Source organism: Enterovibrio makurazakiensis (assembly GCF_050336585.1).
GTDB lineage: Bacteria > Pseudomonadota > Gammaproteobacteria > Enterobacterales > Vibrionaceae > Enterovibrio > Enterovibrio gelatinilyticus.
Map to the genome: position 1 here is coordinate 1 of NZ_JAKJSE010000007.1, position 57,671 is coordinate 57,671.

General features: G+C 45.6%; 36 protein-coding genes (1 of these 36 running past the window's edge). 23 read left to right on the forward strand and 13 right to left on the reverse strand.

Annotated elements, in window-relative coordinates; genetic code table 11:
- Positions 1-159: 159 nt before the first annotated feature.
- Positions 160-9,102 (forward strand): glycoside hydrolase family 17 protein, encoded by an 8,943-nt coding sequence (locus tag L4D06_RS04965; RefSeq protein WP_429738020.1) that lies wholly within the window; start codon positions 160-162, stop codon positions 9,100-9,102.
- Between the two features lie 707 nt (positions 9,103-9,809).
- Positions 9,810-10,646 (forward strand): hypothetical protein, encoded by an 837-nt coding sequence (locus L4D06_RS04970; protein WP_429738021.1) that lies wholly within the window; start codon positions 9,810-9,812, stop codon positions 10,644-10,646.
- A gap of 603 nt (positions 10,647-11,249) precedes the next feature.
- Here the strand turns inward: L4D06_RS04970 and L4D06_RS04975 are convergent.
- The gene (locus L4D06_RS04975; RefSeq protein WP_429738022.1) at positions 11,250-12,107 is read right to left on the reverse strand and encodes an adhesion domain-containing protein; all 858 of its coding nucleotides are present in this window, start codon (positions 12,105-12,107) and stop codon (positions 11,250-11,252) included.
- A gap of 356 nt (positions 12,108-12,463) precedes the next feature.
- Here L4D06_RS04975 and L4D06_RS04980 point away from each other — a divergent pair, with 356 nt between their 5' ends.
- Entirely contained in the window at positions 12,464-14,482 is a 2,019-nt protein-coding gene (locus L4D06_RS04980) for an alkyl/aryl-sulfatase (protein ID WP_429738023.1), read from the forward strand.
- Positions 14,483-14,709: 227 nt separating this feature from the next.
- Here L4D06_RS04980 and L4D06_RS04985 read toward each other — a convergent pair whose 3' ends face one another.
- The 3 genes from L4D06_RS04985 to L4D06_RS04995 form a co-directional block, all read right to left on the reverse strand.
- Positions 14,710-16,101 (reverse strand): MATE family efflux transporter, encoded by a 1,392-nt coding sequence (locus L4D06_RS04985; protein WP_429738024.1) that lies wholly within the window; start codon positions 16,099-16,101, stop codon positions 14,710-14,712.
- 100 nt (positions 16,102-16,201) lie between these two features.
- Complete coding sequence (locus tag L4D06_RS04990) at positions 16,202-16,909, reverse strand: acyltransferase (RefSeq protein WP_429738025.1); 708 nt, start codon at positions 16,907-16,909, stop codon at positions 16,202-16,204.
- Between the two features lie 14 nt (positions 16,910-16,923).
- The gene (locus L4D06_RS04995; RefSeq protein ID WP_429738026.1) at positions 16,924-17,865 is read right to left on the reverse strand and encodes a glycosyltransferase; all 942 of its coding nucleotides are present in this window, start codon (positions 17,863-17,865) and stop codon (positions 16,924-16,926) included.
- Between the two features lie 863 nt (positions 17,866-18,728).
- Between L4D06_RS04995 and L4D06_RS05000 the strand changes: the two genes are divergently transcribed.
- From L4D06_RS05000 to L4D06_RS05025, 6 genes are all read left to right on the forward strand, one after another.
- Positions 18,729-20,363: an ABC transporter substrate-binding protein gene (locus L4D06_RS05000; protein ID WP_429738027.1), complete on the forward strand. Its 1,635-nt coding sequence runs from the start codon at positions 18,729-18,731 to the stop codon at positions 20,361-20,363.
- A gap of 48 nt (positions 20,364-20,411) precedes the next feature.
- Entirely contained in the window at positions 20,412-21,392 is a 981-nt protein-coding gene (locus L4D06_RS05005; RefSeq protein WP_429738028.1) for an ABC transporter permease, read from the forward strand.
- 3 nt (positions 21,393-21,395) lie between these two features.
- Positions 21,396-22,367 (forward strand): ABC transporter permease, encoded by a 972-nt coding sequence (locus L4D06_RS05010; protein WP_429738029.1) that lies wholly within the window; start codon positions 21,396-21,398, stop codon positions 22,365-22,367.
- Positions 22,367-23,320, forward strand: a complete 954-nt coding sequence (locus tag L4D06_RS05015) for an ABC transporter ATP-binding protein (protein WP_274164176.1) — start codon at positions 22,367-22,369, stop codon at positions 23,318-23,320. Before L4D06_RS05010 ends, L4D06_RS05015 begins: the two co-directional genes overlap by 1 nt.
- A gap of 18 nt (positions 23,321-23,338) precedes the next feature.
- On the forward strand, positions 23,339-24,307 hold the full coding sequence (locus L4D06_RS05020) for an ABC transporter ATP-binding protein (protein WP_429738267.1): 969 nt from the start codon (positions 23,339-23,341) through the stop codon (positions 24,305-24,307).
- Between the two features lie 102 nt (positions 24,308-24,409).
- Positions 24,410-27,865 carry a hypothetical protein gene (locus L4D06_RS05025; protein WP_429738030.1) on the forward strand — a complete coding sequence of 1,152 codons (3,456 nt, stop codon included), beginning with the start codon at positions 24,410-24,412 and terminating at the stop codon, positions 27,863-27,865.
- A 126-nt stretch (positions 27,866-27,991) separates the two neighbouring features.
- Here L4D06_RS05025 and L4D06_RS05030 read toward each other — a convergent pair whose 3' ends face one another.
- On the reverse strand, positions 27,992-29,038 hold the full coding sequence (locus L4D06_RS05030; RefSeq protein WP_429738031.1) for a LacI family DNA-binding transcriptional regulator: 1,047 nt from the start codon (positions 29,036-29,038) through the stop codon (positions 27,992-27,994).
- Positions 29,039-29,438: 400 nt separating this feature from the next.
- Between L4D06_RS05030 and L4D06_RS05035 the strand changes: the two genes are divergently transcribed.
- On the forward strand, positions 29,439-30,332 hold the full coding sequence (locus L4D06_RS05035; RefSeq protein ID WP_274164173.1) for an alpha/beta fold hydrolase: 894 nt from the start codon (positions 29,439-29,441) through the stop codon (positions 30,330-30,332).
- A 35-nt stretch (positions 30,333-30,367) separates the two neighbouring features.
- On the opposite strand, the gene speB is transcribed toward L4D06_RS05035, so the two are convergent.
- Positions 30,368-31,285 (reverse strand): agmatinase, encoded by a 918-nt coding sequence (speB, locus tag L4D06_RS05040; protein WP_274164172.1) that lies wholly within the window; start codon positions 31,283-31,285, stop codon positions 30,368-30,370.
- A gap of 293 nt (positions 31,286-31,578) precedes the next feature.
- Here speB and L4D06_RS05045 point away from each other — a divergent pair, with 293 nt between their 5' ends.
- Positions 31,579-32,754, forward strand: a complete 1,176-nt coding sequence (locus L4D06_RS05045; RefSeq protein WP_429738032.1) for a patatin-like phospholipase family protein — start codon at positions 31,579-31,581, stop codon at positions 32,752-32,754.
- A gap of 142 nt (positions 32,755-32,896) precedes the next feature.
- Here the strand turns inward: L4D06_RS05045 and L4D06_RS05050 are convergent, their stop codons facing one another.
- A complete protein-coding gene (locus L4D06_RS05050; protein ID WP_274164170.1) occupies positions 32,897-34,531 on the reverse strand; it encodes a methyl-accepting chemotaxis protein in 1,635 nt (544 codons plus the stop codon).
- A 462-nt stretch (positions 34,532-34,993) separates the two neighbouring features.
- On the opposite strand from L4D06_RS05050, the gene L4D06_RS05055 reads away from it, so the two are divergent.
- From L4D06_RS05055 to L4D06_RS05075, 5 genes are all read left to right on the forward strand, one after another.
- Positions 34,994-35,329 carry a zinc ribbon domain-containing protein YjdM gene (locus tag L4D06_RS05055; protein ID WP_017014763.1) on the forward strand — a complete coding sequence of 112 codons (336 nt, stop codon included), beginning with the start codon at positions 34,994-34,996 and terminating at the stop codon, positions 35,327-35,329.
- Between the two features lie 220 nt (positions 35,330-35,549).
- Positions 35,550-36,905 carry an ABC1 kinase family protein gene (locus tag L4D06_RS05060; RefSeq protein ID WP_429738033.1) on the forward strand — a complete coding sequence of 452 codons (1,356 nt, stop codon included), beginning with the start codon at positions 35,550-35,552 and terminating at the stop codon, positions 36,903-36,905.
- 132 nt (positions 36,906-37,037) lie between these two features.
- Positions 37,038-37,673, forward strand: a complete 636-nt coding sequence (locus L4D06_RS05065) for a YdcF family protein (RefSeq protein ID WP_274164168.1) — start codon at positions 37,038-37,040, stop codon at positions 37,671-37,673.
- A gap of 43 nt (positions 37,674-37,716) precedes the next feature.
- The gene (locus L4D06_RS05070) at positions 37,717-38,058 is read left to right on the forward strand and encodes a hypothetical protein (RefSeq protein ID WP_429738034.1); all 342 of its coding nucleotides are present in this window, start codon (positions 37,717-37,719) and stop codon (positions 38,056-38,058) included.
- A gap of 965 nt (positions 38,059-39,023) precedes the next feature.
- Positions 39,024-39,653: a hypothetical protein gene (locus L4D06_RS05075; protein ID WP_429738035.1), complete on the forward strand. Its 630-nt coding sequence runs from the start codon at positions 39,024-39,026 to the stop codon at positions 39,651-39,653.
- Positions 39,654-39,969: 316 nt separating this feature from the next.
- On the opposite strand, the gene L4D06_RS05080 is transcribed toward L4D06_RS05075, so the two are convergent.
- Positions 39,970-41,544, reverse strand: coding sequence for a calcium-binding protein (locus tag L4D06_RS05080; RefSeq protein ID WP_429738036.1), 1,575 nt, complete (start codon positions 41,542-41,544; stop codon positions 39,970-39,972).
- 573 nt (positions 41,545-42,117) lie between these two features.
- Between L4D06_RS05080 and L4D06_RS05085 the strand changes: the two genes are divergently transcribed.
- Both L4D06_RS05085 and L4D06_RS05090 read left to right on the forward strand, forming a co-directional pair.
- Positions 42,118-42,270 carry a hypothetical protein gene (locus L4D06_RS05085; RefSeq protein WP_429738037.1) on the forward strand — a complete coding sequence of 51 codons (153 nt, stop codon included), beginning with the start codon at positions 42,118-42,120 and terminating at the stop codon, positions 42,268-42,270.
- A gap of 48 nt (positions 42,271-42,318) precedes the next feature.
- A complete protein-coding gene (locus L4D06_RS05090) occupies positions 42,319-42,945 on the forward strand; it encodes an HD domain-containing protein (protein WP_429738268.1) in 627 nt (208 codons plus the stop codon).
- Positions 42,946-43,079: 134 nt separating this feature from the next.
- Here L4D06_RS05090 and L4D06_RS05095 read toward each other — a convergent pair whose 3' ends face one another.
- Positions 43,080-45,332 (reverse strand): peptidase U32 family protein, encoded by a 2,253-nt coding sequence (locus L4D06_RS05095; protein WP_429738038.1) that lies wholly within the window; start codon positions 45,330-45,332, stop codon positions 43,080-43,082.
- 179 nt (positions 45,333-45,511) lie between these two features.
- Here L4D06_RS05095 and L4D06_RS05100 point away from each other — a divergent pair, with 179 nt between their 5' ends.
- Together L4D06_RS05100 and L4D06_RS05105 are read left to right on the forward strand one after the other, a co-directional pair.
- A complete protein-coding gene (locus L4D06_RS05100) occupies positions 45,512-46,171 on the forward strand; it encodes a glutathione S-transferase (RefSeq protein WP_429738039.1) in 660 nt (219 codons plus the stop codon).
- Between the two features lie 262 nt (positions 46,172-46,433).
- Positions 46,434-46,934, forward strand: coding sequence for an ABZJ_00895 family protein (locus tag L4D06_RS05105; RefSeq protein ID WP_429738040.1), 501 nt, complete (start codon positions 46,434-46,436; stop codon positions 46,932-46,934).
- A gap of 338 nt (positions 46,935-47,272) precedes the next feature.
- Here the strand turns inward: L4D06_RS05105 and L4D06_RS05110 are convergent, their stop codons facing one another.
- Positions 47,273-48,304: a DMT family transporter gene (locus tag L4D06_RS05110; protein WP_429738041.1), complete on the reverse strand. Its 1,032-nt coding sequence runs from the start codon at positions 48,302-48,304 to the stop codon at positions 47,273-47,275.
- 149 nt (positions 48,305-48,453) lie between these two features.
- On the opposite strand from L4D06_RS05110, the gene L4D06_RS05115 reads away from it, so the two are divergent.
- Positions 48,454-48,909, forward strand: a complete 456-nt coding sequence (locus L4D06_RS05115) for an Lrp/AsnC family transcriptional regulator (RefSeq protein ID WP_274164157.1) — start codon at positions 48,454-48,456, stop codon at positions 48,907-48,909.
- Between the two features lie 100 nt (positions 48,910-49,009).
- Here L4D06_RS05115 and L4D06_RS05120 read toward each other — a convergent pair whose 3' ends face one another.
- Entirely contained in the window at positions 49,010-51,832 is a 2,823-nt protein-coding gene (locus L4D06_RS05120; protein WP_429738042.1) for an SEL1-like repeat protein, read from the reverse strand.
- An 891-nt stretch (positions 51,833-52,723) separates the two neighbouring features.
- Between L4D06_RS05120 and L4D06_RS05125 the strand changes: the two genes are divergently transcribed.
- The gene (locus L4D06_RS05125) at positions 52,724-53,539 is read left to right on the forward strand and encodes an alpha/beta fold hydrolase (RefSeq protein ID WP_429738043.1); all 816 of its coding nucleotides are present in this window, start codon (positions 52,724-52,726) and stop codon (positions 53,537-53,539) included.
- A gap of 178 nt (positions 53,540-53,717) precedes the next feature.
- Here the strand turns inward: L4D06_RS05125 and L4D06_RS05130 are convergent, their stop codons facing one another.
- Positions 53,718-56,708 carry a methyl-accepting chemotaxis protein gene (locus tag L4D06_RS05130; RefSeq protein WP_429738044.1) on the reverse strand — a complete coding sequence of 997 codons (2,991 nt, stop codon included), beginning with the start codon at positions 56,706-56,708 and terminating at the stop codon, positions 53,718-53,720.
- Between the two features lie 359 nt (positions 56,709-57,067).
- Here L4D06_RS05130 and L4D06_RS05135 point away from each other — a divergent pair, with 359 nt between their 5' ends.
- A complete protein-coding gene (locus tag L4D06_RS05135) occupies positions 57,068-57,496 on the forward strand; it encodes a hypothetical protein (RefSeq protein WP_429738045.1) in 429 nt (142 codons plus the stop codon).
- Between the two features lie 133 nt (positions 57,497-57,629).
- Here L4D06_RS05135 and L4D06_RS05140 read toward each other — a convergent pair whose 3' ends face one another.
- Positions 57,630-57,671, reverse strand: the 3' end of a protein-coding gene (locus L4D06_RS05140; protein ID WP_429738046.1) for a VOC family protein. 444 nt of this gene lie beyond the right edge of the window; 42 of the gene's 486 nt are visible here — the last part of the coding sequence; its start codon lies beyond the right edge, outside the window; the stop codon is at positions 57,630-57,632.

Below are 57,671 nucleotides of genomic sequence, written 5' to 3' on the forward strand. Positions count from 1 at the left end.
ATCTATTACAAAGGTATTTTACCTGATTATCTCAGTGCAGACGGTTGGCAGGGTGAAGATGAAAGTGGCACCAAATTCAGCACTGCTGGTTTTGGTGCCAACACGAATACACAAACACTGATAGTTACCCCTCCTCCCGGTCCAAATAACGATCTCAAAATGGCGACTTGGGGTTGGGGCGGCGGTCTTTATACCGATAGCAGCGATAAAGCAAACTCGATTAACCTGTCGGGCTTCCAAAATGGCTTCATGACCTTTGATGCAAAAGGAACCATGACGACGCCAGTAACTATTGGCTTTAAATCGGGATCTGACCTTCGTGATAATGAAGATAAACTCATAGATTCCACTCGTCCTGCTAAGTCATTTGGTGTGTTGTTCAGCACGACTGACAAAGTTTCTCAATCAGGAAAATCTTCGCTAGCTGGTTCACGTACGATTACACCTGAATGGACAACATTCCAGGTGCCAATCAGCGAGATCTTAGGTGGTGAAACAGTGGATTACACTGATATCACTATTCCTTTGTTTGTCGAAGGTGAGTTTGAAGATGATGGTACGATCGAATTGCGTAACGTCCACTTCACCAAGGATGCGACAAGCACGATTGATGATGATGAAGTGTTTCAAAAGCTCATTCCTCCTGCAGGGCCTCAAAATACACAAGGCGCATTGACGGTATACTATCAAGGAAACCTTCAGTATGGCTTAGAGGTATTTGGTTGGGAATTGACGTCCTTTATTGCGGACAACCCGCAAACTAACACCCTTGAACTAACAACGCCTCCGACTGCGGGTACCGCAAAAGATTGGGGCTGGGGTGCTGGTGCAGTGACACCAACAGGTGATGATACCTACCCTACTGCCTTAAACCTCGTTGGTTTTGAAGACGGCTACATGTCTTTTGACATCAAGGGTACGACGACGACTGACATTCTTATCGGTTTTCAAACAGGTGTGTTTGCTGAAGCCGCTGGACGTGCTCAGTCTTCAAATGCTGTAACATTCGGTCCAAGTGGTCGCTCAATTACCTCTGAGTGGCAAACGTACCAAATTCCAGTATCAGAGCTTGTCGGCGACAAAAGCATTAACTTCTCTGACATCACATCTCCTCTCTATTTTAATGGTGCTATTGACGACGGTGGCGTGATTGAAGTTCGTAACGTTTTCTTTGGAAAAACCAAGGATAGCGCTATTGCATCAGATCTCGATGATGGTGATGGCAGTGGCGGTGGAACTGATGGCGGCACCGATGGTGGAACCGATGGCGGCACTGATGGCGGTACTGATTCTGACGCAGTCTTCACAGCGTATCAAAATGGAAACATTCAATACGATTTAGAAGCGAATGGTTGGGAACAAACTTCGTTCTTCACTGCTAACCCAGACAAGCAATCTCTTGAACTCACAACGCCTCCTACCGCGGGTACCGCGAAAGATTGGGGCTGGGGTGCAGGCTTAAACACCAAAGATCAAGCGTCGACCGACTTAAGTGGTTACCAAAATGGCTTCATGAATTTTGAAATCATGGGTACGACGACAACCGATATTACGGTTGGGTTCCAGACGGGTGTATTTGGTGATGATAGCCGTCCTCAAACGAACAACGGTGTGACATTCGGCCCAGGTGGTCGTTCAATCACTGGTGAATGGCAGTCATACTCAATTCCAATGTCTGAGTTGATGGCGGCGGCTGGCAACACGGCAAGTCTTGCTGATGTAACATCGCTGATATATTTCAATGGCGCAGCAGATGATGGCGGCGTGATTGAAGTACGCAACCTCTACTTCAGCGCTTCTGCTAATGGCTCAATTGGTTCAGATTTGTCTGACGGTGGTACTGATGGTGGAACTGATGGTGGAACTGACGGCGGCACCGATGGCGGAACTGACGGCGGCACCGATGGTGGAACTGACGGCGGCACCGATGGTGGAACTGACGGCGGCACCGATGGTGGAACTGACGGCGGCACCGATGGCGGAACTGATGGCGGCACCGATGGCGGAACTGACGGCGGCACCGATGGCGGTACAGGAAATGAGCAAGGTGCTCTGACTGTCTACTATGAAGCGGATCTTCAGTATGAATTGCAGGCGTTTGGTTGGGAAGAAACTTCCTTTCTTGCGGATAACCCTCAAACCGACACTCTGGAGCTAACGACTCCTCCGACTGCGGGTACCGCAAAAGACTGGGGTTGGGGTGCTGGTGTAGTGACACCAACAGGTGATGACAGCTACCCAACTGCTTTAAGCCTCGTCGGTTTTGAAGATGGTTACATGTCTTTTGACATCAAGGGTACGACGACCACCGACATCTTTATCGGTTTTCAAACTGGTGTATTTGCTCAAGAAGCTCAACGTCCTCAGTCTTCAAATGCTGTAACATTCGGTCCAAGTGGTCGCTCAATTACTTCTGAGTGGCAAACGTACCAAATTCCAGTATCAGAGCTTGTCGGCGACAAGAGCATTAACTTCTCTGACCTCACTTCTCCTATCTATTTTAATGGTTCAGCTGACGATGGTGGCGTGATTGAAGTTCGTAACGTCTTCTTCGGTAAAACCAAGGAAAGCGCGATTGCTTCCGATTTGGATTCTGACGGCGGTACTGATGGTGGCACCGATGGTGGAACTGACGGCGGCAACGATGCTGGCGCGGTATTTACTGCTTATCAAAGTGGCGCAATCCAATATGGGTTGGAAGCGAACGGTTGGGAAGAGACTTCATTCTTTACCGCTAATCCAGACAAGCAATCTCTTGAACTCACAACGCCTCCTACCGCGGGTACCGCGAAAGATTGGGGCTGGGGTGCAGGCTTAAACACCAAAGATCAAGCGTCGACCGACTTAAGTGGTTACCAAAATGGCTTCATGAATTTTGAAATCATGGGTACGACGACAACCGATATTACGGTTGGGTTCCAGACGGGTGTATTTGGCGATGATAGCCGTCCTCAAACGAACAACGGTGTGACATTCGGCCCAGGTGGTCGTTCAATCACTGGTGAATGGCAGTCATACTCAATTCCAATGTCTGAGTTGATGGCTGCGGCTGGCAACACGGCAAGTCTCGCTGATGTAACGTCGTTGATCTATTTCAACGGCGCAGCAGATGACGGCGGTGTGATTGAAGTTCGTAACCTTTACTTCAGTCAATCAGCAGACGGCGAGATTGGTTCTGACCTATCTGGTGGTAGCGATGGTGGAACTGACGGCGGCACTGATGGTGGAACTGACGGCGGTACCGATGGTGGAACTGACGGTGGAACTTATGGCGGCGTTGAACTTGTAGCTCAGCCAGCAGCAACAGGCAACTATCCTGTATCTAGCGTTGCGAATGGTGATGCTCCTGGGCAGCCTGTGCTAGGTACTGCTGAGTTACCTGCTATTTCTTACGGTGCATTCCGCACAACGACTCGTACTGAAGCAAATGTACCAAGTGTTGCTGATCTGAAAGAAGATCTTAAGATCATGCACGCTTCAGGTATTCGTATGCTGCGTACCTACAACACACAAGGCTTCTCTGATACAGAAAATCTGCTGATAGCTATCAGCCAACTGAAAGAAGAAGACTCAAGCTTCGAAATGAATGTGATGCTTGGTGTTTGGATTTCAGCGTTGAATGCGTTCTCTGACCAACCTATCGATCACTCTCAGGAAAGCCCTGAGAACGATGCAGAAATGGATAAGGCGGTTGAGTTTGCGCAAAACTACCCTGACATCATCAAAGTTATTGCTGTTGGTAATGAAGCGATGGTTGAGTGGGCAACTACCTACCGCGTTGAGCCAGGCATTATCCTAGGCCGTGTGAATGAGCTTCAAGCTCTGAAAGCGGATGGCACAATTAGCGAAAACATTTGGATCACCAGCTCTGAAAACTGGGCGGTGTGGGCAATCAACAACGATTACTATCGTGGACATGAAGCCGACATTAAAGCGCTGATCCAAGCGGTTGATTATGTGTCAGTACATGTATATCCGTTCCATGATACTCAGTTCGATACGTCGTTCTGGAATGTACCTGCGGATGAACAATCACTGTCTCGTCAAGCACAAGCAGATGCCGCAATGGGTCGTGCATTTGGCAAGGCGATGACACAGTTTGATGACGCGCAAACAAGCGTTTTAGCTGTGGATAGCACGAAGCAAGTTCATATCGGAGAAACTGGTTGGTCGACGCTGTCTAGTGAAGCGTATGGCGCTGGTGGTACTGGGGCAGCGGATGAGTACAAGCAAAAAGCTTACTTTGACGCAATGTCTGAGTGGGCAGCTGATTACGGTGCATCTGTATTCTTCTTCCAAGCATTTGATGAACCATGGAAAGGTGACTCAAGCAACCCAAGCCACTCTGAGCAACACTTCGGGCTGGTAGATATTAACGGTAATGCTAAATACGCAATTTGGGATCTTGTAGACGCAGGTGCGTTTGCTGGAATCACTCGTGGCGGTAACGAAATCGTTAAATCAAACAGCGGAAACGCACAAACGGTTATCGACGGCATTCTTGCTATCCCTTACGCATTTAATGCGGGCGGTGAAATTGAAGGTGACGTATATACCATCTATAGCGGTTCAGTTAATTCAAGCCTATCTGCACTAGCGTGGGAAAATACTGCGTGGCTAGCTGCCAATCCAGACAAACAAGTTCTTGAGCTAACAACGCCACCGACGGCGGGCACTGCGAAAGATTGGGGTTGGGGAGCAAGTACTGCTGTTGCTGGTAGTTCAGGCCAAAATCTGACTGGTTTTGAAACGGGCTACTTGATGTTTGACATCAAAGGTACCACGACAACTGCAATCAACATCGGCTTCCAAACGGGTGTGTTTAACGATGGCACGCGTCCACAAACGAGCAATAGTGTTCAATTTGGTCCTAGTGGATATTCAGTAACATCTGAATGGCAGTCGTATAAAATTGCCGTGACTGAACTGACAAGCAGTACGTCTCCTGACTTTACAGACGTCACTTCACCTCTGTTCTTCCAAGGCGTAACTGATGACGGCGGTGTGCTAGAACTGCGCAACGTTCGTTTCAGCAAAACTGGGGAAGACACTGATGGTGGCAACGGTGGCGGTACTGACACCTCAGGTACTGGATACGTCATGTATACCGGTAAAGACACTGTTCATAGCTTCGACGATATTCAAGTATGGTCGCAAGACGGTTCAGGCGCTTCTATCGGTGCGGGAAGTGACAGCACTTATTCACCTGTTCAGGAACTTACGGTAACGGGCGGTTGGGGTTCTGCTGCTTGGTTGTTTAACACAACACAAGTCGACCTTACGTCATATACACATGCCGAGTTCAAAGTAAAAACATCGGCTGCAAATATTGATGTCACCATTATCAATCAAGATGATGAGACAGCAGCGAATCCATACTCACTGTCGTCAGGTACTTCGCTTGATAATGGTTGGGTCCAAATGAGTGTGCCAGTGCCTTCTTACACTGATATGAAGACATTTGCGTTAACTCTTGGAGAGAATGGAACACTTCAAATTGCTGATATTGCCTTTGTTGATAATGATGGTGGAAGCGCCCCTTCTGGCACCGGATATGTTTACCACTCAGATGAAGAGAACAATATTGCGTTTGAGAACATCTTGGTGTGGTCACCTGAAGATCCTGCAGGCAACGCAACATTAAATGAGACTGCTGACGGTGAATACAACAAGGTATTAGAACTGACGACGACTGCTGGCTGGGGTTCAATTGCCTGGGTGAGTAAGTCAAACCCTATCGACATTAGCGCATTCACACATGCAATGTTCAAAGTGAACACCACAGCTGATGCGGTGAAAATCACGACGATCAACCTGGATGGGACGCAAACTGGGGAAGGCTACCCGACGTCACAAGGCATTGTGCTTAATGATGGCTGGGTGGAGATGAAGGTCCCTCTGGCAGAATTTACTCAATTGACAGATTTTGCTATCACGTTGGAGGGCAATGGAACGCTGAAAGTCACGGATGTTGTATTTGTGACAAATGAAGTACCTGCGACTCCTGAAACAGCCTACTTGTCGTATACAGGTCAAGATAACAATCTTCCATTTGACGCGCTTCAGTATTGGGAACAACTTGCTGTCAACGTTAAAAATGGCGGCGTGTATGATCCTGTGTTCGAAGTGACAGCCAACGATAATTGGCAGGCATTGGCTTGGGTATACAACGTAAACCCTGTTGATATCACGTCATATACGCATGCTCAGTTTAAGGTGTTGACCGACGAAGCAGATATTGGAGTGTTGACACTAAGTTTGACTCAACCGGAGGTATCTGAAACTCACTCAATCTCTAGCGGTACAGCACTGTCTGATGGTTGGGTGCAAATGGAAGTACCATTATCTGATTTTGCTGATATGAAGACGTTTGCGCTGGTATTTGCTAATGCGGGCTCCTTTGACATTGCAGATGTTTCATTTGTAAATAAGGACTCACAAGGTGGTACTGACGGCGGCACCGATGGTGGTACTGACGGCGGCACCGATGGTGGTACTGACGGCGGCACCGATGGTGGTACTGACGGCGGCACCGATGGTGGTACTGACGGCGGCACCGATGGTGGTACTGATGGCGGCACTGATGGTGGTACTGACGGCGGCACCGATGGTGGTACTGATGGCGGCACCGATGGTGGTACTGACGGCGGCACTGATGGTGGTAATAACGGCGTAACAATCACTGCGAGCGATATCATCGACTTCGAAGCGAACACGGTAACGTGGGAAGTGTTCGAAAACGATGACAACCCAGCGGTAGAACTTGTTGCTAACCCAGATACCTCTGGAGCAAATGTCTCGGCTACTGCAGCTAAGCTCATTGCACGCACCAATGGCGCACCATGGGCTGGTGCTATTACTCGCGATGTGGAACCGTTCACTCTTGATGCGACCACCAGCGTTGTTCGTATGATGGTGTACAAAGACAAAATCAGCACCGTACGCTTCAAATTGGAAACGGCGAGTGGTTATGCGCAAGAGCTTCTTGCCAACAACACGCTTGTTAACCAGTGGGAAGAGCTGACGTTTGACTTTTCGTCTGTTGCAGACCTGTATGACGGTCCTGTTACTGGCGTAGTTGTGTTCCCTGATTTCGTTGATGCAGATACTACACGTGATGCAGACGCAGTCATGCACTTCGACAACATCACCTTCAATGCTGCTGGCACTGACGGCGGTACTGACGGTGGCACAGATGGTGGTACTGACGGTGGCACAGATGGTGGTACTGACGGTGGCACAGATGGCGGTACTGACGGTGGCACAGATGGTGGTACTGACGGTGGCACTGACAGCGGTATCGACAGCATCGACTTCGAAACCAATGCAGTAACGTGGGAAGTGTTCGAGAACGATGACAATCCAGCGATTGAACTTGTTGCTAACCCAGACACCTCGGGTGTAAACAGTTCAAGCACCGCAGCTAAAATCATTGCGCGCGCCGCAGGTGCGCCATGGGCTGGTGCTATTACTCGCGACGTTGAGTCGTTCACCCTTGATGCGACCAACAGCGTTGTTCGTATGATGGTGTACAAAGACAAAGCTAGCACCGTACGTTTCAAGCTGGAGACGGCCACGGGTTACGCGCAAGAGCTTCTTGCTAACAACACGCTTGTTAACCAGTGGGAAGAGCTGACGTTTGACTTCTCGTCTGTCGCAGACCTTTATGATGGTCCTGTTACTGGCGTAGTTGTGTTCCCTGATTTCGTTGATGCAGATACTTCACGTAATGCAGACACAGTGATGCACTTCGACAACATCTCCTTCAATGCAGTTGGCTCGAATGGTGGCACTGACGGCGGCACCGATGGTGGCACTGACGGCGGCACTGATGGTGGCACTGACGGCGGCACCGATGGTGGCACTGACGGCGGCACTGACGGTGGAACTGACGGCGGCACCGATGGTGGAACTGACGGCGGCACCGATGGTGGAACTGACGGCGGCACCGATGGTGGTACTGACGGCGGCACCGACGGCGGCACTGATGGTGGTACTGACGGCGGCACCACAGGTAACACTCCAATCGTTATCTTTAACGATGCAGCGAACCCTCAGTGGGTAGCGTGGGATTGTTGTGGTGGAACCACGCCACCTGTAATCACTGATAGTGATGCTGAATACGGTGAAGTTACTTCCTTCCAAGTGGTCAGCGCGACAGTAAATGGCTTCAGTTCCCGTGAAGGTGTTGCAACGAACCCACAGCCAATCGATGTGAATGCATGGATGGTAGAAGGTACAATCTCGTTTGATATCAAGCTAGTTGCGGCAGGTGATGCACCAGCAGATGACTGGAAATTCAAAGTTGAATCAAATGGCGGTCCTGATAATGGTGGTGAGTTCGTAGAGTTGAGCTTAGGTACGCTTCCTGAGTTGAATACTTGGAAGCACTATACGTTTAACCTGAGTGACCTATCCAACAACGGGCTAGACCTCACAGCGATCGATCTTGTCATGGTATTCCCAGCATGGGCTACCGGAGTAGGCTCCGAGTATCTCGTCGACAACGTGACTGTTTCTCCTACTGGTGCTGATGGTGGTACTGATGGCGGTGGAACCGGAAGCGGTGAAGCCGGTGATGCAAACACTTTCGTCACATTTAATGGTGAGCAAGATACAATTGGTCTTCAGTTCGTTGGTGATCAATGGGGTAGCGGTGTCGTACTTACTGCAAACAGCGGTGATACACCTTACTCAGATACCATTACCAGTTCGCCAGCGAGCAACTGGACGGGTGAAGGTCAATCGGCGACCGTTCAATGGGCGACAGCAGTGATGGAGACCACTAACACAGCGGGTGCCAACATTGCGTCATATACTCACTTCTCTTATAAAGTGCAGCAAAGCGACTTTTATGAGACGAAGATTGAGTTCCAAAGCGGTAGCAGTGGAACGATGACGTATTTGGTGAGCAGCCAGAATCCAGCTGGCGACATCAATGGTGATCAAGTTGTGACAGTAGATTTGGGTAACGGTTGGTTGAAAGTCACTGTACCAACGCCTAGCCATTCTGATATGAAAGTGATTGGCATTATCCTTAAGGGTGATGTTGCAGACACTGGTGATATTAAATTCGCGGAGTTTGAGTTCACCACTCAGTAACAATTGTTTTTCATTCTCGATTAAAAGGAGCCCACTTTGGGCTCCTTTTTTATTTCCCATCGAAAGAAATAGTTGGAGCGGAGGAATAACGTGAATAACGTAGACACACACCCTATAAATGGAAAGCGGCGTTACCTAGCTTACATCGAAAACGGCTTTCTGGTCTTCGTCTGCCAGACCGTTAATTCTTCTTCCTTTCGTAAACACGTCCACTTATCAGGTAACGGCCTGAGACTTCTGTATGACGAAAAACGCCATATTCAATCATCTGTCGACTGCAATACCAATAATCGTTAAATAGTGCTCACTTCTGAGATTTCAACCACCGAATTATCCAGTACTTGGGCTCGTATTTTTAACTGTTCTTAGGGTGTGTGTCCCTATATTTTCCTTAAGTCATGGTTTTATTGGTTTTTAGGTCAATGTGAAAGCTGAGGTGAAGGTGTTTATCGACGGTTTAGTATGTGTAAGTTGAAAAGTCGAATTCGTCGACGGTATTTATTTTGGTCACAAACATTACGCTTAGATATATACATGCAGTAATCTTTAGTTATCTCAGGATAAATATTATCCATATTGTGACTGTTTTACGTATGCATTATGGTGATATAAACTATTTTATTTTTGTTATTAAAATAGAGACAGGCGTGTAAACCATTTTCATTGTAATTTCGAGGAGAAGTTGGCTGTAATAATAAGGAAAAGGAATGAAGTTTATAAAGCAAGGAAGTGCGATAGCGCTTGGTTTCGTTATCTCGGCTTGTGGCGGCGGCGGGGGAAGTAGCGATAGCGGAGGCACGGGCGCGGAAGGCGCGTCACTTTCAAACGCCTCATCGTGTTATAACCCTCAACGTGGTCAAGTGGGCACCACAGTGACTTATGATTATGCTATTCGATCAGTCAGCACGCTACCCTCTGAAGAAGAAAAGAGCTTAGATGACGCGGAATGGGGTTATTATGGTTATCATATAATAAATGAGAGTATCGTTTCTTATTCTGGTAATGACGGTGTTATTCAGTCGTTATCACTTTATCGTTATTTTGACGGCGATGGTAATTTTACGTCTCAAGAAGAAGATGGTTTTTACGAATACACGCAATATGATGATGACGAGAAATCACAAACACACTTTGGATATAAAGAAGAAATTGGAAGTAGTACCTATGAGGAGCAATACTTGCCATCAGGATGGAAAATGAGTTATGACGTCGATGAAGGCAACGAAATTAGCTTGGATAGCATCACGGCAAGATATTTCATCGATGGTGTAGGACAAAGGGACACCATTGTGGATGTTGCGACGAAATTTATAGGTAAGGAATCAATCACTCTTAATGGTACCGTTTATCAAACCTGTAAGTTCGAAGAAAAAACGGTCACTACGGCACCTGACTTTACGTCAGAGGCTACCTATGTTTCTTATGTAGGTGAGGGAAATGGAATAACCTTGATGTCTACTCGATTTAGAGAGTGGGAAGATGGTGAAACTTATCGATCTGTTCGACAAATAACCAGCGCTTCCATAAATGGTGAGCCGATTTAACAGCTGCTCACTGTGACGAAAGCGCCTTAAAGGCGCTTTTTTAGTTAGTGGTTTTATGCAATTGCTGGGACCAATTCTGGGACCAATTGCTGGGACAGACACCCTAAGGAAATCATAGTGTAAGTATTAAGGGGAACAGGCACCCTAAGAAAATCATAGTGTTTAGTTTCAGCGTCTTGTGTTCCTTGGCTCATAAACGTGCTTTGAAGATGAAGGGTGAGTGGTTGAGCACCTGCACATGTATAGAGCGAGGCAGCATGATTGGCACAGAATCGTCACTGAAAGCGGCGTTACCTGACTTGCATCGTAAACGGCTTTCTGGCCTTCGGCTGCCTGACCGTTAATTTTTCTTCCTTTCGTAAACACATCCACTTATCAGGTAACGGCCTGAGACTTGTGTATGACAAAAAACGCCATATTCAATCAGCTGTCGACTGCAATACCAATAATCGTTAAATAATGCTCACTTCTGAGATTCCAACCACCGAATTAGCCAGTGATTGGGCTCGTCTTTTTAACTATTATTAGGGTGTGTGTCCCCCTGTATTCCTGAATTTGTCATTGTTTCAAACTTAAATATTTGGCGTACATTTTTGGGATAATTCAACTTTCAGATACACAACTCCCGTAATCGTATCCAATGGTATTCAAAGTGGACGAGGTGCCAGTATTCAAAGATATATCGCTATATTCTTGCCCTGATTGAGTCAAGCTTTGGTAGTAGTAATATGTAGGCCACCCATGGTTAGCAAACATATTTCCCCTGTCTGTATACAATCCGGTTAGCTGAGAAAGACTGGGCATGGTCCAGTTACTTCGATTTGCAAATTCAAGGCTGCTCAAATGCGAGCACCATTCCGCGATACTGAACCAGTTAAATCGAATGAACATACCGCCGTTTGGTCCATAAGAACCATTTTCTAAGTAGCTTGCATCGAGATATTTATATCCCAGTGCTTTTACGGCCGTATAACTCGGTGTTGCGGTAAACCAGTTGCCGTTGTTGTCTTGTGCGATTTTCACACAAGCGCCTATCGCATTCGAATTGTCAGTGTCGTTAACTGCTGTCGAATAGCTATTGCCATAACTATGACCACATACAACGGAGTCAATAACGTTGATACCGGATGATTGGCCTGTATTGTCACCTATCGACGCGGTAACGTCTGTTACCCCTGCCTCTAATGGAACAAGCTTTCCTGCACTGTCTATGGTTGCAATAGCACTATTAGAAGTTTCCCATTGAACGTCTGATGTGATGTCTACAACGGTTCCATTACTGTAACGACCGCTTGCTTGAAACTGCAATTCAGTGATGAACGTCGTTGTTGGCACCGATACTTCTATTTGGACGAGTGTGATTTCAGTGCTTGCAGGAACGTTAATAACGTTTTCTTTGTTGCAGCCCAAGATTGATGTGCTAAGTGCGATGATGATTGATACAACATGTCTTGAGTGCATTTACTGCCCGCCCTCATTAAAATTGCTCTTCTTACACGGATTTTGTCTTAAAAGTAGTAATCGATTTCCATTATTACAATAAAACGAGTGGCAGCTTTTACAGTGAAATGGCTTGAATGCTGTTTTTTTCCTAGCGATTTATCGTAATCGCAATATTTCCATTCCTCTTTCGTCAGTGTTGCTACAACACTCTACTATCGGTGGTGATAGGGCTCTTTGTTGTCATGTCGATCCGACTATGGGTCTATTAATACATAACAAATCGTGATGTATTAACTAAAACTATATGTATATATCGTGATGAGTTGAAGCGGTAAATTGTGTTCATAGCAAAAAACGACAGAGAGAGAAAATCTATGAATACACGTTTTGCACCTTCTACCCTAGCACTCGCATTAATGGTTTCCTTCAGCGCATCAGCGGATTATGCCAGTTTAGAAACGTACAAAGGAAAGCCAGCTACGGAACAAACAAAGCAAGCCAATGCAGAACTAGCAAAGCAACTGCCTTGGCAAGATACCTCAGCGTTTGAGCGCACTCAGCGTGGTTTGATTGCAGAATTCGGCAGCCACCAAGCCGGCGAGTTGAAGCAACGATTTGACTACATGGACACCATGAATGTGGATGAATTGCCTGACACTGTGAATCCGTCAATCTGGCGTCAAGGTATGCTCAATTACACCGCAGGTGGTCTGTATGAAGTGACCGATGGCGTTTATCAAATTCGCGGTGCCGACTTGTCCAACATGACTATTTACCGCACCGACAATGGTTATGTGATTCACGATCCATTGTTATCACGAGAAGCGGCGGCCGCTTCATGGGAATTTGCCAAGCTGCATTTGCCGAAAATCAAAGGTGAACACAAAATCACAGGTATGATCTATTCGCACATGCATGCGGATCACTTTGGGGGTTCACGCGGCATTCTCGAATCTGGTGACATGGTAAAAGACGCACAGATTTACGCGCCGAAAGATTTCATTAAAGAGCTTGCTGATGAAAACGTGATTGCAGGCACCGCCATGGGTCGTCGTGCAAACTATCAATATGGCACAACGTTAGATAACAACCCTCAGGGGATTGTCGATAATGCGCTTGGCTTGGGCACGTCGCGTGGAGAAGTCACCTTGGTAGCGCCGACGCAAGAAATTCAACCGCGTGAAAAAGAAATCACCATTGATGGGCTAACATTCCACGCGATTAACATGCCAGGGGCAGAAGCACCCGCTGAAATCGTGCTTTATGTACCGGAATATCGATCACTGAATACTGCTGAACTGACTTATGACGGTATGCACAATATCTATACGTTCCGTGGCGCGAAAGTGCGTGATGCACTGGTGTGGACCAAATATCTCACTGAACTCAAGCTGCGCTTTGTGGATAGCGGGCTGGTAGACAACATTCATGCTGCGCACTCGGCACCTGTGTGGAATGATGCTGACACGAAAGTGAATGAAATCTCAGAGTATATGGCTCTGCAGAGAGACAATTATGGCTTCATTCATAACCAATCTATGCGTTTAGCCAACCACGGCGTCACTGTTCACGATGTGGGTCGTGAGATTGAAAAAATTGTGCCGCAAACACAAAAAGACACCTGGCATACCAACGGGTATCACGGCTCTTACAGCCATAACGCAAGAGCAGTGGTCAACCTGTATCTTGGTTACCATGACATGAACCCAGTGAATACTAACCCACTGCAGACAACAGAAAAATCGTGTGTTTATGTAGAAGCCGCAGGTGCGGATACACTGTATAAAGCAGGCAAAGTCCACTTTACGAACGGTCAATACCAAGAAGCATCGCAACTGTTCAATGATTTGGTTCAATGCGACCCAAGCAATATTGATTATCGCTTTGCATTGGCAGACAGCTTTGAACAGCAAGGTTATCAATCAGAAACCATGGCTTGGCGAAACTCTTATCTACAAGGCGCGGTAGAACTGCGTACTGGTGAGATTCAGCCGTCAGTGAAAATTGCATCAGCAGACGTGATTGCAAACACACCAACGGGCATGTTCCTCGATTTTGTCGCGGTGAAACTTAACGCAGAAAAAGCAGAACTTGCCAACTTAGACTTCCGTTTTGCGGTCTCGCACCCTGAACTAGATGAGCATTACTACGGTGAAGTCTCTAACGCTAACATGGCGAATATCCAAGTAGAGCAGTTACCAAAAACTGATGTGGCACTATCTGTGAGCAAGAGTGACTTCACGCAAGTCGTTTTGGGTAAAACAACGTTAGACGCATTGGTGAAAGAGGGTAAAGCGACACTGAAAGGGGACGCTAGCCTAATAACGTCACTGGCAGTGACTTTGGATGAGTTTGATGGATTGTTTGAAATTCTACCTATGCCAAAGTCATAGTTAATAAGCAAGCAAGCAAGCAAGCAAGCAAGCAAGCAAGCAAGCAAGCAAGCAAGCAAGCAAGTAAATAGATAAGTTATCATAAAAAATCCCTCAGCCTTGACTGAGGGATTTATGTTAGTGCTGTCTATTTCGTGAATACCGAGTATCTGTGTTCACGGTTCAATGAACCACTTCAATGTATAAGCAAAGCGCCTCTGTCAATACAACCAAAAGAGAGGAGCTTCCTAGTTTAAACCTTCAGCTAAATTTCTCACCCAGCGGTTGCTATTCAAGCGCCAAACACAAATTAACACTTTAATACCTTCTTCGAGCAACACTAGCCCAAACAGATAGATAGGATCGACATTAAGAACATGCGTTAGCCAATAAGCACAAGGCAATAGGAAAACCCACTGCGCAAGAACATCCGTGATCAAGCAAAAACGCGCGTCACCTCCAGCTCGGAGTATGCCGACAATCAACATCATTGATAGACTTTTAACGATCAGTGAAACCGCCATAATGTTGTAAAGGCCAGCTGTCATTAGTTCGGCAGCAGTCGTAACGTCATTGTGGAAAAACATCGACAGCACGAGCGATTTCAATGCCATCAATAGCGCTGCACTGACCACACCAATACCCACGCTCATAACGAGATGTTGCCTTATGGTAGTCGGTAGTTGATCGTGCTGATTGGCGCCTACCAAATTACCGACCAATACGGAGCCGGCCGTGGCTAAGCCAATTAACAGTGACATGGCCAAGGCTTCGATAGGGGCAAGTACGGACAGTGCCACGAGTAAGTTAGGATCGCTGTATCCTAAAATGGCATGAAACGCGAAAAGACCCGCAGCCCATACAACACTGTTTACGGCGGCAGTTGCAGACAGTTTGGTGACAACGAGAAAATCTTGCCAGGTAAGGTGTTTGAATAACGAAACAGGGAAATAGCTCAGGAGGTGGTTTTTTGATTTCAAATAGAGATAAAGAACGACACACTCTATAAAGGCACTGAGTAAGGTTCCCAGTGCAGCCCCTTTTATGCCCATTGCAGGCATTCCAAAATGACCAAAAATAAATACCCAGTTCAAAGCTAAGTTCAAGATAACACCAATGAAACTGACTTTGGTTGCGATGCCAGGCTGGTGCATTGACCTCAGCCCGCAAGCGATACTGGAAGCGTAAGCAAAACAAAACAAGCTCAATGCGATGATTTGTAAATAGTCACTGCCTTTGCTGATGATTTCTGGAGACTGTGTTCCCAATGACATCAGTAATGATGGTGCAAAGAAGAGCACGATGAAGAAGATAAAAGAAACAGCCGCGCTCAATACTAGTGTGATGAAGATGGTGTTATGAAACTTTCGTTTACCATCTTCAGTTTTCACTCCAAAGCATTGGGCGGCAATTTGACCGCCGCCAATACTCAACCCAATGATAAAAAAACTGATGATCATTTGGGCCTTTGCCGCTAAGCCAATGGCTGCGATATCAAGTTCACTGAGCGTGCCAAGCATCAGCATATCGACGGTACTTTTACTGGAAAATATTGCGGTTTGAAGTGCGACTGGCACTGCGAGTGCAAGTAGAGTTTTATATTGGTGAAAGTGCGAGAGATAACGAGTGATCAATGCCATGGTGTCGTCCATGTTTTTAAAGCGGAGCGAAGCAGATCCTTCATAGATATTGAAGGTGTAGATCTTCTTTATGAATAAAGTGAAGGACCTGCAGAAAGGGTTAAGAAGCGATATCTAACTGTTGAATCGCTTCTTCGCGAGGAACGTATCCATCCAGTTTCTTGACGATTTTTGCGGGGTTGCCCATTGCAATGCAATTGTCCGGAACATTTTGGTAAACCACACTGTTTGCGCCAATCACTGCGTTTTCACCAATGGTCACACCTTTTAATATGGTAACGCCCATTCCGATCCATGCGTTGTCTTTGATGGTGACTTTTGCAGAGCGAGTACGCGCAGCATCATCGTTTTGCCAACGGTTGGTGACGGGGTGCCCACTGCTATCCATAATGGTCACTTTAGGGCCGAACAGAACCTGATCTCCAATCTCGACATGCTCGTAAGAGACAATAACGGTTCCCTGCATGACACAACCGTTACCAATTGTAATTTTACCTGCTGGCTGATTGTTTACTTTAATTGCTGTCAGCCTGACTGGGCGGTTTTCGAATGCGAGATTGTCTTCTGAATAAAGCACCGTTCCCTGACCGATAGTAATACTGTTGTTGAAATCTTCTTGCTGAATCAGCGAATACTGCGCATCACGGTGGTAGTCGTCAGAGTCACGCACCAAAGTAAACGCAAAGTGCGGTGCACCAATGATATGCGTGTCTTTTTGTACAAGAATTTGATTTCCATACTGACTTTTTATGTCGTCAAAGGTTTTTCCAGCAGCAACAGGAAAAATATTTTCGTAAACACAAGGCATTGAAAGACCCCTAATTATTCTGTTGGCGCGATATCTGTCGTCTTTTTAGGGCGATTCAAGTACAGAGAGCTATCAGCCATCGGGTGATTAGGGCTTTCTTTTAGAACCTTAATGAGCTTGTTCAGCGGAAGGTCATTAATTTCGTGGTCAAGGTTGTAGTAGCTGGTTTGCCATATATCATATTTGTCATGAATTAGTTGCGCGGCACTCTTCGAGCTTTCACCGGTGTCGTGAACTTCTTTTGGATGCGGCCAATGGAAAGAAGCCATGGATTTATCAACGATGAACATATTGTTGTTTAGAAACAAGCGAACGCCTAGATCGACATCCTCACCGCCCCAGCTGTTAAAACGTTCGTCAAACATTCCTGCTTTGATGAGCTGTTGGCGTTCGGCAGACACATGGCATGTCCAAAATAGGTCAAAGGGTGCAGGCCAGTCACAGATATTAGTGCCAAGCTCGTCGTATTGAGATTGACGAATATCATAAGCACCTTGATGGTCTAGCTCGGATAAAATGGCGTCGACATTGTTTGGGCTAATGACAGACTCCATCTTCTTGACGCCTTCTTCATCTAGGTCAAACCCATAGACGTATCCAACAATAGCAATAGGGTGCGTTGATACTTTGTGGCGGAACAAATGCTCTTCGAGTGTACCTGAAGCAAGGAGCACGCCAGTGTCTAGGTAAACAACATATTTGCCTTCAGCGATAGCTGTGCCAACATTTCGCGCTTTCCCAGCTCGAAAGCCTTTGTCTTCCTGCCAGAAATACTTAATGTTTAATCGATTTGAAAATGATTTTGCTATGATTTCGGAATCATCAGAACCGCCGTCATCTATTACAATCACTTCAAAAGATTCGGGTGAAAGTGTTTGTTCAACTAATGACGTTAATGTGTGTGAAAGTAATTTAGAACGATTATATGTTGGAATGACAATGCTTATTTCGATCATGCTTAGAACCCTACAGATTAAATGCTCAACTGGCAGTGAATGCTACGGTGGTCTCTAAGTTTGTTCAATGTCTCATTTTTTGAAATATGGTTTGCGTTAAGTGTAATTAATTATTTAAACCCTTTAAAAACAAATACTTGAACTTGTGTCTAGCTTTTTGGTCTTATTGTTGTTTTGCGACCAAAATCTCGTTATATGTGATATTCAATGTAATTGATAGTTAGAGTGCTAACCACTTGCTGTTGGTTAAACAATGAGCGAAATTACATTTATCGAGGTTGTAAATATTTAAACTGCAGCCGATATAAATATATTTTTCGTATGGAAATATATGATGTGAATGTAAATCATACATTCATGCCAAATGTGAATATATTTGTTGGTCAATATGTAAGAGGTTAGGGGGATGTGTATACCATTGATCCGATATGAGCACTTAGTAAAGTGGCACTGTATTGGAGATCTCACAATATCCGCTCCAGGATACTGCCTCAGGATCTCGCAAAATATAATGCTAACACCCTAGTGAAGCCTCCAATGCCGCTATTCATCTTCCATAATTTGCGATTTAATCCACACATCGTACTGCAATGATGAAACCAGTCTCATTGGTGATAATTCAAGTAATTCAGCACTAACGCATTTGTGACCAATGTTGCAAAAAGGTAAAACTCACCTTGTTGATGACCGGCAATTTCCTAATATCAGGCATCAAGAAAGCGCTTTCTTTATGTTTTGTAGTGACGCACAACTGTATTGGGTTTAGCTACACTCAAAAAGAGAAAGAAATGATTGGGCCTGTAAATGCGAAGTGAGACATGACGTTAGCAGGTTGAGCGTTAATAAAGACATAGGACGGTAAGATGCAAAACAAGACACGACTCGCTTCTCTGGTTTGTGGCGTACTGCTTAGTGCAGGCGTCCATGCATCCGATGTTAAGCAGGGTGGAACGCTCAATGTGCCTATTATTACGACTGGCTTTGTAGACAACTTTAACCCTTATACGTCCAAAGATGTTTTTCACGGCACTATGTTTGAGCCACTCATGGTGTTCAATAATATGACGGGAGAGACGAACTTTCGTTTAGCTGAATCCGCCACATATTCTGATGACTTAAAAGTTATCACACTAAAGCTACGCGATGGGTTGGCATGGTCTGATGGCCAATCGTTAGATGCTAGCGATGTGGTCTTTAGCTTTGTATTGACACAAAAATTCCCTGCATTTGATTTGAAAGGAATTTGGTCTGGCGGGAACCTTCAGTCGGTTGAAGCCACTGATCCTCGAACTGTGGTATTTACGTTGGCAAATCCAGACTCTACCTTTATGTGGAATCTGGAAAAATACCACATTGTGCCCGAGCATAAATGGGCAGACGTTGAAAACCTCACCACGTTCACTAATCCAAACCCTGTGGGTAGCGGCCCAATGACGACAGTGAAGTTCCTTAAGTCTCAGCAAATGGAACTTTGCCGTAACCCGCATTATTACCTTGAAGGCCGTCCTTACCTTGATTGTGTGAGTTTCCGCTCTTATAACGACAACTCCCAAATCCAACCTGCTCTTATGAAAGGTGAAGTGGACTGGGGGTCAAACTTTATCGCGGACATCGAATCTACATTCGTTGAGCGTGACAAAGAGAATAACCATTTCTGGTACCCAGCGAATGACGCTATTCACCTGTACTTAAATACTAAGAAAGCACCATTTGACGACGTGCGAGTTCGCCAGGCGTTATCAATGGCGCTTGATCGCGACCTCATTGTCGATATCGCTGCTTATGGTTATCCCACTGCCAACTTTAACGCTGGCGGTATCGGCGAGCTTTATGAAACCAACATCAATAAAGACATCACTAAGAAATTCCGTCATTTGACAGAATTTAATCCAGACCAAGCAAAAGCCTTGCTGGACGAAGCAGGCCTTAAAGATCTGGATGGTGATGGATACCGTGAAAAACCAGACGGCTCAAAGCTTTCATTCAATATTGAAGTGGTTAATGGTTGGACAGACTGGATCCAGGTGGTGCAGATGGTCACCGAGTTCTATGACGAAATTGGTATTGAGTCGGAAGTGAAAACTGTCGATTGGGCGGTATACGACAAGAATTTGAAAGAAAGCAATTATGACGTAGCGATTAACTGGTCAATGGTGGCAACCAATCCGATTATTGCTTATCAAGAGTATTTTTCTACATCTCGTGTAGGTAAGGGCTGGCACGCGGGTCACGGTGTTAATGACCCAAAAATTGATGCGTTGATTGATAGCTTTGGCAAGACTGGTTCACCGGAAGAACAAAAAGCGATTCTTGACCAGTTGCAAACGTTCACTGCCGAGCAGCTTCCGTTCATTCCGTTGTTCTCAAACCCGACTTGGTTCCAGTACAGCACCAAGAAGGTAGAGGGTTGGCCAACCAAAGAAAACCCTTATGTACAGCCTGTTTGGTATGACGGCGGGAAGCGAGTGATTATTTTGAATAATTTGCACCTTAAATAACCATACTGCCGATCCTCTTTCGATAGAAGACGAGCAAGGAGCACGACGATGCCATTCCTGTTGCGGCGGTTTATGTTTTATTTTTCCGCCTTTTTGATCGCGATTACGTTCAACTTTATGTTGCCACGTATGATGCCGGGTGATCCGGTTGAAGCCTTATTTGCGGCATCGCAAGGAAGGATGGATCCCGCTCAAATGGACGCCGTTCGTGAAATGTATGGCTTTCTCGATGGCAATATTTTCGAGCAATATCTGGCATACATTAAAAGTGTGTTCACGCTCGACCTTGGGCCATCTGTACTGATGTTTCCTGTCAATGTGTCTGATGTGATAGCCAATGCATTGCCGTGGACACTGTTTCTAGCGCTGGGCTCGTTGATTGTGTCTCTGATCATTGGCGTAAGTATCGGCACGTATGCGTCTTACCGTCGAACCGGATTGTTTGGTCAAGTTGTTCCACCTGTATTGGCGTTTATCAGTAACTTCCCATATGTCGTGACGGCTCTGTTCTTGTTCTACATTTTTGGCCTGAAGTTAGACATGTTGCCACTCGCGTATACCTACGACCCTTCATTGGATCCGGGTTTCACATTCGAGTTCATTGGTAGCGTACTTGAACATGCCATTTTACCGGTTGGCTCAATGGTGCTGGTGGGTATTGCATCTTGGGTGTTCAACATGCGTAACGCCATGATCAATGTCTTAGGCGAAGACTACGTGACCATGGCCGAAGCCAAAGGGTTGAGCAGTTATCGTGTCATGAGCCGCTATGCGGGTCGCAATGCAATCTTGCCTGTTGCTACGGCAATTGCTATGGCGATTGGTTTTTCCTTCGCCGGCTCAATCATGACGGAAGTGGTTTTCAACTATCAAGGGCTTGGTAATATTCTTTTAAAAGGCATTGTGGCGCGAGATTACCCGCTGATCCAGGCCATTCTGTTGATTTTGGTGACCGCTGTATTGTTGGCGAATTTCGTCGCTGACTTGTTGTATGTCTGGCTTGATCCACGCATTGCGAGTGAGGGTTAAGTGATGGATAAAACAGTCGACGTCGGTCAAAACCAAGCGAAAACTCCGAATAACGGCCTACAAAAGTTGAAGCGTATTTTCGGTTCTATCTATGCGTTTTTCTACGGCAATCCGCCAGCGATCATTGGAACGCTGTTGCTCTCTATGGTGTTGATTGGGGCGATATTTGCCAATGTGCTAGCCCCGTATTCACCAGAAAAACGTGTTGCGAGGCCGCACCAAGAACCCAGCGCCAAATACGTGATGGGAACAACACGCAGTGGACGTGATGTATATAGCCAAGTATTACATGGCGCACGAAAAACGCTCACCGTGTCTTTGTTTGCGGGCCTGATTGCGATGAGTATCGCTGTTGCTGTGGGCGTATCTGCGGGGTACTTCGGCGGCAAGATTGATGAGAGATTGAATTTTCTAACCAATGTGTTTTTGGTTTTTCCGCAGCTCCCCTTGCTCATTGTGCTCGCTGCCTTTTTGGGGCAGGTGGGGTCTGTGGTGATAACGATTTTACTAGGGTTGACCTCCTGGCCGTGGGGGGCGCGTGTTATCCGTGCGCAAACCATGGCGATACGCAACAAAGAATTCATCCTTGCCGCAGAGGTAATGGGTGAGTCTAAGTTCCGAATCATTATGGTCGAGATTTTGCCTAACCTTGTCTCCATTGTGTTTGGCGGCTTCTTGGGTGCTGTCATTTATGCGATGGGCTCCGAGGCAGGGTTGGGTATTTTAGGCTTGGGCGACGCAACCGAAGTGAGCTGGGGTTCCATGCTCTATTGGGCGCAGACGTCCTCGGCGCTTTACACCGGCGCGTGGTGGGAAATGATGGTGCCAGCGTTGGCACTCGCTATCACGGGTGGTGGACTAGCGTTAATCAATATGTCGATAGACCAAGTGAGCAATCCGAAGTTGAAAACGGGTCCTCATATGAAGTTGTGGCATAAATTGAAAAAAATCGCTGACAAGAAGAGGGGTTTGTAATGTCAAAATTACTTGAAATCAACAACCTCTGTGTTGACTACGTGTCGCCAAATGGCATCGCGAGAGCGGTTAACAATGTCAGCATATCGATTGCTGAAGGGGAAACTCTGGGTATTGCAGGTGAGTCAGGGTGCGGAAAAAGCACGCTCGCCTTTGCAATTTCGCGCCTACATAAAGCCCCCGCGTTGATCTCTGAAGGGGAAATCCTCTACAAAGGTCAAGACGTACTGAAAATGAACGATAAAGCACTGCGTGAGTTCCGCTGGAACGAAGTGTCTGTGGTGTTTCAAAGTGCTATGAATTCGCTCAATCCCGTTATTACCATTGGTGAGCAACTGACTGATGTGATGCTGGCCCATAAGAAAGTAACTCCAAAGCAAGCGTATGAAAAAGCGGCTGAATTGCTGCAAACCGTGGGTATTCACCCTGATCGCTTGTCAGCATTTCCGCATCAATTGAGTGGTGGGATGCGCCAACGCGTGGTTATTGCTGTTGCACTCGCGCTAGAACCGAAGCTCATCATTATGGATGAACCAACAACAGCCTTGGATGTGGTGGTTGAGCGAGAGATCTTGAATGAGCTTTACGATCTTAAAGCCAAATTTGGCTTTTCTATTCTGTTCATCAGCCATGATTTGAGTTTGATGGGCGAAATTGCTGACCGCATCGGCGTGATGTACGCAGGAAACATGATTGAACTGGGTGAAGCTAAAACCGTATTTAGTGAGCCACAGCATCCCTATACACAAGGGCTGATTTCATCGTTCCCAACCATTCATGGACCGAAAGAGCGCCTTTATGGCATTCCTGGAAATCCTGTGAATCTGCTTCAAATCCCACAAGGCTGCAATTTTCAAGCACGCTGTAGCCATTGCTTTGAACCATGTACTGAACATGAACCCGTGCTAAAAACGATTGCTCCTGAGCATCATGTTTCGTGTCATTTGGTATAGGGAGGCTTGAGAATAATGATGGATACTAACGAGCCAATTCTCTCTATCAAAAACCTAGTGATGGATTTTCGCATTGGGCATTCAAAGTCTAATTTGATGCGGGCTGTGAACGATGTGTCGTTTGACCTTAACAAAGGCGAAGCCCTCGCGATTGTGGGTGAGTCGGGGTCAGGCAAAAGTACGGGTGCGCGCATTCTCAGTCGTATTTACAAAGAAACGGGCGGCAGCATTACCTTTAAAGGTCAGTCTCTCACTGACTATGTGTCCGAGTATGGCGAATTGGAATACGCCCGACAGGTACAAATGATATTCCAAGACCCATTCAGTTCGCTGAATCCGGTACACAATATTTATCATCATATCGCACGCCCATTGCTTATCCATAAGCGTGCGAATAAGCAGAACCTTGCTGAGAAAGTGTATGCCTTGTTGGAGCTTGTGGGCTTGTCGCCAGCCGTTGAAACCGCGCAGAAATTCCCGCATGAACTCAGTGGAGGGCAGCGCCAACGTGTTGCCATTGCGCGAGCTATTGCTGTTGATCCTAAAGTGATCTTGGCAGATGAACCGATTTCCATGCTAGACGTATCAGTACGTCTTGGCATTTTAAATTTGATGGCAGATCTCAAAGAGAAACATGGGATCGCCTTCATGTATATCACACACGATATTGCAACAGCGCGCTATTTTGCCGAGAAGACCGCAGTTATGTATGTGGGTCATATGGTGGAATGGGGTGAAAGTGACAGCGTGACTCAAAACCCGCAACATCCTTACTCTAAGTTACTGTTATCTGCAGTGCCGGAAGTAGGAAAAGCAGGACGTCGCGATTTGTCGGTTAAAAAAGGTGATATTCCGCTATGGAAACCTAGCAGTGTCGGATGCCCGTTTGCTTCACGTTGCCCAATTGCAACTGAAGCGTGTACGCAATCTATTCCAGAGGCGACGGTTGTTCGTCCTGGGCATTATGTTAGGTGTCACCACCTCTAAATCGCTTTATACTAGAAATGTCCCGATGGGAGATTGGCGTCTGCATCGGGATATTATTTAACTAGAAAAGAAAGCGCTTTCTTTTTGTAGGAACCAAGAAATATGGACAAGTGTTTTAAGTTGACAACTGCGCCCGTGAAAGGGCAATTCGTGGATAGTAAGGGTGAGCGCTTCTATCGCATCGAGAATGTTGATCACATGCCTGCGTTTTTTATGAGCGTAGTGTCGGCCAATGATCATTGGTTGTTTGCATCCTCAACAGGCAGTCTGTCCGCCGGGCGTGGAAATCCAGAAAATGCGATTTTCCCGTATCGTTCGGTCGATTTAATTCATGAGAGTGCGGATAATACCGGCCCTAAAACGTTCATCCGCCTAGAAGATGACGGCGGTGACGTAGTGACATGGGAACCGTTCAATCCGCAACACGATGGAAAGTTTTCAGTTATCCGCAACCTCTATAAGAGCATCACGGGTGACAAAGTTATTTTCGAAGAAATTAACCAAAGCCTGCGCTTAACTTTTCAGTACAGCTGGGAAAGTGGTAACAGTGTTGGGTTTGTTCGTCGCAGTGAGTTAACCGACTTCTCCGGTGAAACGCGTATTGTCGAAATACTCGACGGTGTGCAAAACGTGTTGCCAAACAGCGCGCCAATGGCTGCGTTACAAACACGTAGTGCATTGGTTGATGCGTATAAATGGAATGAACGAGAGCAGGGTTCACCTTTGGCGCTCTACAGCATGTACGCCAAACTGAGTGACCGTGCAGACCCTGCAGAAGCCTTGCTGACTAATACTGTGTACAGCATTGATGACGATAAGACTGAAATTCTGCTTTCAAGCCAGCAGCTTCCTGCATTTAAACGTGGTGACCTGCTCGACGATGAAACGCTTACCCGCGGTGTGCGTGGTTCTTACTTTATTCATAAGGTAGTGACACTTCGAGGCGGCGAGTCCAACCAATGGCTATTGGTGCTGGACACCGGTAAAGATCACGCAGACATCGTGGCGCTGCGTGAGCAACTTAATGACAAAGCGGCATTGCTGGATCACGTTGAACAAGATATTGCAGCAAATAGCAAAGAACTCGTCGAGTTAATCAGTGCGGTTGATGGCTGGCAGTTCTCGGCTGATGAAGCAACCAGCAACCACCATTATGCCAACGTATTGTTCAATGCCATGCGTGGTGGTGTATTTGAGCAAGGTTATACACTGCGTAAAGAAGACGTGGTGAATACCGCCTTACAAACGAATCAATATGTTTACCAGCGTAATAAAGCGTTCTACAACTCGCTGCCTGAGCGTTTCACGCAGAGTGAACTGATCAAGCTAGCTGAACAAGCTGATGATATTCAATTGGTACGTTTGTGCTACGAATACTTGCCATTGACCTTTGGACGTCGTCACGGCGACCCAAGTCGTCCGTGGAACCATTACGACATTAAGGTGAAGGACAAAGAAGGTAACCCATTGTTGGCTTACCAAGGCAATTGGCGAGACATTTTCCAGAACTGGGAGGCGTTGGCCCTCAGCTACCCGGGTTACCTACGTTCTTTCATTGCTAAATTTGTGAGTGCCTCGACGGTTGATGGCTATAACCCTTATCGCATCACCAAAGATGGAATCGATTGGGAAGTCCTTGAGCCGGATGACCCATGGAGCAACATTGGTTATTGGGGTGATCATCAAATCATCTATTTGCAGAAGTTCCTAGAATGGTCGGAGCGCTTCGAGCCTTCACAGCTCTCTGCGAACTTAACGCGTGAAATCTATAGCTACGCCAATGTGCCGTACGTGATTGGCGATACGCGCACGTTGTTTGAAACACCCAAAGACACCGTGTCGTTTGATACTGAGCTTCAAGCGAAAACAGAAAAGCTCACCTCCATGATCGGTAGCGATGGCAAGCTGTTGTTAGACTCAGACCGTGAAGTGTATTTGGTTAACTTGTCAGAAAAGCTTTTGGTGCCGCTATTATCAAAACTGAGCAATTGGGTTGTTGATGGTGGGGTATGGCTGAATACACAGCGCCCAGAGTGGAACGATGCGAACAATGCCATTGTTGGTAATGGTTTGTCGATGGTGACGTTGTACTACATGCGTCGCTACGTTGAGTTTCTGCAGGGAGTGTTTGAGGATGCACCTGAGAAAATCCGCTTGTCTTCGGAAGTCGCAACTTGGCTAAAGGAAACCACGGATATTCTGAACACTGCGTTGCGTGATGTGAAGAAAAAAGCGGTAACACGTCAAACCAAGCACAAATTGCTTACTGAGCTGGTTGAGGCTGCAAGTCGCTATCGTCATCAGGTTTACCATCAAAATGGTTTCTCAGGTAAAGAGCATGTCGACCTATCTGAAATCTCAGCATTGCTATCAACGAGCCTAGATCTTCTGCATAGCAGTACGTTGGCCAATGTGCGTGAAGACGGTTTGTTCAACGCGTATAACGTTGTTCAATACAGCAATGAGTCCGTTGAATCATTGCCTCTGTATCCGATGCTAGAAGGCCAAGTGGCGRCATTGAGTTCTGGTGCATTAAGCAGTGCTCAGGCAGTTTCTCTGCTTGATCACTTGTTTAGCAGTGACATGTATCGCGCAGATCAGAAGTCATTCATGTTGTATCCAGATCGTGAATTGCCAGCCTTTATGAGCCGTAATTGCATTTCTTCAGGTGCCGTGAGAGAGCACGAGCTTTTGTCCGAAATGCATGCGAAAGGCGATAAGCGCATTATCAAATGTGATCAGAATGGCGGATTCCATTTCCGAGCAGATTTTGAAAATGCAGGTTCGTTGAAAGAAGCGCTTGGTGAGGTGCGTGGAGAATATGCGCACATCGTGGATGCAAAATTCGATGATGTGCTAGCGCTTTACGAAACGGTGTTCAATCACAAGGAGTTCACGGGTCGCTCTGGAACCATGTTCGGCTATGAAGGTCTTGGATGTATCTACTGGCATATGGTGTCTAAACTATTGCTTGCTGTGCAAGAGGTGTACTTCACGAGTTTCAACGACAAGCCTGACAGTGATGAAACCAAAGCATTGGCTGCGCATTATTATCGTGTACGTGAAGGCATTAGCTTCAACAAAACACCAAGCGAATATGGTGCGTTCCCTGCAGACCCATATTCGCACACGCCGAAACATGCCGGTGCTCAACAGCCAGGTATGACAGGGCAAGTGAAAGAAGAAATCATCACGCGCTTTGGTGAGTTGGGTGTGCTTGTTGAACAAGGGGCGATTCGCATTGCGCCATCACTGCTGAAGAAAAATGAGTTCAGTGTGAAGCCTGCAACATTCGATTTTGTTCGTCCCGATGGCACATTAGCAGAGGTGCTATTGAATGCGGGTGAACTTGCGTTTACCTATTGTCAGGTGCCTTTCTTGTACCGCTTGAGCGACAAGCAGCAAATGCAAATCGTTGTCAAAATGAAGTCAGGCGAAGTCATCGCATTGGATGGTACAACCCTTTCTGCGGCCATCTGCAAACACATATTTACGCGTACTGGCGACGTGGAAAGTGTGTCGGTTGATGTGCCTGAAAGCGTACTCTACGCGAGTTAAACTGCGTGATGTTTCTACAAATAAAAACAGCCGCAAATGCGGCTGTTTTTTTATATTTGTCTTGTGTGGAAATGCATTGAACAAGGGTCAACCGGAATCACTCGGTGTCCTGTTTACGACAGTGGCTTATGAGCTTGCCTGACGTAACGCATCGACGGATTCATTGTGCTCAGTGTTGATGTTATTGACTGAACCGCGCTCCATCAACGTAGGAAACAATCGCTTAGTCACATTTGTGAGCGGTTTGTTATTAAGGATGTTGAGTACGCCCTTTGCTGCTTCGCAAGCCATTTCTTCCAAAGGGAAGTTGATGGTTGAAAGACTCGGTGTCATGTATTGGCTGTAGGCGTGGTTATCAAACCCGACAATGGAGATGTCTTTGCCAACTTGGAGTCCGCGATCATGGCATACACCATAAGCGGCAAGGGCGATGCTGTCATTGAGACAGAAGATGGCAGTAATGTCATCACCTCTGTCCATCAAACGACGAATAGCCGTGTCATTGCCGTCATGATCAAAGCGACCTTCAATTACCAAGTTTTGATCATATGTGATGCCATATTTCGTCAATGCATTGCGATAACCTTGAAGGCGTTCTCGGCTATCAATTTTACTCAACTGGCCCGTAATACAACCAATGCGGCGGTGACCATTCTTGATTAAATACTCTGTGGCAATGTAGCCACCCCATTCGTTATCCATGCAGATGCATTGATCTGAAATCTCTGGAATGTAGCGGTTCATCAGCATGGTGGCGGGGGTTTTATCGACGATTTTTAAGATGTCAGCATCACTCAGCATGTCTGAGGTTAATACCAAACCGTCTATTTTTTTCGCGTTGAGAAAATGAATAGACTCTTGTTCTTCATCATATTGCTCATGACCACTAGTAATGATCAAATGGTAGTTTTGCTTTCGTACCACTTTCTCTACATGGTGCATCAAAGGGCCGAAATAGGGGCCATCGAATGTGCCGACAAGCATCCCAATGCTATGTGAACGATTGGATGCAAGCGCTTGGGCGAATGCATTGGGCTGATAACCCAGCGTTTCAATGGCTTCAAAAACCTTAACGCGGTTTTTCTCCTTGACGGATGCATGGCCATTGAGTGCTCGTGACACGGTTGACTGAGAAACGTTTGCGAGCTCAGCCACCTCTTTTATGGTGATCAAAAGTATGTTCCTTTTCGTACCTTATGCGTCTCAATTTGCTAGTGGTGTGAGACTTACCCTAAACTGCTATTCAACCGCCAAACAAAGAATTTTCACCTTCCGTGACGTTTGAAATTGAATTGTTATCTAAGGCATTGCCTCAGAAAAAGCATCCTCGCCCGTTTGAATTACCGCGTCTTTAAGCATGCAACCGATACTTTTGACATGAATGACGACTGATTTCTAGTTTGAAAGCGCTTGCACCTGACTTAAATGAGGGTGTTTACATTTTTGATACTGACGTCTTTATTAAGTGTCATCGTTAGAGGACATTCTGAGAGGAAAATAATTTATTTTTCATTTGATGTTGAGAAATTGTGAATTAGGTCAAATAATTTAAGATTCATGGGGAGTGATGAGTATGTCCGAAATGTTGCAACAGTATCCAATCATTAATGGGAAAGAGATCCATGTGAGAACATGGAACCCTGAAGGCGGGGAAACGGTGATCTGTTGGCATGGGTTGGCGCGCAATAGCATTGATTTCGTCGCAATTGGTGATGAGCTTGCCGCTAAGGGATATCGCGTTATCGCTCCGGATACTTTGGGGCGAGGGCTATCTCAATGGGCAGAGTCTCCTAAGTGTGAATACAGTTATGCCAACTACCTTGAAATGGCGACGGCGATCATGGATTTCTATCGCTGTGAGCGCGTGCACTGGGTAGGCACTAGCATGGGTGGTTTGATTGGTATGCTGCTGGCTGCAAGCGATGATGAGTGTGAGCGAATAGGATCGCTGGTTCTCAATGATATTGGCCCGGAAGTCCCCACCGATGCACTTAAGCGCATTGTTAGCTATGTGAAGGAATCCATGGTCTTTCAGCGCTATAGCGAGATTAACCAATATCTACAGACGCTCTATCAACCGTTCGGACCCCACACATCTCAAGAGTGGCAGTTAATGATTTCGGCCTCCATCAGACGCCTAGATGGGGGCGGTTATACCACACACTATGACCCTCAAATTCTTGCAGGCTACGACGCCAATGCGCCTGTTTTGAACTTGTGGCGACAATTTGCAAAGTTAGCGCAACCGACGATGCTCATGCACGGTTTACATTCGGACGTGCTCACCAAAGACATTGTTAAGCGCATGCGCGAAGTCCAACCACATATGGCCGTCAATTACTATTTGGGCTGTGGTCATGCTCCCAATCTCTTCTACCCGTCGTATCGAAAAGATGTTGTCCACTTTATCGAGAATCATTCGTTGATTGATAACAGGGTCATCGAGCCAAATAGGGACGCGAGTTAATTTCACGAAGCGACAGTTAAGGCGTTGACGCCCCTTTATGGCTTGGATGCCCAAAGGTGCAAGAGTTCTGTGGCAATGGTCGCCCCAGCTAACGCTGTGATGTCTGAATTGTCGAAGGAAGGACTGACTTCCACGACATCCATCCCCACTAGGTTGATCCCGCGCAGTGAACGCAATATACGTAGTGCTTTGTCTGACGTAATGCCGCCAATGACGGGTGTGCCAGTCCCGGGTGCGAAGGCGGGGTCTAAGCAGTCGATATCAAAAGTTAAATACACGGGCAACGTTCCGACCAACGCTTTTATATGGTTCGCGATATCGTCTGGTGTCATGTCGTTGGCAGATTCTGCACAAATCACATTGAACTCATGGTTGTCTCGGTCATAGTCGGTGCGAATACCAATTTGAACTGACGACGATGGGTCAATCAGCCCTTCTTTGGGGGCGTGATAGAACATGGTGCCGTGATCGTAACGACTGCCTTGGCTATAAGTGTCCGTGTGCGCATCAAAATGAATCAGTGCCATCTGTCCAAATTTCGCATGATGGGCGCGAAGTAGTGGCAATGTGACAAAGTGATCACCGCCCAGTGTGAGCAAAGCTTTGTCTGATGCTAAAATTTGACCCGCTGCAGACGCAGCCATTTTTACGAAGTCTTCACTGTCTCCGCAACTAAACACCAGATCACCCGCATCGACGATATTGCAGCGATCTCTTAGATCAAATGGCCAAGGGTAACGAAAGGCTTCCCACGCCAAATTTACCGATGCACGTCGTATCGCATCAGGTCCTAATCGCGCCCCTGATCGGCCAGTTGTCGCCATGTCATACGGCATACCCAGTACCACGATATCGGCTTCGGTCGCGGTAGGGTCTTTCACCATGGGAAGACGAAGAAACGAGTAGGCATTGGAATATAGCGAATCGTCTTTTCTTTCAAATACGTTTTCCATAACTACCTCATAAAATGTTTAAGCCTCGGTGAATGGGTAAACAGCGCTAGTCACTGAATCGATAGCCTTCTTTTTTCAAAGTAGCAGGATGAAAAAAATGCTTTGTCTATTTTCTGCGGCAGCGGACAAATGGGTGCAAGCTTTGAAAGGTAAAGCCCCAAAGTGTGAGACTGGCTAACTTGTTGTCTGGTGAACGGAAATCTTAACCATGATGTCTGATTTATTGGTCTATAAAGACAGCTAACTGCTGATTTATATACACATCATTTCCCTTTATAGACTAAGGACACAGTATGGCGACGACACGAAAAAAGAAAAAACCAACGGTATGTTTGGTGTTACAAGGAGGAGGGGCGTTAGGGGCTTATCACATTGGAGCTTATCAGGCGTTAACTGAGGCGGGATACACGCCTGATTGGTTCGCTGGCATTTCAATTGGCGCGTTGAATGCGGCGATCCTCGCTGGGAATACGCCAGAAAAACGACTAGGACAACTTGAAGCATTTTGGGAGCGGATTTCTCGACCAGGGACGGATATCGATATCCCTCCTTTTTTTGCGCAAGCATTTAATAGTGCAAGTGCGCAACAAGCGCTGATGTTTGGTCAGCCTGATTTCTTTACCCCCCGCCCAGTAAACCCATGGTTGGCGCCAGCGGGCGAAGGGGCAACAAGCTTTTATGATACAACGCCGCTGTTTTCGACATTAAGTGATCTCGCTGATTTTGACATGATCAGTAAAGGCGCAGCGCGGTTAACTGTTGGAGCCACACGAGTTACTGACGGCGAACTGGTCTTTTTTGATAGTAAGACAGATACGATTGAGCCCGCACACGCTGTGGCAAGCGGTTCTTTGCCACCAGGCTTTCCAGCAACGAAGATCGGTGAAGACCATTACTGGGACGGTGGTGTGGTGTCGAACACGCCGCTAAACGGCATTTTGGATCTTGCTGATGACGAAGAATTGTTGATCTTCATGGTGGATTTGTGGAATGCCAACGGTGAGCTACCACAAACCATGAGCGAAGTGCTTTGGCGAGAAAAGGAAATTCAGTATGCCAGCCGATCATGTGAGCATATTGAAGCCTTGGTGGCTAAACGTAATCTTGACCAAATTCTGGCAACATCGCCTGAGATCATTGCCAGCCAACAAGTGCCCGACAAAACATCGCTTAGTGGAGGCAAGAAGATTGATATTGTGCATATCACGTTTGACCCGCTTCAGGGCCATATCCCGCTCAGTGATGCAGAGTTCTCTCGTCGTTCGATCCGTTTGCGTCGTGAAAGTGGCTACGCTGACATGAAACAAGCTATTGAAGAATCGCCCTGGACACAAGACAACGAAGGATTGCCTGCGCATTTTTACCGTCGTCATCGTGATGGAAGTTGGTTGGAGAAAACGCCACAAACCAAGCTACAAACCAAGCCACAGAACAAGTCACAAGTTAAAGCGTTAGATGAAGCCTCTTAATGAGTGAACTGATCAGTCTGTTGGCAGCCAAAAAATAGGCTGGTGAATAACGCAAAAAGCCCCAATCATGGGGCTTTTCACTTTCTCTCACAGGGCAGTGGTATATCGCGGGGATCAATCGCGATGATGTGGAGAATCTTTGCTATATCGCCTTTGACAGCTTAAAGCGTCCTACAGAGCGTTGGAATTGACTAACAAGACCATTCACTTCACGCGCCGAACCTTGCACATCGGCAGCGGATTGGTGATTGTTATTGGCCATGTCGGCAATATCTTGAATACGGTGTGCGAGTTCTTGGTTCGCTTGTGATTGCTCGTGGAGAGATCGAGAGACCTCTTCAATAATATTGATGAGATCTTGTGATTTCTGGTGCATTTCACGGACGGTTTGTTCCGCCGAATGGGTTTGTGACATGTTGTCACTCACTACAAGTACACTATCTTCGATGTGGCTGACCGTGGTTTCGATACCGGATCGTAATTCTTGAATGGTTGACGCAATCTGCTTGGTCGAATCAGATGTTCGTACAGCGAGGTTTCGTACTTCATCAGCAACCACCGCGAAGCCGCGGCCTTGGTCGCCTGCACGCGCGGCTTCAATGGCGGCGTTTAGCGCAAGTAAATTGGTTTGCTCTGCCACGTCATTGATGACACTGATGATGCCTTCAATTTCTTTGGAGTGTTGATCAAGCTCAGAAACAGCCGTGCTTGAGCGCTGGGATTTTTCTGACATTTGATCCATGTTGGCAATAGTACGCTGCATGCTGGTGGCGCCTGCTTGCGCTTGTATGCCACTCTCATTGGACAGTGATTTCATCGTGTCAGCATCATGGGAAATGGTGTTGATACTGGCTGCAAATTCTTCAACCAAGGCGGCAATACTGCCCGTGTCTTCTGATTGACGTGTAGACGCGCCAACAATGTGGTCAGATAGGTTCTCTAATTTGGATACTTCGTTGTTCAGATGATTTGCCCCAGATGCAATGCTGGTTAACGTCTCTTCAAAGGCGCTCATTAAGTTATTAAATGCGCGACCAAGATCTGCAATTTCATTCTTACCTTGAGGGCGGAAACGTACAGTGAGGTCGAGATTTCGTTCAGCATCTTGTAGCAAGCTTTGTAGGCGACTCATTGGTGTAGTGATGCTTTTTGTAATGGTGATTGAAATCGCCATCAAGACTAAGGCTATCGCGCCTACGAGAAGTAGTAGTCGTTGTACGTCCTGGTAGAACACCGCATCGACATCATCCACATATAGTCCAGTATTTAGTACCCAACCCCAAGGAGAGAAAGGCAGTGAGTAAGCCACTTTTGGGTAAGGTGTGTCGTCTTGGCCTGTTTTCTTCCAATGGTAAGTGACGAAGCCGCCGCCATTCGCTGCCATTCGAACTTGGTCACGAATGATATATACGCCATTGGTGTCTTTTAAATCCACCAGATTCTTACCGATCAGGTTCGCCGCGATAGGGTGGTGGACCATGTCTGAGTTCATGTTGTAAATCATGAAGTAGCCATTTTCACCATAACGCATGGCATCGAGCGCATTGATGGACTGTTGTTTGGCTTGCTCCATCGAGATGTCGCCATTTTGCGCTTGTTGATAATAACGTTGTACCAAACTTTGTGCGGTTTGGACTAACACTTGGATTTGGTTCTTGCGTTCATCCATCATGTTGTCCTTTTTCAGAACAAGAGAGATGGTGGTGACTGAAACCAAAGACAGCACAGCAATGGCAATGATGAGCGATAACCGTTGCCTAATCGACAGGGCATTCATAATCGTCGTCCTTAAGTGATAGTTAACTCACTAAATAAAATAGAAATTATCTGTATTGAATGTAGCACTCACGCATCGTCTTGCAGGGGATTCATCGGAGTGTTTGAGTAGGAGTTTGTAGCAATGAGCAGACGAATAAATGTTTGAATTAATGGACACTCAGGTACCTAAAGGGCTTCAGGCTGATAAGGTCATCATTGATTTGTCTGGTGAATTTTTTATTGCAAATTATGTCATTTAAGAAATGTGAACTAAGGCGGTTTGATAAGTCACTTTTGTTGGTGTGGTGTTGAAGAGTATCGATGAAATGTAGCGTTTAGAAATCGGCTTGGTAACCAAGTTAGGTGGCTGAAAGTATAATCCCATAAAAAGTGGGTGCTTATCATGTTTGGCGCTACCCGTCCTTGACCGATTGGTTTAGACTACCGCCCTCTTTACCCATGTGAACCGAGGTAATCATCAATGTCTCTACCAAATTGCCCACAGTGCAACTCTGAATACACTTACGAAGATGGCGCACTATATGTATGCCCTGAGTGTGGTCATGAGTGGTCACAAGATGCATCTGCTGATGCTGACGACGTTAAAATCATCAAAGATTCTAACGGTAACGTCCTGCAAGATGGTGACACAGTCACAGTCATCAAAGACCTGAAAGTGAAAGGTTCTTCACTTGTGGTTAAAGTGGGTACTAAAGTTAAAAACATCCGTCTGGTAGACGGTGACCACGACATCGATTGTAAAATCGACGGTGTTGGCGCAATGAAGCTGAAATCTGAGTTCGTGAAAAAAGTGTAATCAACACTTAAATTAACTGATAAAGCCGCGCCTTGAAGTGAATTCAAGGCGCGGCTTTTTTGTACCTGCGTGTTTGCACTGAGAGATGTTTTGCCAGTGTTCATTGACCTCTGATTCACATTAGCGACTTGCCTTTTTTAGCGCTGCTGAATATCGTCAAGAGTGAACGATTCTTATCGAGACTCGTACTGAAATGTAAATCACACTCGCTGGAGGCATTGTGGCCGCGTACGATAATGGAAAAGACGGTAAGAAAATCCCGAGCAATAGACTTAGCCGTGTTGGCATGTTTGGTTCGGTTGTCACCAAAGTCGCCACTAACATGGCTACTGAAGGTGCCAAGCAACTCTTATCGGGAAAACGCCCTTCAGCAAAAGATCTTCTGCTCACGCCTAAGAACATCGGCAGCATTACTGATCAACTCGCGCAACTTCGCGGGGCAGCCATGAAAGTCGGCCAACTGCTGAGTATGGACGCTGGAGATGCGCTACCCAAAGAGCTTACGGATATACTTGCCAAGCTAAGATCTGACGCCGCTCCAATGCCTGCAAAACAGTTGGCTTCTGTGTTGGAAACTGAGTGGGGAAAAACCTGGCAACAGCACTTTATTTCATTCAAGTTTAAACCTATTGCCGCTGCGTCTATCGGACAAGTCCATTTTGCTTACGGTGATGATGCTTCTGAGTTGGCGATTAAAGTGCAATATCCCGGTATCAAAAAAAGCATCAGTAGTGATGTAGACAATGTTGTCACTCTGCTACGTTTGACTGGCTTAGTACCAAAAGAAGTTGATTACAAAAGCTTGCTAGATGAAGCAAAAAAGCAGCTTCATGATGAAGCCAATTATGAGCTTGAAGCGGAAATGGCTGATGCGTTTTATCAGCTACTCAACGATGACAATCGGTTCATCGTGCCCAGAGTTTTCAAATCACTCACTACTTCCTCAATTTTGACCATGAGCTTTGAGCAAGGAGATCCGATCGAGAACTTGCAAGATTTACCACAAGTGGCTCGTAACCATTTGGTGAGGAACCTGTTTGAGCTTCTGTTCAAAGAAGCTTTCCAATTTAAATTGGTCCAGACAGACCCCAATTTTGCCAATTATTTGTATCAACAAGAGAGCGGGAAAATCGTGTTGCTCGATTTTGGCGCAACAAGACGGTATAGCGATCATATCAGCGAGGGCTATCAAAAGCTGCTGACCAGCGCCCTGAACAACGACAAAGACGGTGTATCAGAGTCAATGGCCCAAATTGGATTTTTCAGTGACCATATCTTCCCAGAACAAAAAGCCGCGGTGGTGAACATGGTGATGACCGCGTGTGAGCCAATCCAATATGACGGCGACTACGATTTTGGCAGTACTGATCTCGGTAGTCGAATTCATGCAGCAGGGATGGCATTGAGTATGGAGCAAGGTTACTGGCACACCCCGCCAGCTGATGCCTTGTTTCTACACAGAAAAATTGGCGGTTTGTTTTTGCTTGCAGCGCGACTTAACGCCAAGGTGAATTTGCGAGAAGCCTTTGAACCGTTTAAATGGAAAGCAACGTCAACGTGCAAGCGTGCAGGTTAGGTGCGAAAGCAACCAAGGACTTAAAATTACAGGCTTAGGGTCAAACTTTTGGTCACCCTCTTTTGAAAAAGAGGGTGGGGAGGAGTAAAAGCGAAGTAACGTTTATCCAAGTTAATACCAAGGACAGCCCGTATGCCAAGCCGCATTTACAAACACCTCGAAACCCTTTGGGATTTTCACCAACTTGGTCACGCCCCACAGCCTTCTGATTGCATCTTCATTCTTTGCAGTAACGACGTGCGCGTCGCTGAATATGCTGCTGCGCTATATCGACAAGGTTTTGCCCCTTATGTGATGATATCCGGTGGTTTTGGACGATTCACACAAGGTCAATTTGTAAAAACCGAAGCGGAGACCTTTGCCGATGTCCTTCTCGATGAAGGCGTGCCAGAGTCTGCAATTCTTTTGGAAACCAAGGCCACCAACACGGGTGAAAATGTCACCTTTGGTTATCAAATCATGCGAGAGAAAGGGCTCGATTTCAAAAAGCTACTTTTGGTGCAAAAGCCATTCATGGAGCGCCGCGCATATGCCACGTTCATCAAACAATGGCCGGGTGAGTGGGAGTCAGTGTTGGTGACATCGCCACCGATTTCACTAGTGGAATACCCAACCGAAGACATCCCGTTTGATATGGTGGCAGAGGCCACGGTATCTGATTTCGAGCGGGTACGTGATTACCCAACGCAAGGCTTTCAGATCGAACAAAGCATTCCTGCTCATGTTACCGCGGCATATGACGAAATCAAAAAGCAGGGGTTATGGTGAATGCTGCGGGGAATACTCTGTGGTATCCACATAAACATACACTATGAACTCTATCGAATATGAGAAAATTTGCGAGCAGGCGAATGTTCAATCTGCAAGCTTCTTAAGGGACACGTTGTTGGCCCTTAAGAAAGTGGGAGCGAAAGAAGCAGGCTTAATCGAAGTCATCCTTCGTTCTGTACCTATTCCTTTTCCAGAGAAGCACAGTCACAAATCAGAGCGCTTTTATATATTAGGTCTGACTGAGTTTGAAGTGGAGAAAATCATCGATATATTATTTGAACTTGAGGCATCATCTGTTCAAATTGATGGTGTTGCTACCACAGAAACTTATGAGTATGTTAATTTGGTTAACACTTGGAGTGAAATGACTGGAGAAATATAATTATTTGGGAAAGGTGTGGTTTGACTTCTTCAATATGAACTTGGGTAAGTATTACACCCGCTGGCTTTTGGGTATATAACGATAAGTTGATATTTGATTTCCCCATTTATATGTTTGGGTTGTCATGAAAAATTATCAAGGAAAGTTAGAAATATTTAAACAAGAGTATGTTAATTATTTGCAGGCCGATTTTGTATCGGAGGCGGAGGATACGGATGAAAATGTTCGAATAAAATCGGGAGTGCTCAATTTACTGAAGGTCGTTAAAAAACATGAGGGCTATGAAAGCTACAAATCGTTCAAGGATTCAGTGGTCAACTATTTGTGTTAAATTTCAGGTTGTTATGAAGACTTAGCCATTCTCGAAGATCATTGCCCTGAGGTGTTATCGCCAGATGATATTGAATATATTATTCAACATTCCGCTTTATCAAGGTGGTTTTAATATTAAATAAAGTCTTAATCGTGTTGGCTTCGTCTCTTTCCAGAATGTCATGTGAATGCAACGGACATAGATTTGCTAGCTCAGTAATCGAAAAGTGATAATTGGTCATTCTCAACGCCAGAATTGTTTGAGAACCAGCTTCGTGATTTAATTGTTTATCGCTTGGTTACCGTTGTAGAGTATGAAGCTATAACAAATGAAGAATTTGATTCAACCTTTGAACTTTATGAGTGGCTAAATGAGGTTTGGGATAAGGTTATTGGTAAGCCGATTTGACAGACATAACAATTACAAACCATTTGAGCTAACTTCACGGCACTTCAACAGTAGGATGCGATTATATACACGAAGTGTATTTTTAGTTATTGCTGGATGAGGTGAACAGGGAGAGAATAAACTTGCGTGTCGCACGGTACGAAAATGGGTATTAATGGTTACGGATGGTTTGTTTTAAAGAAATAAGCTGTTGAGAAGTGTTTTTCGTTGAAGTAAATATATCAGCATCGCAGAAGGAGGCAGAGTGAGTGCTATTAATGATACTAGTATAAATGAAGTAAAAGTTATGTTAGGGGACGCGAACGATCCTGTTGCAAATAAAATAAGCTGGAATCCCGTAAAGCGCGGCGGCGCTAACTTTCAAATCCATAAAATGGTTGAAAGAGGTCTAAAGATTGTTGTTAGACGTACCTTTAGAGCACTAGTGTTTTATTCTTCATTCATGATTCCCGGCTTAGGATTGCTCTTGTACATCAGTCCTATTATGTATCAGCAAGGTGCGGATGCCGCAGGTACAATATCGCTAGTGATTGGTATAACATTTACTGTATCTAGCTTTTTTATGTGGGCGAGGAACCAAGGGATGACCTTTGATAAAGCATCAGGCACTTATTTCAAAGGTAAACGCTATGATTCATTGATAAAAGACAAACCAACTAGCCAAGGAAATCTGAGCGATATTTATGCGTTGCAGATAATAAGCGAGAGCGTACGCTCTGATAATGGCTCTTTCCGAAGTTATGAGCTGAATTTAGTCTTTCGTGATGGAAAACGTGCGAATGTCATGGAGCACAGTAAAAGCTCAGCTCTCGATAAGTCTGCTAAAAAATTAGCAGGTTACCTCAACGTGCCTGTTTGGAAGGCAAAATACTAGGACATGTTGATCTTTGTTGTATCGAGAAAGATCTGAATATCGTGCCTCGTTCAATACATTTGTTGGGGTGTGGTTTTTGGCGAAACACATTGCATAAAAGAGTACGGTGTACGTCCTTCTCATTGTTTAGTGAATAGATGTTTTGATATTGATTGCCTAACAATTGTCGAACATTGTGGTCTCAAGTTTGAACTCGACATTAAATGTTATTTGAGTACCTTAACAGTTTTCCGCCTTATGCAATCATGACAAAAACGACCCTCAAACAAAGGGCCGTTTTTATTTTTCTAGTAAAGCTTAAATCAAACGTTGTTGATTAAACGATATCGATACCAGATTGCGTCACATGTTCAGCATCGGTCCAGACAGTAATTTGAGCACTACTATCCGAGTCTTTAGTAAAAACGTACGCTTGTAGGTCGGCGGCTTCAACTGACGTTAACCCCATTTGTAGCAGCATCTCTGGAGAAATATCTGCGTTGGAGGTGCCTGCTGCATCATAGCTCCAGTTTGCACCTACAAGGTTGAGTGTGTCGTCACCTTCTCCCAAATAAGCAACAAAGCCATCCCAATTGCTACGATCGATATCGTCTGATTGTGCAAAGATAGCATGTTCTTTAACGGTAACGGTTTGATCTCCTGCGTCACCAATGACGGCTTCAACACCAGAAATGACATTGCCCTTGATGCTGGCGTCTGATTGATATGCTTCACCCGTAAAATCGGCATGAACATCACCATTCACTTTGAGAATGTCAAAGCTGGTTGTCGCAGCGTAAACCTTCGTATTGACTTCACGGCCACTTGAACTGGTAGATGTGCTGCCATCGAAGTCATTCACATCGAAGATAAGCGTATCGCTACCAATTCCGCCACGATAACTGTCAACGCCTGCGCCACCATCGAGTGTGTTGTTGTGTCCGTTACCAGCAAACAGATAATCGTTACCTTCACCCCCCAGCAACGTATTACTGCCAGTACTGCCGAACAACTTGTCATCGCCAGCACCACCCTCTAAGGTGTCATTTCCAGCTTTGCCGTGCAAAATATCATTACCATCTCCGCCATCTAAGGTGTCATTACCAAGACCTCCTCGAAGGTCGTCGTCACCCGCATCACCGCTTAGTTGGTCGTCACCACGTCCGCCGAAGATAAGATCATTTCCTTCGCCACCGGAAATCGTGTCTTCGCCAAGCCCACCATAGACAATGTCATCACCACCTTCAGCTGAAATCGTGTCGTCATCAGGTTGGTTTGGAAGGAATTGATTGACGTAAATATCAAACGTTGTATCAACGAAATCGCCACTGCCTAGATTCCAGCGGTCATCCCAGATACTGGTATCGCCATCGATTAGCTCATGGTCTTGTCCATCGCCATTTTCGTTTGCTTGAGAAACGTAAACGATCGATTCAATCGCACCTTGAGCAACAATCGGAACCTGGCCAGAAATATCTAAGGTGACTTCGCCATCAAGAAAGCCCTGAGAGGCGCCATCGGGAATAAGGAACAGACTCAGAGACGTTGCACCTTCAGTATCTACTTCATAGTCATTGGCGCTGGTAGCGGTTTGTGCATTAGAAGCCATGACTTCAGCTTTGAGAATGTTTCCGCTGCTATCGAGGAGAAAATATCCGATCGAGTTATTGAATTCAGTGTCGTTAGTGAAATTCGATAGGCTGATGTTGAATGTGTCGCCGTTGCTTACATCATATGTGCCATCAGTGTTTCTTGAGCTTGGTGAGGCGCCGTTGGCTAATTCCCCCCCAATAATGACATCATTGCCATCACCACCGTTGAGAACATCATTACCCGCTAAACCATAGATGGTGTCGTCGGTAGAGGTGCCATTTAGTGTATCGTTTTGGTCGGTACCAATAATAGAAGCCATTTTTCATTGCCCTGTTTATAGATAGAGTCGAAGCTCTGCAACTGACATTCATTAAAATTCCCAACACCTTTTATGTTCGTCACCACGATGAGATCGTGATGCGATTATTCGCCTTGTGGCCGCTGTCTTATGTTGTGCTGAGTGAGAATGTACTGAGAAGACCGACGACATTCTGGTCAAGTACATAGGCAGAATGTAAATGTACAAATTTCTATGACAAGGGATAGGCTGTTAATTAAGTGGAATATGGAAAATAGTCTGATTTAAGTGTGAGCATATTCTTCTTAAAGTATGTAGTACGGTTTAATGTAAGTGCCAATAAAGAGGGGGAGAGACAATATGTTAAAGTGGCTCACTTGCTTGTTAACCGCCACTATTCTCCTTGTTTGAGAGCCAAGAAAACCAGATCTTGGTGTGTATGGAGTTCAAGGTTGTCCCATGTTGGCTTTATGGGTTGTATGAATAACTGATGATAAATTGCATGGTTAACTATGCATTAATTTGTGATCGAGAATGTTGTTGGTGAGGGGAATCTAGGCACTCTTCATCCTCTCGTTAACGAGCAATATGTTCATGATGAATCTTAATGCGTGTCGGTATCAGCGTGCGGTATCAGACAGTGGTCTCGTCTTTGGCGAATGGTGGAGTGCTGTTTTTGACCTGTTTCTTGTAGCGTTCGCTTATGGTGAGTTTGCGATTTTTAGATGTGGAATGCGTTATGGTTAAACGCATTATTTATAGGCTTTCACTATTTTGATAGGCGTAGAGTTAATGATGGTAGAGAAGTTTGAACCGTTGTTTTTGGATTTTGTTAAGCGTGAAATGCAGCAAGACTTAGCCCATGATTTGAATCATGTTCTTAGAGTCGTAAAGGTAGCAAAATCGCTATGCCATGAAGAAGGCGCGAAGCTTGAAGTGGTTGTTCCTGCGGCTTATTTGCATGATTGTTTTTCTTTTCCTAAAAATCATCCAGAGAGGGCTACAAGCTCTTTGTTGGCAGGACAAAAAGCTCAGAAATTTCTAGAGAGTGTGGCATATCCTTCAGTGTATTTTCCTGAAATCAGCCATGCCATTCTTGCTCACAGCTTTAGTGCCAAGGTGAAGCCGAAAAGCTTAGAAGCGAAAATTGTGCAGGATGCCGATAGGTTGGATGCCATTGGTGCAATTGGGGTTGCGAGGTGCTTGCAAGTGGGTACCGCACTGGGTGCTGGGCTATATAATGCCTTTGACCCATTTGCCCAAGAAAGAGAGTGGGACGATCGACAATATTGTGTCGATCACTTCTACATCAAATTACTCAAACTGGCAGATACCATGAACACAGCGTCGGCAAAAGCAGAGGCAGATAAACGAACCGTGTTTATGAAAAACTTTTTGACGCAGCTTGGCAATGAAATATAAAAAGGGTGTTGGATTTAGCGCCGAGGAGGCAACTGATTCTGAGGCGATCCATCAGAAACAAAAAAGCCGCGATTCATCATCGCGGCTTTGTGTTTTCTTCACTAAAGCATCTTAACAAGGTTAGCTAGTCAGTTTTACAAACCTTGTTGATACTGATCGTTAGTGTTGATTGGCACCATGGTAAATAGAGCGTCTTGAACACTCACATCACCGTTAACCAATTTTTCAAAATGCTTAACGAGCTCAATTTTATCTGCTTGCTCTTTCGAGCCGCTACCGATGTTAGTCAAATCAATAAAGAACTCGTCAAATAGGCCTGATAGATCTTTCACGGCATCCATATTCAAGAACTGCTCGTGATTGTAGATGCTCGGGTAGCCGCCTTTTTGCTTATCAACGGCGAAGGAAATGCCTTTCACATTGGTAATGGTCGTGGCTTTTTCACATCGCAACATACAACCTGCTTCGATAGCCGGTTTGTTACAACCTACCGTTTGCTGGAAGAAGCACTGGCGACTCGTCATCATCAAAATTGGGTGATATATGCTGTACGCCAATTTGAAGTTTTCAGGGCGACGGATTTGTTTCATCTGCACTTTGTTTATCTCGTTTGAAATAAACGCACCCGCACAGTTCAATGACTCTTTCAGGGTCACTAGAGCGTGTGAGTTAGTGGTGTTGAGGAATGGGCCCGCAATCCATTCAATGCCCATTTCAAAGGCTTTATAAGCAATGCCCGTGTTGTTAGTCACGATGCGCGCCGGTTTGACCTCTTCGAGGACTTTTACCGCTTCATCGTAATCTTTACCGATAAGAACCGCAGGGAACCAAGGGATCAAACGCGGGTTATCTAAGAAGATATTGATGTATTTTCTATCACGCTTCTTAAAGCTCTCTGGCAACTTAAAGTAGATGTCGGCGTCTGTGACATCGCATACGTTCAAATCAGCAGTGTCAGCGATAAGCATTGATAGTTTTGGTTTCTCTTCAACTTTCGCGTATTGAGGAAAAGCAGGCACTTCTACGTGCTTAATGACATCTCGAGAGCCATTTAATAGGAACGCGATGCGATCTTTCATTTCCGTGATTTCACGGAAGGGAACCACTAAGTTTTCTGCTAATTCGGAGAAGTCGTAACCGAGTAATTCGTAGTTAGGGTTGATCACGCCTTTGAAGCGTTTTTCGAGCTCCTCTGAAGTGATCGCTTTTTCATCAGCTTCTCTCAATAGGGAAGTTGATTGCACTGAAAACGTATCGTGCACGTTGTCAGTGGGCGTGACGACAACAACGAAAGGTTCACCCAACGACGCTTTGAACGCAATGGTCACTGCAATCTTATCAATGCTCAGTGTTGCTACTTTCTCTCGCAGCGTCGCGCCAATAGCATTTTTGTCGTTATAAAGGTCTGTTCTGACATCTTGAATTTGCACCACATCAATCGCATTTCTCTTTTCAACGGCGTAATTCACGCTGTTGTCGCGAGGGTTATCGATAAACATGTCTCTGGTCAGGTTACCTTTCAAAAACTTGTTGGTTAAACCACGGTTGAATACTTTATGGAGATTGGAGTCATCTTCATAGAGGTCGCCGGTTTCAACAAACTGATTAATGTTTTTGCGCCAGTTCTCCACCACGGTATAGACGTAGTGAGCACCTTTAATGCGGCCTTCAATCTTTAAGGAATCGACTTGAGCGTCAACCAATTCTGGAAGGTCAAAATATGCAGAGTTATCTTTCAAATTTAGCGGATACTTAGTGCCGACATTGGTCACTTCGTATTCATCGCGACACGCTTGGCTGCAACGGCCTCGGTTTCCGGAGTTACCGACACTAACAGAACTTGAGTAACACTGACCGGAGAATGCGATACACAGCGAGCCGTGAACAAACACTTCAGTGAGCATGTCATGTTCATGTGCTACGGCTGTCATCTCTTTGATTTCATCTATGTTCAGTTCGCGAGATAAGTTAACGCGTGATGCGCCTATTTGGGATAGGAATTTAAGCTGACCTTCGTTGTGCGTAGTTAACTGAGTAGAGGCATGCACATCTAACGTGGGGAAATGCTTTTTGATCAGGTTAAATACACCTAAATCTTGAACAATGATGCCATCAAGTGTCGTATTCACAAGTTGATTGAGCAATTTCACTAATGAACGGATTTCGTGCTCAAGAATCACTACGTTTAAGGTCAGAAAGACTTCACAACCATACTCGTGAGCGAGTCGTAGAACGCCGTTTAACTCATCAAATGAAAGATTGGATGCACGATTACGGGCGTTAAAAATATCTAAGCCACAGTAAACGGCATTTGCCCCAGCTACGATGGCTGCTTTGATCGCTTCTACATCACCACCAGGTGCCAATAATTCAATTTTTCTACTCATTGTGAAACTGCTCGCTTCGATTCTTGTTGATCATTTTTTCGAGCAGGCATTCTACTCGCCTCACGCTTTCATTGCCACTCATTAGGGTTTTGTTGATTCAGATCATATATGAATTGGGGTGAATCCCATTTTTTCTTCAGTTATTATGGGTTTATTCGTTCATTGTTAAGCTAGCCATTATGACCGTGCCTATTCTGTATTCACTGAGACAATGCCCGTATGCGATGCGCAGCCGACTTGCCATTTTGCACGCGGGACAAGCCGTGATTTTGCGTGATATCGATATGAACAATAAGCCAGATGACATGCTAGCTATCTCGCCAAAAGGGACGGTTCCCGTGTTAGACCTTGGTGATGGAACCGTGATAGATGAAAGCCTTGATGTGATGATATGGGCGTTGACCCAATCTGATCCAAATAACCTGCTGTATTCTCATGACAGTGAACAGCTACCCGCTATGCGTGAGTTGATTCAACGCCACGACCTTGAGTTTGTTGGTGCATTGCAAAGGTACCGCGCGGCTTCTCGTTATCATGACAATAACAAAACAGAGTGTCGTGATAAGTGCTGTGAGTGGTTGGTGCCCATCGAGCAAAAACTCTCTGAGCATGCCTACATTATGGGCGAGCAGCCCAGCTTAGTTGATTACGCTATGTTGCCATTTATTCGCCAATTTTCGCGCGTGGATAAACGGTGGTACGCGCAAGCACCGTTCCCTCGTTTACGAGCGTGGTTAATCAATCACTACAATGACCCAACCTTCTCGAAGGTGATGGTTAGTCACCCCAAATGGAAAAAGAATGACGAGCCTATTTTGTTTGGTGGCCATCCGAATTGAAAAGAGGTGCACTGAACGGTCCGTTTATTCTCTCTTATTTGGACCCTAACGCCCTTGCTGACCAAGCGCTAAATTCCACGTCGAAACGGTTGCAACGCCTCACTCAATGCTTGAATTCCCTCGAAAACGATACTGCCACTTGTCGTGTTCCTATAAATGAGTCTCTTATCGCCGTTAAGCAGTGATTTAATATGTTGAGTATTCAATCATCATAACAATGACATACCACCGTCAGATAACATGGCTATATAAGGACGTTTCCATGACAGCAAATGAACACACAGCAAACATTCAAAACAACACAAAAGAGCCCAAGCTTTGGCAAGTCTCTCTCGCCTTATGCCTTATCTCTGTGTTGCTGGGGGTCGCCATTTTGTTCATCGAGGAGGTCTTGGGCGTAGTCATGCCAAACTCCGGTGTGCTTTCGACAGTGATTCCGACCATGTTGACAGGCTTTTATTTTGGTCATAAAAACGAAGTTTTGATGGTTTCCAGAACGCGCTGGCTTGCTGTGATGGTTTGGACGGGTGCGAGCTTGTTATATGTTGCCGGGATAATGCGGTTTTATGAGTTTACATTGGCGGATCTGACCGCTGAGTTCGGCAGTGTGTTCTTGTGGATCGGTTTTGCTTTCCTTTTGATCATGACAGTTGTGAGTTATTTCATGATCAAATCCGGTGAGAAAATGGGCATCAAGAATCGGGTGAAAGTGAGGGAAAAGCAGCTTGCTAAACAGCAAGCGAAAGAGAAGCAGAGCGTTTAACTCATTCAACACCGTAGTATTTTAATGTAGACATGGAAACCCTGAGTGCGGGAGGCATCACGTTATCGAGGTGCTTTTTAAATCAGGGAATCCGTGTTGTTCGATAGCGGCTTTATTTGGAATTGGAGTGAGGTCCGGTGAAATAAAGCGCAGCCGAGTTTCGTTCGAAAACAACTCTTCATTTGTGTAATGCGTCAGCATGATTTCTTTGTCGAGCATGCAACGGTTAGCATTGAAAGTACCCGTCTTAGTGTTTTAATCCATCATCAACCCTAAATCCTAAACCTAAAGGCAGGTCAAACGCATTTTGGAATAATTTTGGCATCTCGGCTGTGCCGTTAGCCACATTGTTTCTGATGCGAGGGAGGCTGGTAGCGCATTGATGCATCTTGCTTCAAGAAGATGTTACTCGCGACCACACTTCCCAAGCACACGAAGATTAGCGCGACGGCTGTCATTATGTCTGGTTGTTCACCGAAGATAGGAATAGCGAGCAGCGTGGCAACCACAGGTGTTGCACTGCCAAACGCCGCACTTCTCTCAGCGCCCAAGCGCTTTACCGCGTATAAATAGGTACACGATGCAATAATCCCAGCACCTACTCCCTGTAAAAAGGTATGACTAAGTACTGCTTTCCAGGGCCAATTCACCATCGGCGTATCGTTCAATACGCTGGGCAGCCAGCCAACCCAAATAGCGACAACGAGCACCAAGCAAGAAAGGATGGCCAATATCCCTGAACACGCGAGCGCATTTAGGTTAGCGACACGTGCACAAATAGTAAACGTTGCCCACATTGCACTACCCACCAGAAACAAAATGTGCCCTTTTGACTGAAGCCAATCGTAGTTCTCGCCGATGCTGGTTGCCAGAAACAATGCAGTTCCAATAGCAATGGCGATGAGTCCAGCTACGCGATGAGTACTTAGCGGTTGCTTAAACACGACCACGGCAATTGCGGTCACAAACAGCGGTAATGTACCTGGTACGAGGGCGCTACCATGAGAAACGGGCACATACTGCATCGCTGAACTTGCCACGAGCAAATAGGGCAGACCGCTGCCAACAAACATACAGAGTAAATACTTAAACGGAATAGCTGCAATCTCGTAACGCGCTTTATAGACAAAAGGTGAAAGGAGTACCGCAGGCACAAGAAATCGCATTAAGGCGAGATCTGCCGGAAGAAAATCAGCATTCGCACCCCCTTTCAGTGATAGGAAAAAGCCCGCCCAAAGCAGTAAGGTGATAGACATAGCAAGGTAGCCAGTGACTCGGCGTTTTGATGATTGGCGGGCACTTGGTATGGCGTGAGTCGATGCTGGAGAATCCGCTAGTGTCGGGTTCGCTGATAAGGGCTTTGCTGACATGAATGAGTCCATTCCTTCTCATTATCTGAAGGGACTATTATCTGGCAACCCTTTGAGTGTTTGGAGGCAATCTTGCGCTTGTTATCAGTATGTATTGATGGAATCCGCTATTATTATCTTAATTATTAATGGAAATCGGCGCGTGGGAAATGGATCGTATTGATAAGCAGCTGTTGGACTTGATGCAGAAAGATGCTCGTTTAACAACGGCAGAGTTAGCGGATTTGGTAGGCCTGTCAGCGTCACCGTGTGCGCGACGTATTAAGCGCCTTGAGAAAGATAACATTGTTGCGGGTTACCATGCCTCACTGTCTCGCGACAAAATTGGCATTGCCATGACCATGTTTGTTGAAGTGAGTTTGAACAACCATCAAGTCACGTCTGTGGATGACTTTGAGCAAGCAATAGGAGATATGCCGGAAGTGGTGAGTTGCCATGTGGTATCCGGCACATACGATTATTTGCTGGAGGTGGTCGCCAAAGATTTGATTGGCTACGAGCAATTTACTCGCAAGCTACAATGCCTACAGAATGTGAAAGACATACATACCCAGTTAGCGATAAGGAAAGTGAAAGATCGCGGCATCTTGCCCATTTATGTTTAATGGCAGCAATATGGTGCCAACGCGTTTGTCGTCTATTTGGCACCATATTTGGTCATTGCAATACGAAACGGACAAGACTTCTTTTTGAGAAAAGCCAGCGTCATTTTATATCGGGTTCAAGTAAAGCCTGCAATTGCTCATTCGCTTTTTGATATCCTTGCTCAGCGGCCAGTTGATACCAATATATGGCTTGGTCCATATCTTGCTCTACGTGAAGGCCTGAATCATAGAATCGGCCTAAAATGTACTGGCCTGCTTCACTACCTTGGTTTGCGGCTTCGTGTGCGCAAGCAAACGCTTTTTCATTATCTTGCTCTGTGCCAATGCCTTGCAAATAGCACTTAATGAGCGCTAGATGAGCGTCCACATAATCATTTTGAGAACTGGTTAAAAACCATTGATAGCTTTTTGATTCATCCTGATCACAGTGCTCACCATCCTCAAAATAACAGCCTAAAAGAAATTGTGCTCTGGCGTTGCCATTGGTGGCTGCGAGCTCTATCCATGAAAACCCAGCCTCAGGGTCAAATGCATCACATTCTGAATCGAGCAGAAGCTCCCCTAGTGTGATTTGAGCAGGCACATGGTTGTTTTCCGCAGAGGTTTTTAGCCATCGAATCGCCAAATCAAGATCATATGCTGGCGTTTCATCATCTAAGTATTCAAGTGCTAGTCTGAGTTGAGCTTTGGCGAAGCCATGGTTTGCAGAAAGTGTCAGCCATTTACTCCCCAAATCAGGGTTGGCAACGTGCTCTTCATCTAGATACAGGCAAGCGAGTTTAAACTGGGCTTCCATATCATCTTGTTTTGCAGCCTTCGAAAACCAATGTATAGCTTGTTCAAGATTAGCTTCGACATTTGAACCGTTATGATACGCGATGCCTAAGTTAAATTGACTATCAATATCGCCTAAATCAGCGGCTAATTTGCACCAATATAATTCCAATTGAGGATCGCGAAGTTGTTCATCATCACGATAGATTTGCACTAACATGAGCTGCGATTTTAAGTTGCCTTGCTTTGCGGATTTTTCATACCAATGCACGGCTTGATGTATATCTTGATCAATAACATCGCCATTATAATAGCAATGACCTAAGTTACGTTGTGCGTGTTGATATTCTTTCTCTGCAGCATATTGAATCAATGTTAATGCTCGCTCGGGGTCTTTGGTGAGCCCATCACCATTGAGCAGAATCACCCCCAGTCGGTTGTAGGACCATAAGTCACCGGACTCGACCGCTTTAGGAAGCAAACTGTTGGATGTCTCGATATCATCTAGATCATGAAAATATAACTTAGCCAAGTCTGCAGCCGCGGGTAAATGGCCTTGATCTAAAGCGAATTGATACCAATGTTTCGCTTTTTCTAGATTTTTTTCACCGCCTAGGCCTGTTTCGAAAGCGTTACCTAGATTGCATGCAGCAATTGAGTTGCCAAGCTCCGCCGCCTGCTGGAATAAAGCACGCCCCTTGGTGGTATCTTGTTCGACACCTGAACCGTTTCGATAGAGTACACCAAGGTTATTGAGTGCAGATTTGCATTCTTGGTCAGCGGCTAATTGATACCAATGTGCAGCCGATAGGTGGTCTTTCTCTGCATCATCGCGATTTGCGAAATAAAATCCTAGTGCATATTGTGCACTTCTATTGCCTTGCTTGGCAGATTCGGTCCACCAAAATAGGGCGGCTTCGTCATGGTCTTCGCTGTCGGGCTGACTAGAATAGAACTGCGCCAGGCTATATTGACCTTCGGGGTACCCTTGCTCTGCGGAGCGTCGTAACCACAAATGAGCCAAATAGCTACTAGCTTCAACGCCTTTACCCTCTAAATAGGCACAACCTAGATTGTGCTGTGCCCAACTATTCCCTTGTTTGGCGGATAGGCGATACCAGTGTGTTGCTTGCTCATCACTCTGAGCTAACCCTAGGCCTCTGCTAAAGTTCAAACCGAGATTAAATTGCCCCCAGCTGTGACCCATCTCAGCTGCTTTCAAATACCACTCGCAGGCTAGCGTTTCATTAACATCAATACCTATTCCTTGGCTGTAGGTATACCCAATATGAAATATCGCGTTAATATGGTTTTGACTGGCAGCTTTATGAAGCCATTCAAGCGCCTGGTGGGTGTTTTGCTCGACACCAATGCCCTGACGGTAATAAAGGCCAAGTTGTAACATGAACTCGAGATGGTTTTCATTTGCAAGTCGTCGGATTATTTCGAAGGCATACGGTTCGTTTTCTTCAACACCAATTCCGTAGGCATAGCAATCGGCTAAGGCCAATAAGCCATCTTCATCATCTAATTTCGCAGCTTGTTCATACCAATAGAACGCCTTTTCTAAAGATTCTTCTACGCCCAATCCATAGCGATAGATAGTGGCCAATCTCATCATTGAAGGGCAATAAGATTGATTTATTGCGCAATCAAACCAATATAATGCTTCATCAATATTTTGATCACACCCTAGGCCATGCTCATAACATCTTGCCAATGAATCTTGTGCATACGCATCGCCTTGCAATGCTGCTTTGCAAAACCACTTTGAAGCCTCTGCTTCGTTTACTTCAACACCTAGGCCTCTCATGATCAAATAGCCGAGAAAAGCTTGAGCTGCTGGTAGATCTTGATCGGCAGCCTTTCGTGTCCAGAGCAAAACGGTCTGTGGGTTCTTTTCAACACCCTTGCCTTGATGAAACAACTGGCCTAATGCGAATTGAGCGGAAGGGTGATTCTGATTCGCGGATTGCGCATACCAATATGCAGCTAACTCATAGTCTTGTGGTGTTTCTTCTCCTGACTCATAGATATGACCGACGTTAAACTGTGCCTCTGAATCTCCCGCTTGCGCGGCAGGTAAAATATCTTCTAGCAGGTAAAAACCATCAGAATCCATTCGATTAAAACTTGAATCATTGTCCATTAAATACCATCTCAGTAAACCAATGAATATATTTCGTAAGTGGAATAATCATATTTTTAAGGAATAAAAATAATTAAATAGAAAGCTTATTAGCCATCCAGATGACACTTTGAATGATGTTGTATTCTGGAATGCATATGACCTTATCAACGTGAGTGAAACCATAACATAAACTCATTCAGGCTTACGTTGCGACAATGAGACCTACAGTGGTCAGTTATTTTTTGTTAGACCTGGTTATCACAGGCGTGATTCTTTTTCGCAACGAACAAATAGTGGTTTTGAGTGAAACTACACAATGCTCTATAAGTCACATTCTGTCTGCTCGCATTAATATTCCATCGTTGAGACCACTCTGAATGGGCATGTTCTGGTCGATTGAGTATATTCGAGCCGCGAGGATGCTTTTACAATACTGCTTGAGGCGTCTCAGCCCCCGTTTTCTTGTATGCTAACCACTCACTGAGTTGTCTTTGAATCATAGAAATTTCATGTTTAATCAAGGGCTATTTTAGTGTCTAGCAGTGACAGATTTATAAGGAATTAGGGCGTTACGTGGTAGAGTTCATGCATGTCTGCAAAATCATAAGTTTGCAGTGATGAACGTTTAACTATCTTGGACTTAATGGTTTAAGAGCGACCCCAAAATCTTTATACCGTACATGGTGAAAGGAAGAATTATGGCGTGGGAATTGATGAGCGGTTCATCCCCATGGAGTCTCTCAGACTCAACGCAGACAATTTGCTTAGACAATGAAGCCAGATAAAATATCGAACTGGCGACCTTCACTTGAACGTGCCAATGTGGGCAATATTGTCAGCGTTGAGGGTGTTTTACCCGCCTACTACCGGAAGTTTCGGTGTACACGAAATAATTAGCAGGGATATAAAATGCATAAGATTCAGATAAACGGCAGAAACATGTCGTATTTAGATGTGGGTGATGGTCCTGTTGTGTTGTTTGGACACAGCTACTTGTGGGACAGCGCCATGTGGAAACCTCAGATTGACGCTCTGAGTAAGCAATACCGTTGCATTGTGCCTGACCTTTGGGCTCACGGACAATCTGACGCCGCTCCTGATTCAACCACTACGTTAATTGACTATGCCAACGATGTGCTGAGCTTGATGGACTCGCTAGACGTAGAACAATTCGCGCTGGTGGGTTTGTCAGTGGGCGGAATGTGGGGAACAGAGTTAGTGCTTAAAGCCCCAACCCGAGTGAACGCATTGGTGTTAATGGATACATTCGTTGGATATGAACCCGAAGTCGCAAAGGCAAAATACGTGGCCATGTTCGATACCATTGAGCAGTTAGAAATGGTGCCGCCGCAAATGGTCGATGCCATCACGCCACTGTTTTTTGCTAATGACGCCGAGCAAGAAAACCCTGAACTCGTTGCTGGATTTAAAGAGATGTTATCTGCGCTGTCGGGAGAGAAAGCAAAAGCGATTGTGCAGGTTGGTCGAATGGTGTTTGATCGCCGCGATACCTTTGATGACATTGAAAAGCTCACGTTGCCAACGCTTATCATGGTCGGTGCAGAAGACAAACCCCGTCCGCCGCTTGAGTCTATGTTATTGCATGATGCGATAGACGGAAGTGAGTTTGTGTTGATCCCAAAAGCTGGGCATATCAGTAACCTTGAACAACCTGAGTTGGTGAACGTAGCTCTGACGCGATTCTTGGCGAAGACGCTCGCTTAATGGACGATTTCCGGCTGTCTTCCTAGCTATCAGGCGAGATTGCAAATATATGAGATAGCAAATATACGAGATAGAAAATAAGCGAAACGTTGTAAAATCATGGTCTAGGCTTCAAAAAAGCACTGAGTGATAGTGAATCACCCAGTGTTTTTCTATGCCATCAATCACTGTCCCTAGCTCAATACTTAAACCGTCCAATCATGACATTGAGGCTTTCTGCTTGTCCGCTTACGCCGTCCATGTTGTCGTTAATCCGGTGCAGTGTTTGTGCGCTTTGTTGAATGCTATCTCCGACACCTTCAACGCCTTGTGAGGCATCATTAACCCTCTCAAACTGCGCTTTGATCGAGATGTTAACGCGGTCGAAGTTAGCACAAACCTCATTGTTTGAGTGGGTGATTTTATTGAGCAAATCGCCGGATAAACTCACTTGTTCGACGCCGAGAACAATGCGCTCATCGGATTCAATAATCAGAGCCGAAATCTCTTTAGCGGCTTCAGCGCTGCGCTGAGCTAGGTTGCGCACCTCCGCGGCTACTACAGAAAATCCGCGTCCCTGTTCACCTGCTCGCGCCGCTTCTACGCTGGCATTGAGAGCGAGTAAGTTGGTTTGAAAGGCAATGCCTTCAATCGTACTGATGATTTGTTGCATCTTACGACTCGAGTCCGTTATTGACATCATGGCGGCATCAATTTGTTTAACTAACACTTCACTCTCTTTTGCATGGTCGAGAGCTTTTTGAGAAACCGTGACGGAGACATTGGCATGATCGAGAGCTTCATCAATATTGCTGCGCATGGCCCGCATGAGTGTAGAAACATCTTTGAGGTGCTTCACCTGTGTGTCGATTTGCTGATTGAGTCCTAATACCTCGGCTGAGGTTTCTTCAGATTGGTGCGTGACGGTAGATGCCGTGCCTTGAATTTCATGAACCATGTCTGCCAAACTCATGATGGTTTGGTTAATACCGGATTTGAGTGTTTGGTAGTCACCGTTTACTTCGAGTGAAAAGCTGTCTTTTAGGTTACCTTGCGCTAATTTATCGAGTACTTCTCGGGTGTGAGTGAGAACATGCTCAATGTTTTCTGCTGATTGGTTTACCGACGTGGCCAATTGCAGTAAGTCGCCTGATACGTTGTGTGTATTACAACGTGCTGATAGATTTCCGCTCGATACTTCTTCCATCACAGAAACGATGTTGTTAAACACTGAACCCGTGGTTGTGGAGGCGCCATTGACTGCCACTTTCATTTCGTTCATTTTTCCATGGGCGTTTAGCGCGACGGTTTGGCCAAATTTCCCTTCACTCATGGACGCCATGACGTCGCAGATATTAACGATGATCCCTTCAGTATTGTCGATGGACTGGTTAATAGACTCCTTAAGGGAGGCTAAGTCGCCAGCCGCTGGGGCGGTTATTCTGCGGTTATAGTCACCCACTTCCAATGCCCCCATGACCATTTTTGCGTCGTCAATAAACGCAGCGGTGGTCGCAGCTGAGCTGTTAACCTGATTTTTTAGTGTGGCCAGTTGCCCCTGAGCGTCGACTACCACGCGGCTTTTAAAATCACCCTGTTCGATCTTCGCCATGACGTTTCCAATATCTTTGACGGAGATTTCGATTTTATGAGCAAACTGATTGATACTTTGTTTCAACACGAGAAGATCGCCCGCCATATCCGTGTCGACACGCTGTGAAAAATCCCCTTGAGACAAACCACTCATGGTGTCCGATATACAACCTACAGCGCCATTGAGTGAGGCAAGCATGGTGTTGAGCGCTTCCGCCGCTTGGCCTGTCTCGTCTTTGCTGTGCACTTCGGCGCGGCTAGAGAAATTCCAATGCTGACGCAGGGAAAGAATAAAGGCAGATAAATCTTGTATGGGCCGTGAGATCCGTAGCCCAAATGTTTTGGCGGTGAATAACACTAAAGAAATCATGATAATGACAACAAAAAGGTAGATGATTTTTAATGTATTCACCGCTGAGAGCGCTTCACTTTCACTTTGCTCTACGACAACGAGCCATTCAATATCGGGTGAAATAGCCACTTTTTGATAGAGTGTAAGTGTCGATTCTCCTTGATAGTTGTCGCCGTGAAGAGCGGCATCAGGCTCTTTGGTTTGGCTGGCGAGTGCGGCATTAATAGAGGCAGTGTCGAGGGTGAGGTTGTTTTTGAAAGAACCGTCTACCGTCAGTGATTCATTATGGAAGGTGTCTGATCGTAAGCGCTTATCTGAGCCAATAATGAAGGATTCTCCGGTCTCCCCAAGCCCATAATCTTTACTCATGACGGCAGAAATTTGATCGGTTGCCAGTTGCACAACGATGACGGAAATGGCGATGCCATTATCATAAACAGGTGCAGCAATAAAACTTGCCGGTGCATTGTAGGAAGGGAAATACTGCTGGTAGTCAACGAATACCGTATCCACGGATTCTCCAGAAGACACTTGATTCCGTACCATTGAAAATGCCTTGCTTAACCCTGAATCGGCGAAGGGGCCATTGTCTAAGTTCGTCGCGTAATCAATTTCTTTATAGACGGAGTACACAACATTTGCTGTGGTTATGTCGACCAAAAAAATGTCGTAGAAACCAAAGTCATTGGCATAGTTTCTAAAGTCGGAATGAAAACGGCGGTGAGCAAAGTCGTACTCTTGATTCCCCCCTTGGCGCATAAGATCTTTTTCGCCTAATGGGTTTGGATTATTCACGATATAGTTATGTTGAAACGCCAAAGCTTTTGGGCTGAGGTTGTCAGCCACAGCCTCAACATCAGGCAAGTTGTTAGCATGGGACTCAAATTTAGATAGAAAATCTTTTCGATAGAAACGCTGAATGTCGGAAAATTGTTGCGGCAGAGAATCACCATAAAGGGTAAAGGTATTATTGAAGGCAGGGGCTGCGGCCAGTGTCATCGGGCTTTGCGCAATGCTTAGGACAACGCGATGGCTGTTATCAAAGTAGCTCTCAATCGCATCACCTTTTAAATGCGCAATGGCTTGGAGTGCATCACTTTTCTCGGCTTCCATGGAAGCCCAAGAGCTGTATAGGCCAATGGCGGCAGTAATGACGGTGGGCACGAGGCCGATAAGGCAAAGAATGACGGTTAGTTTTTTTATCAGAGCGTAGTTCTCAAATTTCTGCATCCACGTTTCAAGCACAGTTTTATCCGTCCTAGCGTTATTTGTATCAATGTTAAGAGTGTAGGAAGGAATCTGTGTGCTGTGTAGTTTGGCAGGCATGATAGGTTGATGAATTTTAAGTAACATACTTGCTAACACTCTCAGTATCAGACAAGCGTTGCCTAGTGCTATGTTTCCGTTTAGTCTCACTTGAGACCCAAACCGACTGAATATGGTAGCTGCCTTTTGATTGTTCAGGCCGTTTGGGCATTTTGATTGGTGTGACTGCCCGATCCTCGTGCCATTGGAGTTGGAATAGGCATTTGCATGGAAAAAGGGGATTGTTTGTGGTGATCTCTTGTTACAAAACGTGGTGTAGACGATTTAAGGAGTGAACATTGGAATTGCGTGAAAAAGTGACCAGCGAAACGGAAAATGTGGCGGTGCTCAACAAGCCATTGTCATTTGTCATTGTGATGGTCGGTGTTGCTTTTGCTGTGTTTAACCTACAACTTGTGTTTGCTGATGAACACGTAAGCGCCTTGAAAGCCTTACTCTTTGGCGTAATGGCGTTTATCGCCATTTTTGTAGTGTTGTTTTGGGTGTTTGATTCAAAGAATACTGTCGTGAATGATGCGTTTATTTCGAAAGGGAAAACAAAAATTCATTGGACGGACGTGACTGACTCTAAGTCGAATGATTTTTCAATAGTGATTACCGCAGGAGAAAAAAAGGTGGTGGTGAACTACTACGCCTATTCTAATCCTGAAGACTTGATGGCGACGATAAAAAAGAATGTGAAACGCTCGCTGCAAGCACAGGAATAAACTTAGGTTCAACCTTTAGATTTACCTAGATTTGAAACCAATATTTGAAACCAATATTTGAAACCAAAATATTAAGCCCTCAGTAGAAAAAGCCCCATGAGAATCTCTCAAGGGGCTTTTTCCTATCTAGCCATTACTCGTAATCCGTTGCGTATGTTTCTTCGTAAGTGTGAGA

Bases quoted from the DNA above. Each gene is read 5' to 3' on its own strand.
- L4D06_RS04965 (WP_429738020.1), top strand. From the start codon at position 160: ATGGCGACTTGGGGTTGGGGCGGCGGTCTTTATACCGATAGCAGCGAT.
- L4D06_RS04970 (WP_429738021.1), top strand. From the start codon at position 9,810: ATGAAGTTTATAAAGCAAGGAAGTGCGATAGCGCTTGGTTTCGTTATC.
- L4D06_RS04975 (WP_429738022.1), bottom strand. From the start codon at position 12,107: ATGCACTCAAGACATGTTGTATCAATCATCATCGCACTTAGCACATCA.
- L4D06_RS04980 (WP_429738023.1), top strand. From the start codon at position 12,464: ATGAATACACGTTTTGCACCTTCTACCCTAGCACTCGCATTAATGGTT.
- L4D06_RS04985 (WP_429738024.1), bottom strand. From the start codon at position 16,101: ATGGCATTGATCACTCGTTATCTCTCGCACTTTCACCAATATAAAACT.
- L4D06_RS04990 (WP_429738025.1), bottom strand. From the start codon at position 16,909: ATGCCTTGTGTTTACGAAAATATTTTTCCTGTTGCTGCTGGAAAAACC.
- L4D06_RS04995 (WP_429738026.1), bottom strand. From the start codon at position 17,865: ATGATCGAAATAAGCATTGTCATTCCAACATATAATCGTTCTAAATTA.
- L4D06_RS05000 (WP_429738027.1), top strand. From the start codon at position 18,729: ATGCAAAACAAGACACGACTCGCTTCTCTGGTTTGTGGCGTACTGCTT.
- L4D06_RS05005 (WP_429738028.1), top strand. From the start codon at position 20,412: ATGCCATTCCTGTTGCGGCGGTTTATGTTTTATTTTTCCGCCTTTTTG.
- L4D06_RS05010 (WP_429738029.1), top strand. From the start codon at position 21,396: ATGGATAAAACAGTCGACGTCGGTCAAAACCAAGCGAAAACTCCGAAT.
- L4D06_RS05015 (WP_274164176.1), top strand. From the start codon at position 22,367: ATGTCAAAATTACTTGAAATCAACAACCTCTGTGTTGACTACGTGTCG.
- L4D06_RS05020 (WP_429738267.1), top strand. From the start codon at position 23,339: ATGGATACTAACGAGCCAATTCTCTCTATCAAAAACCTAGTGATGGAT.
- L4D06_RS05035 (WP_274164173.1), top strand. From the start codon at position 29,439: ATGTCCGAAATGTTGCAACAGTATCCAATCATTAATGGGAAAGAGATC.
- speB (WP_274164172.1), bottom strand. From the start codon at position 31,285: ATGGAAAACGTATTTGAAAGAAAAGACGATTCGCTATATTCCAATGCC.
- L4D06_RS05045 (WP_429738032.1), top strand. From the start codon at position 31,579: ATGGCGACGACACGAAAAAAGAAAAAACCAACGGTATGTTTGGTGTTA.
- L4D06_RS05050 (WP_274164170.1), bottom strand. From the start codon at position 34,531: ATGAATGCCCTGTCGATTAGGCAACGGTTATCGCTCATCATTGCCATT.
- L4D06_RS05055 (WP_017014763.1), top strand. From the start codon at position 34,994: ATGTCTCTACCAAATTGCCCACAGTGCAACTCTGAATACACTTACGAA.
- L4D06_RS05065 (WP_274164168.1), top strand. From the start codon at position 37,038: ATGCCAAGCCGCATTTACAAACACCTCGAAACCCTTTGGGATTTTCAC.
- L4D06_RS05070 (WP_429738034.1), top strand. From the start codon at position 37,717: ATGAACTCTATCGAATATGAGAAAATTTGCGAGCAGGCGAATGTTCAA.
- L4D06_RS05080 (WP_429738036.1), bottom strand. From the start codon at position 41,544: ATGGCTTCTATTATTGGTACCGACCAAAACGATACACTAAATGGCACC.
- L4D06_RS05085 (WP_429738037.1), top strand. From the start codon at position 42,118: ATGATGAATCTTAATGCGTGTCGGTATCAGCGTGCGGTATCAGACAGT.
- L4D06_RS05090 (WP_429738268.1), top strand. From the start codon at position 42,319: ATGGTAGAGAAGTTTGAACCGTTGTTTTTGGATTTTGTTAAGCGTGAA.
- L4D06_RS05095 (WP_429738038.1), bottom strand. From the start codon at position 45,332: ATGAGTAGAAAAATTGAATTATTGGCACCTGGTGGTGATGTAGAAGCG.
- L4D06_RS05100 (WP_429738039.1), top strand. From the start codon at position 45,512: ATGACCGTGCCTATTCTGTATTCACTGAGACAATGCCCGTATGCGATG.
- L4D06_RS05105 (WP_429738040.1), top strand. From the start codon at position 46,434: ATGACAGCAAATGAACACACAGCAAACATTCAAAACAACACAAAAGAG.
- L4D06_RS05110 (WP_429738041.1), bottom strand. From the start codon at position 48,304: ATGTCAGCAAAGCCCTTATCAGCGAACCCGACACTAGCGGATTCTCCA.
- L4D06_RS05115 (WP_274164157.1), top strand. From the start codon at position 48,454: ATGGATCGTATTGATAAGCAGCTGTTGGACTTGATGCAGAAAGATGCT.
- L4D06_RS05120 (WP_429738042.1), bottom strand. From the start codon at position 51,832: ATGGACAATGATTCAAGTTTTAATCGAATGGATTCTGATGGTTTTTAC.
- L4D06_RS05125 (WP_429738043.1), top strand. From the start codon at position 52,724: ATGCATAAGATTCAGATAAACGGCAGAAACATGTCGTATTTAGATGTG.